This window comes from Albimonas pacifica (genome assembly GCF_900113695.1).
Lineage (GTDB): Bacteria > Pseudomonadota > Alphaproteobacteria > Rhodobacterales > Rhodobacteraceae > Albimonas > Albimonas pacifica.
The window spans coordinates 114,380-172,050 of record NZ_FOQH01000001.1; the positions used below are offsets into that span (position 1 = coordinate 114,380).

The following is a 57,671-nucleotide window of genomic DNA, read 5'->3' on the forward strand; positions in this document are numbered from 1 at the left end:
CCGAAGCCCTCGACGTCACCTACGGCCGCACCCACGCGGTGCGCGGCGTCTCCCTCACCGTGGGCGAGGGCGAAATCGTCGCCGTGCTGGGCGCCAACGGGGCGGGCAAGACCTCGCTGCTTCGCGCGCTTCAGGGCGCGGTGAAGCCCTCCGGCGGGACGATCCGCTTCATGGGCCGCGACCTGACCAACGCCGGCTCGGCCGAGCGGGTGCGTTCGGGCATGATGCTGGTGCCCGAGGGGCGCCAGATCTTCGTCTCGATGACGGTGCACGAGAACCTTCTGATGGGCGGCCACCTGCGCCGCGACCAGAGCGCCGTCGAGAAGGACATCAAGGCCGTCTACGAACGCTTCCCCAACCTCGCCGAGCGCCGGGACATGAAGGCCACCGTCCTCTCGGGCGGCGAGCAGCAGATGCTGGCCGTCGGGCGCGCCCTGATCGGGCGACCCAAGCTGATGATGCTCGACGAGCCCTCGCTCGGCCTCTCGCCGCTGTTCGTCGAGAAGCTGTTCTCGCTGATCCAGGAGCTGAACGGCGAGGGCCTCTCGATCCTGCTGGTGGAGCAGAACACCCACATGGCGCTCGAGATCGCCTCGCGCGCCTATGTCCTCGAACTCGGCCGGGTGACCCTGCAAGGGGCCGCCGCCGACCTCGCCGCCGACGCCGCCCTGGCCGAGGCCTACCTGGGCGCCGAGCCCGCATAAGCAAGACCAAACCGCAAACAGGGGAACCCACATCATGACGCTTCGCGCGAAGACGCTAGCGGCGGCCGCCGGCCTCGCCGCCTTCAGCCTCGCAGCCCTCCCGGCGCTGGCCCAGGACACGATCAAGATCGGCAACATCGTCGTCACCACCGGCTTCCTGAAGGGCCCGGGAGAGCCGGCCGTGCACGCCTTCGACATCGCCGTCGAGGAGATCAACGCCGCCGGCGGCATCAACGGCAAGCCGATCGAGATCGTGCGCTTCGACACCGGCTCCGACGCCAAGCAGGCCGCGGTGGGCGTGCGCACGCTGGTGCAGGACGAGAACGTGCTGGCGATCCTCGGGCCGTTCTCCTCGGGCGAGACCCGGGTGGCGCTGACCATGGCCGACCGCTTCGGCGTGCTGATGATCCCCACCGCCGCCTCCGCCCCCGACCTGGTGGCCGAGAGCAAGTGGGGCTGGCGGCTGACCGAGGACGAGAGCAAGCAGTTCTCCCGCCTGCTGACGGCGATGAAGGACGCGGGCCTGCCGATGGAGACGGCAGAGATCGTCTACGTCTCGGACGAGGTCGTCTCGGCCGGCGCCGGCACCCAGCTCTATCCCGCGCTGATGGAGAAGGCGGGCATCAAGGTCGGCGAGCCGATCCCGGTGCAGTACAAGTCCTTCGACATGTCCGGCCAGGCGGCCAAGATCATGCAGTCGAACCCCGACCTGGTGGCGGTGGCGGGCCTGCCCGACTCCGCCTCCAAGGTGATCAAGGAGCTGCGTCGCCAGGGCTACGAGGGCCGGATCATCGGCTCCCAGATCTTCGCCGATCCGCTGATCGTCGAGCTCTTCGGCCCCGAGGGCAACGGCACCATGGTCGTGGCCGGCTTCTGGAAGGGCCGCACCGAGCAGTCCGCCGCCTTCGACGCCAAGCTGCTGGAGCGGCTGGAGGCGAACGGCATCCACAAGCTGGGCGCCCACCACTCCGACGCGCAGGCCTATGACGGGGTCTACCTGCTCAAGCAGGTGATGGAGGCCGCGGGCGTCACCGGCGACCCGGCCAAGGTCGAGGAGGAGCGCGCGGCGATCCTGGCCGCGATGGACGGCGTGACCTTCGACGGCATCGTCGGCGACGACGTCTGCTTCGACGCCAAGCACGACGCCGAGCTGCCGGGCTACGTCATCGAGATCAAGGACGGCGCCTGGACCAAGTTCGCCGAGGCCCCCGCCGACGCCTGCGAGTGACCTGTTAGGGCCGGGCCGGGCTCCCGTCCCCGGCCCCCTCTCTTCCCGCGCCGGCCGTCCCCTACGGCCGGCGCGGTTCGTCTCCCCTCGCCTCCCCCCGGCGAGCTCTGTCTCCGGCCGCGCGCCCCGCGGCTCCCTCCCCCGCCGCCATGCTCGTCGTCCCCGCGCGGCCTGCCCGCCCGCTTGGCCCCGCGCTTCGGTCGTCCCCGCCGGCCGCACAGGCCCCGGCCGCGCTCCGGGACCTCCGGCGCGACGCCGGCCGTCTCCGCGACCGACGAGGGAGGGGGCCGCGCTCCGCCGGCCGACGGGGCCGTCGTCCCCGAGCGCCCGTCGCCCCGCCCCTGCGCCCAAAGCGCGCGCGCCCAGCCGCCGTCTCGCGCATCGGCCCGCATCCGGGCCATGACAGCGCTGCCACACCCCTCTCCGGACGCCCGCCCGTGCTCGAGATCATCTGGATCACCCTGCCGCTCTACCTGCTGATCCTGGCGGGCTACGCGGCCTTCCGCTGGCAGTATCTCGTCACCGACGGGCTCGGCGCGCTGGGGGCCTTCGTGGTCCGCGTGAGCCTGCCCGCGCTGATCTTCCAGGCCATCGCCATCCCGCGCGAGGGGCAGGGGCCCGGCGGGTTCGAGTGGTCGTTCCTGATCGGCTACCTCGGCGCCTCGCTTGTCGGCATGGTGATCGGTCGGGCGATCATGCGCCGGCTCTTCGACCAGGGGCCGGGGATCGCTTGGGTGTTCGGGCTGGGCATGGCCTCGTCCAACACCGGCTTCATGGGCTTCGCCATCACCTCGCTGGTCTTCGGGCCCGAGGCCGCGGCCGCCTTCGCGATGATCATCATCGTCGAGAGCGCGGTGATGATCCCGCTGGCCATGGTCGCGGCCAACGTCGCCTCCTCGCCCGAGGCGGACTGGAAGGCGCTGGCGTGGCGCTCGCTCTCGCACGCCGCGCGCAACCCGCTGCTGCTGGCGGTGGCGCTGGCGGTGGCGGCGCGCTCGATCGGCTTCGCGCCGCCCGCCCCGCTGGAGACGGCGATCACGATGATGGCCGCGGTGGCGGCGCCCGTGGCGCTCTTCGCCGTGGGCGGCACCGTGGCGCGCTTCCCGGTCAGCGGGGCCTGGCGGCGCGCGCTGACCATCTCGGCCGCGAAGCTGCTGCTGCACCCGGCCCTGACCGCGGCGGCCTTCTGGCTGCTGCCCGGGGTCTCGCCCGGCATGGCCGCCATCGGCATCGCCAACGCGGCGATGCCGATGCTCTCCCTCTTCCCGCTGCTGGGCCAGCCCTACGGGGGCGAGCAGGTCTGCGCGACCTCTCTGATCCTGTCCACCGCCGCCAGCTTCGCGACGATCTCGCTGCTCGTCGCCTGGCTGGCCTGAGCGCGCCTTCGCCCCTACATTGAGGGGCAGGAGGACCTGCACATGGCTGGCGGCTGGGCGCGCGACGGCGCGGTGAACGAACAGATCGAGGCGTCCATCGAGGACGAGCTCCTGCGCCTGCGGACCACCGGCCGCCCGCGCGGCGAGAGCCTGACCCATTGCGCCGAGTGCGAGGAGCCGATCCCCGAGGCCCGCCGCCAGGCGATCCCCGGCGTGCGGCTCTGCATCGAGTGCCAGACCGAGCGCGACCGCGCCCCGGTCGCGCGCGGCGGCATCAACCGCCGCGGCTCCAAGGACAGCCAGCTCAAGTAGCGGCGCGGCCTGCGGCGGTCGCCTCGGCGACGGCCCTGCCCGCGGCGACGCCCGAGGCCCAGGCCCACTGGAAGTTGTAGCCCCCCAGCCAGCCGGTGACGTCCACCGCCTCGCCGATGGCGTAGAGGCCGGGGACCGCCTTCGCCTCCATGGTCTTCGAGGAGAGGCCGTCGGTGTCGATCCCGCCCGCGGTCACCTCCGCCTTGGCGTAGCCCTCGGTGCCGGTGGGGCGGAACTCCATCGCCTCCAGCTCCGCGCCCAGCGCGTCGAGCGCGGCGTCCGGCGTGTTGCCCAGCTCCTGCGGCAGGGCGAGGCGGGCGGCGAGCGCGTCGGCGAGGCGGCGGGGCAGATGCTCGGCCAGCGCCGCCTTGAGATGGGCGCGGGGCGCGCGCCGCTTGGCCTCGCGCAGCTTCGCGGCGGCGTCGGGGAGGAGGCGCAGGCGCACCGGCTCGCCCGGCGACCAGTAGGAGGAGACCTGCAGGATCGCGGGGCCGGAGAGGCCGCGATGGGTGAAGAGGGCCGCCTCCTCGAAGGAGACGCCGCCGGCGGAGGCGACCGCGGGGAAGGCGACGCCGCTGATCGCCTTGAGGTCGGCGTCCGCCTCGCCCAGCGTGAAGGGGACCAGCGCCGGGCGCGGGGGGACCACGTTCAGGCCGAAGCGGCGGGCGATGTCGTAGGCGATCCCGCTCGCCCCCATCCTGGGGATCGAGGGGCCGCCGGTGGCCAGCACCAGCCGGGGCGCCGAGGCGCCGGCGACCCGGAAGCGGCCGTCGGCATGGCCGATCTCGCCGAGCGGGGTCTCCAGCCGGATCTCGACGCCGCCGCGGGCGCATTCGTCGAGCAGCATGGCCACGATCTGGCGGGCCGATCCGTCGCAGAACAGCTGCCCCAGCGTCTTCTCGTGCCAGGCGATGCCATGGCGCTGGACGAGGTCGAGGAAGTCCCACTGCGTGTAGCGGCTGAGCGCGGACTTGGCGAAATGCGGGTTGGCCGAGAGATAGCAGCCCGGCTCGACGCCCATGTTGGTGAAGTTGCAGCGTCCGCCGCCGGAGATCAGGATCTTCTTGCCGGCCTTCTCGGCGTGATCCAGCACCAGCACCCGCGCCCCGGCCTGGCCCGCGGTCAGGGCCGCCATCAGCCCGGCCCCCCCGGCCCCCAGAACGATCGCGTCGTAGTCCATGGCGGGGTCCCGAGAGCAGGTCAGAGAACTAGGCGAGGCCGCTCCGCAGCCCCTTCCGGAGGGGGCGCCGAAGCCGGTCCCCTCTACCGCCCCTCCCCGTCCCCTGCAACGGCGCGCCGTCTCCGGGCCCGCAGGCGCCCTGCGGGCGGGCCTGGCGGCGTCTCTCGCCTGGCGGGGGCGGGCGGGATGGGAGAGGTCGGGAGCCTCCGGCGGGCTCCTGACTCACCCAAGAACAAGCCCCGCGCCTGTCCTCCGGCGCCGTCTCTCGCCGATGGATGCCTGAGCGACTCGCCCCGGCCGGTCAAGGACAAGCCGGCTTCGCCGGTCGCTGCGCGATCCTTGACCGGCCGGGGCGAGTCGCTCTTTCCGGCATCCGCGAGAGACGGCTCCGGAGAACAGGCGCTTTGCGAGGGTCGCCGGCGGGGCGCGGGGGGCGGGCGGCGGCGCGGTCGGGCGCTGGCGGCGCGCGGGGCGGGGTCAGGGCTTGAGGGCCGCGAACCTCGTCTCCAGCGCCCGGGCGGCCTCCTCCCAGCCCCAGGGCGGGTTGGCGAGCCAGAGGCCCGAGCCGATCATCCGGTGACCCGCGCGCGCCGGGGGGAAGCGGACCTCGGAGCGGGCCACGCCCTCGGGGCCCATCGCGGCGAGCTTCGCGGTCAGCTCGCGGTGGGCGCCCGAGGCGAGCAGCGGATACCACAGCATCAGCACCCCCACCGGCCACTTGCGCCGGATGTTGGCGACCAGCTCCGGGATCGCCGACCACTCGGACTTCACCTCGTAGGACGGGTCCACGAGAAGAAACCCCCGCCGCGGGTCCGGCGGGGTCAGCGACAGCGCCAGAGACGGCCCGTCGGCGTCGTGGATCTCGGCGAGCGGCAGGGCCTCGCGAAGGGCCGCGACCTCCTGGGGGTGGCGCTCGGCCAGCACGATGCGGTCGTCGGCGCGCAACAGGGCGCGGGCGACGAGGGGGGAGCCGGGGTAGGCGCTCGCGCCGCCCTGGGCGCGCGCCTCGGCCAGCGCGCGGGCATAGGGGTGATCGGGGGCGAACCAGCGCTCCATCCGGGCGAGGCCGGCCTCGGCCTCGCCGGTCTTGCGCGCCTCGGGGCCCGCGAGGTCGTAGAGCGCGCGGCCGGCGTGCGTCTCGAAATAGGTCAGGGGCTTGGGCTTGCGCGCCATGTAGTCCAGCGCCAGCGCCAGCATGGCGTGCTTGTGCACGTCGGCGGCGTTCCCGGCGTGGTAGGCGTGCTGGTAGGAGAGCATCGGCCGCTCAGGAGGCCCGGCGGCGGAAGGCGTCGCTCAGCTGCTGGGCCATGCCGGCCCCGAGCAGGTAGAGGCTGGTCACCACCACCCCGGTCTGCACGAAGACGCCCGGGTCGAAATGCGCCAGCGCCGCCCAGCAGCCGAACACCGTCCACAGGATCGCCGCGGGCAGCGAGATCTTGCGCCAGCGCACGGTGCGGACCGGGTGGATGAACTTCAGCGGCGCGAACATCGCCGCCGCCAGCACCGTGATCACCGCCATGATCACGCCGGGCGAGGGCGTGGTGGCGAACAGCACCAGCACCACCATGTTCCAGCAGCCGGGGAAGCCCAGGAAGCTCTTGTCCCCGGTCTTCATCCAGCTTCCCGCGAAGTAGAGCCCGGACGAGAAGGTGATCCCCAGCAGCGCCACCCAGGCCCAGACGCCGGGCAGGATGCCGGACTGGAACAGGGCGTAGGCCGGGATGAACACGTAGGTGAGGTAGTCGATGATCAGGTCGAGCACCACGCCGTCGATATGCGGCGCGTGGGTGCGCACGTCGTACTTGCGCGCCAGCGGCCCGTCGATTCCGTCGACCGCGAAGGCCACGACCAGCCACAGGAACATCAGGTTCCATTTCTCGTCCACCGCCGCCAGCAAGGCCAGCATGGCGAACACCGCCCCGGTGGCGGTGAGCAGGTGGACGGAAAGAGCGCGCAGAGCCGATGTCGTCATCTCACCCCTATACCTGCGCCGGGCGCGTTTTGTAAGGCGCGGCGCGCCTCCCCGCGGCGTTCGCGACATCGACGCGCCCGGCGGGGCTGGTTAGGGTCTTGTCCGGACCATTCTCGCCGGGAGCCCCCCGACCGGCCGCGCCGCCCGCCCGCCCTCGTCGCGGGGCGTGCGCAGGCGCCGGCCCGACGGGACGCGGCTCCGCTCCAGCGGAGGAGACGCCATGCGCGTCATCAAGATCGGGGGCGCCCAGATGGGGCCCATCCAGAAGGCGGAGGACCGCGCCTCGGTCGTGGCGCGGATGATCGCGCTGCTCGACCGGGCGGCGGAGCAGGGCTGCGGCCTGGTGGTGTTCCCCGAGCTGGCGCTGACCACCTTCTTCCCCCGCTGGAAGGAGCACGAGGCCGACATCCCCTCGTTCTACGAGGACGCGATGCCCAACGCGGCCACCCAGCCCCTGTTCGACCGGGCGAAGGCCCACGGCATCGCGATCAGCTTCGGCTACGCCGAGCGCACGCCCGAGGGCCGGCGCTTCAACACCTCGATCCTCACGGATCGCACCGGGGCGATCGTGGGCAAGTACCGCAAGGTCCACCTGCCGGGGCATGTCGAGTACGACCCCGAGCGCACCCACCAGCACCTCGAGAAGCGCTATTTCGAGCCGGGCGACCTCGGCTTCCCCGTCTGGCGCAACGAGGGCGCGGTGATGGGCATGTGCATCTGCAACGACCGCCGCTGGCCCGAGACCTGGCGGGTGATGGGCCTGCAGGGGGTCGAACTGGTCGTGCTGGGCTACAACACCCCCTCGGTGAACTCCCAGATGGGGGACGAGGGGCTGGAGAAGCGCCTCTACCACTCGGAGCTGTCCATCACCTCGGGCGCCTACCAGAACGCCTGCTGGGCGGTGGCGGTGGCCAAGGCGGGGGACGAGGACGGGCACCCGCTGATGGGCGGCTCGATCATCGTCGACCCCAACGGCTTCGTCGTCGCCCGCGCGCAGACCGAGGGCGACGAGCTGATCGTGGCCGACGCCGACATGGACGCCTGCAATTTCGGCAAGGAGACGATCTTCGACTTCGCCCGCCACCGCCGCATCGAGCACTACGGCCGGATCACCGCCCAGACCGGCGCCACGCCCCCTCAGGACTGACCCATGCTGATCGATTTCGACGGGCTCGACCCGAAACTCCGCTACAAGCTGATGTGCGGCGCGGTGATCCCGCGGCCCGTGGCCTGGATCACCACCATCAGCCCCGAGGGGGTCGTCAACGCCGCCCCCTACTCCTTCTTCAACGTCTTCGGCGAGGACCCGGCGCTGGTGGTGGTGGGCCTCGGCCACAAGGCGGAGGAGCCCAAGGACACCACGCGCAACATCCTCGCCACCGGCGAGTTCGTGGTGAACATCCCTGCGCTGAGCCAGATCGGCGACATGGTCGACAGCGCCGCCGTCTACCCCGCAGACCGCGGCGAGCCGGAGGCGCTGGGCCTGAAGCTCGCCCCCTCCGCCAGGGTCGCCCCCCCGCGCCTCGCCGACTGCCCGGTGGCGCTGGAATGCCGCAAGATCACCGGCCTGACCTTCGGCCCCACCCGCGAGCTGCTGATCGGCGAGGCGGTGGCGCTGCAGGCCCGCGACGGGCTGGTGGACCCCGAGACGTTGCGCTTCGACTGGCAGGGCGACTTCCCCATCGCGCGTCTCTTCGCCGACCGCTACGCTCGCCTCGAAGAGATCGAGCCGCACCCGATCCCCAAGCCGAAGCCGTAAGCGCCGGGAGGACCCCCCCAATGACCCAGATCGACCGCCACACCGCCGGCGTCTACGTGATCGCCGCCACCCCCTTCGCCGACGACGGGGCGCTGGACCTCGAGAGCATCGACAGCCTGGTGGACAGCTACATCGCCGCCGGCTGCGACGGCATGACCATCCTCGGCGTGATGGGCGAGGCGATGAAGCTCGCCGCCGACGAAAGCCGGGCCGTGATGCGCCGCTTCCTCGCCCGTGCGCCGAAGGGCTTCGAGACCATCGTCGGCGTCTCCGCCCCCGGCCTCGACAACCTCGCGCGCCTGGGACAGGAGGCGATGGAGGCCGGCGCCGCGGGCGTGATGATCGCCCCGATCCCCAGCCTCGCCACCGAGGAGCAGGTGCTGAACTACTACGCCCAGGCCTGCGCCATGCTGGGCGAGGACGTGCCGGTCTGCTTCCAGGACTACCCCCAGCTGACCGGCGTGAAGGTCTCCGCCGACACGATCCTGGAGCTGACCCGCCGCCACCCCCAGATCGTGATGCTCAAGCATGAGGACTGCCCGGGGCTGAACAAGCTGACCCGGGTGCGCGAGGGCTCGGGGACCGAATCCACCCCCCGCCTCTCGATCCTTTGCGGCAACGGCGGCCTGCACCTGTGCCAGGAGCTCGCCCGCGGCGCCGACGGCGCCATGACCGGCTTCGCCTTCCCCGAGATGATGGTCGACGTCGTGCGCCTGCACGCCGAGGGCAAGGCCGACGCCGCCGAGGACCTGTTCGACGCCTGGCTGCCGCTGGTGCGCCACGAGGTCCAGCCCGGCCTCGGCCTCGCGCTGCGCAAGGAGACGCTGCGCCGCCGCGGCGCCATCAAGTCCGCCAAGGTCCGCGCGCCGGGCCCGAAGCTGACCGCCGCCGACCTCGCCGAACTCGACCGCCTGATCTCCCGCGCCGAGGCGCGGGTCCCCGCCGCCGGAGGACGTCTCGCCGCATGACCCTGGACCTCGTGATCAAGGGGGGGACGGTCGCCACCGCCTCCGACGTGTTCGCCGCCGACGTGGGCGTGAAGGACGGGCGCATCGTCGCGATGGGCGAAAGCCTGGAGGCGCCCGACGTCGTCGACGCCTCCGGGAAACTGGTGCTGCCCGGCGGCATCGAGGCCCACTGCCACATCGCCCAGGAGAGCGCCGCGGGGATCATGACCGCGGACGACTACTACACCGGCTCGGTCTCGGCGGCCTTCGGGGGGAACAGCTCCTTCGTCCCCTTCGCCGCCCAGCACCGGGGCATGGGCGTGACGCAGACGCTGGACCTCTACGACGGCCGCGCGGCGCCCAATTCGGTGATCGACTACGGCTACCACCTGATCGTCGCCGACCCGACCGAAACGGTCCTGAAGGACGAGCTCCCCGCCGCCTTCGCCCGCGGCGTCACCTCCTTCAAGGTCTTCATCACCTACCCGCTGATGAAGATCGAGGACCGCCAGTTCCTCGACATCCTCGCCGTGGCCAAGGCCCACGGCGCCGTCACCATGGTCCATGCCGAGAACAACGGTATGATCGAGTGGATGGGCGAGCAGCTCATGAACGCGGGCCACACCGCGCCGCGCTACCACGCCCCCTCCCACCCCGCGCTGGCCGAGGAAGAGGCGATCCACCGCGCCATCTGCCTCGCCAAGCTGGTCGACGCGCCCCTGGTGATCGTCCACGTCTCCACCCCCGAGGGCGCAGAGATCGTCCGCCGCGCCCGCGCCGACGGCGCCAAGGTCTGGGCCGAGACCTGCCCGCAGTACCTTTTCCTCGACAAATCCGACCTCGACCGCCCCGGCATGGAGGGCGCGAAGTTCATGTGCTCCCCGCCCGTGCGCGACGCCCGCACCCGCGAGGCGCTGTGGAAGCACCTGCAGACGGGCACCTTCACGCTCTGGTCCTCCGACCATGCGCCGTATCGGTTCGACGAAACCGGAAAACTCTCCAACGGCCCCGACGCCCCCTTCAAGAAGATCGCCAACGGCATGCCCGGCATCGCCCTGCGCCTGCCGCTGCTGTTCTCGGAAGGCGTGAACGCCGGCCGCATCACGCTGCAGGACTTCGTGGCGCTGTCGGCGACCAACGCAGCCCGCCTCTACGGAATGCACCCGAAGAAGGGGACCATCTGCATCGGCGCCGACGCCGACATCGCGATCTGGGACCCGAAGCTGACCCGCACCGTCACCGCCGCCGACCAGCACGACGCCATGGACTACACCCCCTTCGAGGGGATGAGCCTCACCGGCTGGCCGGTCACGGTCCTGAGCCGCGGTCGTCGCATCGTCGACGGCGGCGAGCTGAAGGCCGAGCGCGGCTCCGGCGCCTTCATCTCCCGCGGCCTGCCCGAGATCGCGGGCCGCCCCGGCTACAAGGCCCCCGAACTGGACCCCGCCCACAACTTCGGCGCGGAGATCGCCCCATGACCAGAGGCTCCCCCAAAGGCCCTATCGTCGTCGTGAACCCCAACTCCAACGAGGACGTGACGCAAGGCATGCGCGAGGCGCTGGCCGGCTTCGCCCTCCCCGGCGGCCCGGCCATCGAATGCGTGACCCTCACCGAGGGCCCCTTCGGCGTGGAGACGCAGGAGGACAGCGACAGCGTGGTCATGCCGCTCGCCCGCATGGCGAAGGAGCGCACCGACGCCTCCGGCTTCGTCATCGCCTGCTACTCCGACCCGGGGCTGGAGGTCTGCCGCTCGGTCGCGTCCTGCCCGGTGTTCGGGATCCAGGAATCGGCCGTGCTGACGGCGATGTCGCGGGCGGACCTCTTCGGCTCGATCGCGCTGTCGCCGAAGTCGATCCTGCGCCACCGCCCCTACATGCGCCGCATGGGGGTGCTGGGGCGGCTCGCGAACATCCGCCCCCTGAACATGTCGGTCGCGCAAAGCCACGCGCCCGAGTCCTTCCCCCGCATCGTCGAGGTCGGCGAGGCGCTGAAGGCCGACGGCGCGGGCGCGATCCTGCTCGGCTGCGCCGGCATGGCGGGCCACCGCGTGGCGCTGGAGGCGGCGCTGGGCGTGCCGGTGATCGACCCGGTGCAGGCCGCGACCGGCATGGCGCTGGCGCAGGCGCTCGTCGCCGGGTGATCCGCCCGCGGCGCAGGGGCCCCGGGCCTGACCCGGGGCCTCCGCCTCAGCGCGCGCCCCGCGTCGCCCAGACCAGCGCCGGGACCGCCGCCAGCGCCAGCGCCGCGGCGATCCAGAAGAAGGCCGCGTAGCCCAGCGCGCCCGCCAGCAGCCCGGCCGCGAGCCCGGTGGTCATCGAGACCGCGGCGTCCGCGCTCTGGAACAGGGTGAAGTCCACCCCCGCCTGCGCCGGGTCCGACCAGCGCATGAACTGGGCGTAGAGCGCCACGAACCCCGTCGCCATCACCAGCGACCCGCCCGCCAGCGCCAGCGCGATCAGCGCCGGGGCGGGGAGCGCGCCGGTCGCCGCGTGCAACCCGATCAGCCCCAGCACGCCCGCCTGCACCCCCGCGGCGCCGATCAGCACCGCCCGGATCCCCAGCCGGCGCACCAGCCATCCGCCGAGCCCGGCGCCCACCACGCCCAGCCCCAGCGAGCCCGCCCCGTTCAGCAGCCCCACCTGCGCGAGGCTCCAGCCCTGGTCGACGAAGAACGGCCCCAGCAGCCCCATCGCGGTCTTCTGCGCGGTCACGTGGATCGCCGCCAGCACCAGCCCCCGCCGGATCTCCGCCCGCGCCAGCGCCGCGCGCAGCGAGGGTCGGGGGCCGGGCGCCCCGACGGGCTCTCCGCGCCGCACGCGCAGCAGGAACGGAACCGCCAGCAGCGCCACGGCGAGGATCGCCAGCCCCACCGCCGGCCCCCAGCCGACCCAGCCCACGGCCGCGAGGAACGCCCCCGCCCCCAGCGCATGTCCCAGGTAGCCGCCCCCCACCTGGGCGGCGTTCCCCCAGCCGAGCTCCCGGTCCCGCAGGTTCTGCACCGCGTAGCCGTCCACCGCGATGTCGACGGTCGAGGTCGCGCAGGCCACCGCCATCAGCGCCGCCAGCGTGACCAGCAGCGGCGTCGGCCCGACGATCCCCGCCACGCCGAGCCCGCAGACCGCCGCCGCCCCGCCGATCAGCACCACCGCGCCCGAGCGCGCCGGCCGCCCCTGCGGCAGCCGGAAGCGCTCCACCGCCGGCGCCCAGAGGAACTTCAGCGCCCAGGGCAGCGCCAGCAGCGACAGCAGCCCCACATGCTCCAGCGGCAGGCCCTGCGCGCGCAGCACGGCGGGCAGGCCGCTCCAGGTCAGCCCGCCGATCACGCTCTGGCCCACGTAGAGCCCGCCGATGGCGAGCGTCACGCCCCAGGGGGAGACCGCGCCTCCCCCCGCGTTCCGCGCGCCCATCAGAAGCGGTAGCGCAGGGCGAGGGTCGCGTTCAGGCCCTCGTCCCAGTAGCAGTAGCCGGCCGAGCAGGTCTGATCGGTCGTATCGAACAGGTTGCGCACGTTGAGCTGCGCCTGCGCGTTCTCGATCCCCAGCCGGCCGAGGTCGTAGCTGACCGCCAGGTCGACGAAGACCCGGTCCTCGTTGAGGAAGCTGTTGGCGTCGTCGCCCCAGCTGTCGCCGATGTAGCGCAGCCCCGCCCCGAAGCCGAAGCCCTTCAGCGCCCCGGACGGCGGCGCGTAGTGCACCCACAGCGAGGCGATGTCGTTGGGCGTCGCCGACAGCTCGTTACCCGCGGTCCCGGCCGCGCCCTCCTCGATGGTCATGCGCAGGTGGGTCCAGCTGGCGATGATCCCCAGCCCGTTGTCGAAGCTCGTCGCCGCCTCGAACTCGACGCCCTGCGAGCGCAGGTCGAGCTGCACCTGCCGGTTCACGCCGGTCGAGGTGTCGTAGACCACGCCGTCCTCCTGCTCGATGTCGAAGAGCGCGGCCGACAGCAGGCTGTTGGTCCCGGGGATCGCGTACTTGATCCCCACCTCCTTCTGCAGCGCCGTCGTGGGCTTCGCGGGGGCGCCCACCGCCGCCGAGGCGGGCTCGTAGACCAGCCCGATGTTGGGCGAGAAGGACGTCGCGAGGTTGGCGTAGGGCGCAAGCCCGTTCCCCAGGTCGTAGCTGACCCCGATGCGGCCCGAGAACGCCTCGTCCGTGGTGTCCGTCCCCACCCGCGCGGCGTCGCGGGAGGTGGTCTCGACATGGTCCCAGCGCCCCGACAGGAACACCGTCAGGTCGCGCCACACCGCCTGGTCATGCACATAGAGCCCGATCTGGTTCTGGTTCTGCCCGCCCGAATAGGGAACCGCCGAGCTCCGGATCGAGGCCAGCGAGGCGTAGTCGACCAGCGAATTCGCGTCGTACTCCGCCCAAGTGTAGTCGATCCCCGCCAGCAGCGTGTGATCCACCGGGCCGGTCGCGATCTCGACCTGCGCCTGGTTGTCGATCGTGAACTGGGCCATGGTCTCGGTGTAGTGGCCCCAGTAGCGCGCCAGCGTCGGCGCGCCGGTGGAATAGAGGCCCGAGTACTGCAGGTCCGCGTCCACGTCGGCATAGCGGGCCTTCTGGCGCAGCGTGACCTGATCGGTCAGCTCATGCTCCAGCTCCCAGCCGATCCGCCACTGGGTCTGGTCGAAGTCGTTCCAGGCCGGGTCCGCCGAGGGGATCCGCGAGGCGACGCCGTAGCTGGAGTTCCAATACCCCGCCGTGCCGCCGGCGGTCGCCTCGCCGTACTCGCCCAGCAGGGTCAGGGTGGTGTCGGGCGTGATCTCCCAGCGCAGGGCGGGGGCGATCAGCAGACGGTCGTCGGGAAAGCCGACGAGCTCGGTCTCGGCGCTGCGCGCGAGGCCGGTGAGGCGGTAGCTCAGCGTCTCCGACCCCGGGACCGGGCCGGTCACGTCGAAGGCGCCCTGGTATCGGTCGTTGGTGCCGGCCAGCACCTCGACCTCGCGGAACGGCTCGTCCTTGGGCCGCTTGGAGACCATGTTGACGATCCCGCCCGGCCCCGAGACGCCGTAGAGCGACGAGGACGGCCCCTTCAGCACCGCGATCCCCTCCAGCGTCCAGGGATCGTTGCGGAACCAGGCGGACGGCCCGTTGTAGAGGCGCAGCCCGTCGCGGAACATGCCGGTGTAGTAGGCGGGGAAGCCGCGGATGTAATAGGCGTCGTAGCGGCTGTCGTAGCCGAAGGCGTTGATGTTGGCGCCCGTGGTGTAGGCCAGCGCGTCGAGCACCGTGCGGGGCTTCTGGTCCTCCATCTGGTCCTGGGTGACCACCGAGACCGCCTGCGGGATCAGCCGGATCGGCGTGTCGACCTTGGTCGCCTGGCGCCCCTCCTGCGCCACGTAGCCGTCCTGGCGGAGGGTGGAGTCGGATTCCGACTCGACCAGGATCGGGCTCAGCGTCACCGGCTCGGCGTCCTGAGCGAGCGCAGGGGAGGCGGCGGCGGCGGCGAGCGTGGCGATCAGCGCCAGCGGCGCCGCGCCGTCGCGAAGGACGCTCCTGTGGGGGCGGTCTGCGGTCATGGTCGGGTCCCTCTGCTTGCGCCGGCCCCCCGCGCGGAACGCCCGGGAGACCGACGGTTTTCGTCGGTCTTTCGCGCGCGGCGGCGCGCTCGCGGGTCGGGCTGGGTCCCGGGCCGCCGTCGGCGGCCGCCGGGCCTTGCGGGATGGGTCAGGCGCGCCAGTAGGCGACGCAGTCGCGCCGCCCCCGCGCGACGCCGAGCGCGTCGAGCCGGCCGCGCACGCGGCGCACCCCCGCCGCCTCGGCGGCGAACCACCAGCGGGCGGAGGGCGAGAGCGGCCGCGCCTCGGCGGCCTCGAGGAAGGCGTCCGCCAGCGCCTCGGCGCCGGCGTCGGGGGGCAGGATCTTCAGCGCGATCCCCGCGGGCGGCGCGAGATAGGCGGCCGCCTCGGCCGGCGCCGCGACCACCGCTAGCCCCTCCCGCCCGGCCGAGGCCGCGAGGATCCGCGCCAGCGCGGGCAGGGCGCAGAGGTCGGCCCCCGCCATCAGCGGCCCGTCGAGCGGCGGCGCCCCCGAGGGCCCGAGCACCCCCAGCCGCCAGCCCGGCCGCGCCCGCGCCGCCCAGCCGGCGAGCAGGTCGTCGCCGTGGACCACCGCGTCGACCTCGATCTCGCCGCTCGCGGCATCGGCCCGGCGCACGGTGTAGACGCGCGCGGCCAGCGTCGCCTCGCCCGCGGGCCAGGCGAGCCCGCCGTTGGGCTTCTGGCGCGGCCACTGCGCCGCGGACCCGTCGCAGGGCGGGACCAGCAGGCGCACATGCATCGGCGCGCCGGCATAGCGCGCCGCGTCCGCGCAGGCGAAGACCAGGCGGTCGAGCCCGGGCATGACGGCGTGCCGGCGCAGATAGGTCCATTCGCGGAAGTCGGCGGCGGGCGCGCCGGGGCGGGCGCCGTCGGACCAGCGCAGCCGCTCGGCCGCCTCGGCCGAAAGGTCGGCGAGCATGAACTCGGCCATCTCCTTCAGCCCGCGCAGGATCGCCTCGTCCCCGGCCTCGGCGGCCAGCGACAGGCCCCCGGGGGCGGGGAGGATGTCGACCGCCCAGCCCTCGCCCCGCATCGCGAGGCCGCCTGCGTCGGAGGGGCGGACATTGAGGCCCCAGCCCTCGGCCATGGCGGCGAGGCGCTGGAGCGCGTCCTGCGGATCGGAAAGATCCGCCAGCGCGCCGGCGGTCAGGGGGGCGGACATGGACCCTCGCGGGTTCGGGGAAGATCGGGGCGGCGACGACGCGCGAGATCTCGCGCGGGACCGTCGAACTGGCGACGGGCTGGCAGCGGCCCCTCCCGCCCCGTTAGCCCCGCGCCCCGGACGCGTCAAGCGCTCCGCCCGCCCGACGCGACGGCGCCTCGTCGGGCGGCCGCCCGGCGTTCGGGCGGGGGCGCGGGCGCCCCGGCCCCCCCGCCGCGGTCAGGCGGTGACGAGGCCGCTCGTCCACTCCACGATCTTCGCCGCCGGCTGGACGCCGGCCTGGCGCTTGGCCTCGCGGCCGCGGTGAAAGGCGATCAGCAGCGGGATGCCGCGGATGCCGTAGCGGGCGCCGGCCTGGGGCGCGGCCTCGGTGTCGAGCTTGGCGAAGCGGGCGCGGCCCTGCATCTGCTTCGCGGCCTTCGCGAACTCCGGCGCCATCATCCGGCAGGGGCCGCACCAGGCGGCCCAGAAGTCGACCACCAGCGGCAACTCGTCGGTGCGCGCCGCCTTCTCCAGCACGTCGAAGGAGACGTCCACCGGCGCGCCTGTCGCCAGGCCCGCGCCGCAGACGCCGCATTTGGGTCCCGCGCCCAGCTTCTCCGCAGGCACGCGGTTGGCCTGCCCGCAGGCCAGGCAGGTGAGCTTGATCGCCATCGCCGATCTCCTCGCATTCAAATCCGGCGATGCATGTGGGGGCGAGGGCCCCGCCGCGGAAGCCTCCGCGACGAGATCGCCGCGCGCGGGGGGCGGATCAGGCCGGCAGCTCGGCCGGCTCGCCGTCCACCCGCACTTCGCCCGCCACGTTGTCCACCACCACGTGGCAGTCGTAGATGGTCAGCGTGGGGCGGGTTCCGAAGCGGCTCTCCATCCAGGCGGGCCATTCGTCGTTGAACCAGGCCTGCGCGTTCTCGGCCGTGTCGAACATGTAGACGCCGCCGCCCCCCGCCTCGCCGTTGAGGTAGTGCTTGGAGATCAGCCCCTTCACCTCCCGGTAGATCGGGGCCGAGGCGAGCCCGCCCTTGATGGCGGCCTCCGCCGGCGGCTTGGGGCTGCGCGGGATCTGCACGAGCGCGATGATCATGGTCGGTATCCTCCCGGGTTGGGACGCGCGGTCTTTCGCCGGCGCGCCTCCGGTCACGATTGATGCGGGGCCGCGGCCCATGCATGGTGACCGGCCGGAAGGTTGGCTCAAGACGCCAGAGGCTGCAACGCCCGCGAGCCGCCGAAGGGGAGGAGACGACGTGACCGCCTGCATGCACGACCATGCGCAGTGGCCCGGGGGCGAGACCCTGGGCGCCTGCCGCCTGCTGACGCCCCGGACCACGCTCGCCGCCCTGTCGCTGGCGCGCGAGGGGCGGGTGATCGACCTCGGCCAGTCGGTGCAGGCCGACGCGCCGCGCATCCCGCCCAACCAGACGCCCTATGTGATGAGCCTCTCGGCCCGCTCCGCCGCGACGCTGAAGGTGCGCCGGGCGATGGGGGTCGAGAACGAGGTCGGCTCGAACCTCGAGCGCGTGGGCATGACCATGCACGTCGGCACCCACATCGACGCGCTGGGCCATTTCACCATCGGCGACCGCATGTTCGGGAACCGCAGCGCCGAAGAGGTGGTCGGGGACCAGGGCCTCGCCGAGCTGGGCGCCGAGCAGATCCCGCCCATCGTCACCCGCGCCCTGGTCATGGACCTCTCGGGCCTCGACGGGGGCGAGCATCTCGAGGCCGGCCGCCCCGTCGGCGTCGCCGATCTCGAGGCGTGGTGCGCGCGCACGGGCCTTGAACCCCGTGAGGCCGACGCGGTGCTGCTGCGCACCGGCTGGGGCCGCTTCTACATGACCGACAACCCCCGCTACGTGGCCGGAGAGCCGGGGCTCGACCTCCCCGCCGCCCGCTGGCTGACCGAGCGGGGCGTGGTCGCCATCGGGGCCGACACCATGGCCGTCGAGGTGCTGCCGGGGACCGATCATCCCCGCATCCTGATGCCCGTCCACCAGCACTGCCTGGTCGAGGCCGGGGTGCACCTGATCGAGAACCTGGCCCTCGACGCCCTGGCCGAGACCGGCGCGGCCGAGGTCTGCTTTATCGCCGCCGCCCCGAAGTTCACCGGCGCCACCGGCGCCCCCCTGCGCCCGCTGGCGCTGATCTGACCGCCGCAAGGGAGGACCGGATGCGAGCCCACGCAAGGCGCACCCCATGAGCGAGCCCACCTGGGACGCGATCGTCATCGGCAGCGGCTTCGGCGGCTCGATCACGGCCGCGCGCCTGGCCGAGGCCGGCGCCCGCACCCTGCTGCTGGAACGCGGCCCGTGGTGGGACACGGTCCCCACCCGCTCGATGGGCATCAAGTCCCGGGCGCCGTTCCCTCGCGGCCTGGGGATGCTGCGCCGCGCGGTCCGCACGCTGAACGGCGGCCGCACGCCGGGCGGCCGGCTGACGCTGAACAAGCGCGGCATGCTGGAATTCTTCTGGTCCCCGGGGATGGAGGTGATCTGCTCCTCGGGCGTCGGCGGGGGCAGCCACGTCTACTCCGCCGTGCACCGCCGCCCCGCCGCGCCCGACTACTGGGACGGCCACGTGGAGGGCATCTCCGAAGACAGCATGGCGCCCCACAACGCCGCCTTCCTCGCGCGCATCCAGTCCACGAAGCCGGGCGATCACAATCGCCCCCCCGGAACTTCGCGCGAGCGCTACCACAACCACCCCGCCGTCGAGCCCGCGATCCCCAAGGTCGACGTGCGCACCGGCTTCCTGCTGCCGGAAGACCCCGACGCCCCGAAGAAGATCACCGACGAGAACGGCGTCGAGCGGTGGGAGACCGACTACTGGTCCAACGACAACGGCTTCCTCGGCTCCCCCTCCGGCGCCAAGTCGAGCCTCGACATCCGCTACCTCGCCCCCGCCATGAAGAAGGGCCTCGAGGTCCGCGACCTGACCGAGGTCCGGACGATCCGCGCCACCGGCGAGGCCGACGCCCGCTACGAGGTCGAGGCCCGCGACCTGCGCCGCGGCCGCCCCCAGCGCCTGCGCGCCCGCACGGTGATCGTGGCGGCCGGGACCATGAACACGCTCCGCCTGCTGCTCACGAGCGTCGAGGCGGGCGGCCTGCCGCCGATCCCCGGCCTCGGCCGCCGCTTCTCGGGCAACGGCGACATGCGCGGGTTCTGGGACCTGAACGAGCCCGGCACGGACCTGACCCTCGGCCTGCCCTCGAAAGGGGGCATCTTCCTGCGCGACGCCGAGGAGCCGCGCGTCTCGATCGGGCTCAACAACCTCCCCAGCCTCGACTACTGGCCGGTCCCGCGCAAATGGCGGGAGCGGCTGAAGCGCGGCTCGGTCGCCTCCGCCATGGGGGTGGATGCGGCCGACGGGGTGGTGCGGCTGGAGAACGGGCGGCTGAAGATCGACTTCGACCCCGCCAACAGCCCGATCTACGCGCGCGTCTACGAGACCATGCAGCAGCTCGCCCGCGAGGCCGGGGGGACGATGCGCATGGGCCGCCGCCCCTCCTCGGTGCACCCGATGGGCGGCGCCTGCCTGGGCCTGCCCGAGGCGGGGGGCGTGGTCGACGCGGCCGGCCAGATCCACGGCCTGCCGGGCCTGCACGTCGCCGACGCCGCCGCCCTGCCGGCCCCGACCGCGGCCCCGCCCACCCAGTCGATCGCCGCCTGGGCCGAGAACGTCGCCGCCCGCCTCACCGCCTGAGCGGACCTGAGACGCAGAAAGCCCCGGCGCGCGCCGGGGCTCTCGGGTTCCGCGATGCGGCGCGCCTCAGCCCTCGGTCGTCACATGCACCGCGGGCTTCGCGCCCCCGTGCCAGTCGCCGCCCAGCGATCGCTCCACCTGCGCCGCGAGCTGCAGCAGCAGCCCGTCGCGCCCCTGCGCCGCCTGCAGGTGCATTCCCAGCGGCAGGCCGTTGGCGTGGCGGGCCATCGGGATCGACAGGCCCGGCGTGCCGCACAGGTTGTTCAGCGGCGTGTAGGCGAAGAACCCCCACAGGTTCTCGAACCAGGCCAGCGGCGAGGGCTCGGAGGTCGTGGTCAGGTACTCCGTCGTCCCGATCCGCGGCGTCTCCCGCGCGGTGATCGGGGTCAGGATCACGTCCCAGCTCTCGAAGAACGCGCCGAAGGCGCGCGAGGTCTCGTTGAACGCATACTGCATGTCCGAGCGCTCGGTGAAGGAGGCGTCCTTGCCCTCCTCCCAGATGCGGATGTTCATCGGCTCGATCAGGTCCGCGGGGGGCGTCTCGAGGCCCCGCGCGCGGAGCAGGTTGTTCACCGTCTGCGCGAACTGGGTGATGTAGCAGGTGGTCTGCGCGGCGTAGGCCTTCTCGAAGTCCACCGTGGGGACGACCCATTCGACATGGTGGCCGAGGTCCTCGAACACCTTCGCGACCCGCTCCAGCTCGGCCGCGATATGGGGCGTCGCGCGGTAGGGCCCCCACTCATGGCTGACCGCGATCTTCAGGGGCCTGGGGTCGCGCTGGATCATCTCCAGGAACGGAACCTCGGGCGTCCAGTAGGGCATGTATTCCCCGGGCGCCCCGCCCCGGCAGGCGTCCACGAAGGCGGCGGTGTCGCGCACCGTGCGGCTGAGGCAGCCCTGCGTCGACACCGGCGCCGCGTAGTCCGAGGCGTAGGGCGCGACCGAGAAGGTCCCGCGCGAGCTCTTCAGCCCCACCAGCCCGCAGACCCCCGAGGGAATGCGGATCGAGCCGCCCCCGTCCGTCCCGTGCCCCAGCGGGAACACCCCCGCCGCGACCGAGGCCGCCGTGCCCGCCGACGACCCGCAGGACGTGTAGTCCGTGTCCCACGGGTTGCGGGTGACGTAGACCTCGGGGTTCTCGGCGGACGAGCAGCAGCCGAACTCCGGCGTGGTGGTCCGCGCCATGATGTTCAGGCCCGCGGCCTTGATCTTCGTGGTGAGGAACGCGTCCGACGTCGGCCGGTTGCCCGCCATGAACTTCGAGCCCTGCTCCTGCAGCCGCCCCGCCACGGTCGGCCCGAGGTCCTTCATCGGGAAGGGCACGCCCGCGAACACGCCCCCCAGGTCGGTCCCCCCGGCCGAGGCGTCGGCGATCGCGTCGTCGAAGCACTCGATCACCGCCTCGATCCTGGGGTTGGTCAGGGCGGCGGCCGCGGCGGCCTGGGCGGCCAGCTCCTCGGGCTTCACCTCGCCGGAGCGGACCAGCTCGGCCAGGCCCAGACCATCGCGCGCGGACCACTCGTCCCAGCTCAACACCGTCGTCACGTCGTTTCCAGTCTTCGAAGGGAGGCGGCCGGAAGCGGTCGCCGGAAGGAAAGAAGGGGCGATAATGGTCCGGACCATGCGCGAACGGAAGGCCCCCGGCCTGCGTCGAGATGCCGGCGACGCAACGGCAGGCGGGGGCGGGGCCCCGGGCCTGACCCGGGGCCTCCTGCGCAACGGTTGCGGACGGCGCCCGATGCGGGCGTCTCGCGGCGCCCCCGGGTCCGGCTCGAGGGCGGGCGTCGGGCAGAGGCCCCGGGTCAGGCCCGGGGCGCCCTTGGGGCGCGGCGCGCCGCTGCGCCCCGGCGGGCCGGTTCAGCGGGCCAGCATCGCCTCGACCAGCTCCTGCACCGCCAGCGCCTCCTCGACGGTGGCCAGCCGGTGCGGCTCGCCGCGCATCATCCGGTCGAGATGGTCGAGCTGCGCGCGCAGGCTCTCGGCGCGGGGATCGGCGGGCTCCTCGCCCACCGGCTCGAAGGCGCCGCCGTCGGAGACCGCGGTGCGGTAGAAGTCCGAGATCCGCCAGCTCCGCTTCGACCCCGTGACCGTCACCTCCTGCCGGTCCGGCTGCACGCCGCCGACCGAGCCGAAGACCGACACCGGCACGCCGGCGGCGTTCTCCAGCCGGGCGGCGATATGCGTCTCGCACAGCGCCGGATCGGCCGGATAGGCGGGCTTCGCCCAGACCAGCGACAGCGGTCCCAGCACCCGGCCCGAGAAGAACAGGAAATGCGAGATCACCTCGCGCACGTAGCCGCCCTCGGCCGCGAAGCGCAGCCAGTCGGCCTCGATCTGCCAGGCGCGGGGCCAGTGCGGATAAGTGACCACGATGTCGACGCCGCGATCCTCGCCGCGCCCCTCGTCCCCGAGCACCGCCGCCAGCGCCGCGCCGGCGGCCTGGGTGAAGTTCACCGCCGCGGGCGTCCCCGCCGCGGCCAGCCGCGCGGCGAGGTCCCGGCTCTCGGCCACGTCGACGCCGAAGGGCTTCTCCAGGAACACCGCCTTGCCCTGCGCCGCGGCGGCCAGCGCGTAGGCCTTGCGCGGGGCGGGAGGGCAGGCGAGGTAGACCACGTCCGCCGCCTCGATCGCCGCCTCGGCCGAGCCGACGATCGTCCCGGGCGCCAGCCGCGCCGCCTGGGCGCAGGCCTCGGCCGAGGGATCCCAGGCCGCGACCGCCTCGAAGGCCGGATGGCGGCCCATGTGCTCGATCATCCGCCGACCCATGATCCCCAGGCCGATCACGCCGACCTTCCACGTCTCGCCCATCGCGAAGCCTCTCCCTGTCGTTGCGCCCCCTGAATGCCGCGCCGCCCGCACGAGGTCCAGCCCGCCGCCGCGCCGCCTGCGGACGGCGGCGCTTGCCGGGGCGGCGCGGGCGGCCCTATCGTTCCCGATGCAACCGTATTCCCGACGCCCCCGCGCGGGATCCCCCCACGACCGACGCCCGCCCCGGCCCCCGGCCGCCCGGCGCGCGCCACCCGGAGACGCCCATGCCGACCACCCTCGTCCGCAACGCCGCCTGGGCCGTCGTCTGGGATCCCGCCCGCGCCCGCCAAGTCTACGCCCGCGACGTCGACCTCGCCTTCACGGACGACCGCATCGTCCACGTCGGCCCGGACTTCGAGGGCGAGGCCGAGACGGTGATCGACGGCGCCGGGCTGATGGTCATGCCCGGCCTCGTCGACATCCACGCCCATCCCCAGAGCCAGCCCGTCCAGCGCGGCCTGCGCGAGGAGCACGGCGTGCGCCACCACTACATGACCGGCCTCTACGAGAGGATGCAGGCCTTCGGCGGCTTCACCCACGAGGACATGGAGGCCGGGTTCGAGGCCGCGGCCTGCGAGCTGCTCCTCTCGGGCGTCACCACGCTGTGCGACATCGGCGCCTTGTTCCCGCGCTGGACCGAGCTGTTCGTGCAGAGCGGCCTGCGCGGCTTCCTCGCCCCCAGCTTCGGCTCGGGGACCTGGAAGCTGGAGGTGGACCACCGGCTCGACTTCGCCTGGAACGAGCAGGGCGGGCGCGACGGGCTCGACGCGGCGCTGGCCTTCATCGACGGGCTGGCGCACGAGCCCTCGGGCCGGCTGACGGGCGTGGTCTCCCCCTCCCAGATCGAGAACTGCACGGGCGAGCTGCTGCGCGACGCCTTCGACGCGGCCTGCGAGCGCAAGGTCCCCTACACGTTCCACGCCGCCCAGGGCGTGTGGGAGGTGCAGGAGATGCTGCGCCGTCACGGCCGAACCCCGATCCAGTGGGCCAACGACCTCGGCGTGCTGGCGCCGGGCACGATCCTGGGGCACGCGATGTTCCTCGACCGCCACTCCTGGATCCGCTGGTGCACGGACGAGGACCTGGGCATCCTCGCCGACAGCGGCACGGCGGTGGCGCACTGCCCGACGCCGTTCTCGCGCTATTCGCACCTGATGGAGAACTTCGGCGACTACGTGCGCGCGGGCGTCACCATGGGCATCGGCACCGACTGCAGCCCCCACAACATGATCGAGGAGATGCGCAAGGTCTCCACCTTCGCGCGCATCGCCGGGCGCGACGTCGAGGCGACCTCGCTCGACCAGGTGTTCCACGCGGCGACGGTGGGGGGGGCGACGGCGCTGATGCGCGACGACATCGGGCGGCTGGCGCCGGGGATGAAGGCGGACGTGGTGCTGGTGGACCTTGCGAATCCGTGGATGCGCCCGGTGCACGACCCGCTGCGCAGCCTGGTGTTCCACGCCGCCGACCGGGCGGTGCGCGACGTCTTCGTGGACGGCCGCCAGGTGGTGGCCGACGGGCAGGTCCTGACCCTCGACGCCGCCTCCGCCTGCGCGCGGCTGGAGGAGGCGCAGGTGCGGATGATGGCGGGCGTCCCCGACCGCGACCACCTCGGCCGCACCGCCGAGCAGATCGTCCCGCGCAGCCTGCCGTTCTGACGAGACGGGGGCGCCGCGTCCCTCCGCCGGCCCCTCGCGGCCCCCCCCCCCGGCGCCTCCTCGCCGGCGATCGGGGCGCAGGCATCGCCCCCCTCTGCGCCCCGGCCGGGCGCGGCGCGCCCGCCCTCGGGGCGCGCCCTCGCCGCCTCCGCGGCGGGGCCGCGGGGGCGGCGCCGGGGGGGGCGTTCGGGCCGCCTCCGGCCCGCCTATTGCGCGACAGGGCTTGCTCCCGGGGCCGGTTCGGCGCACACGCCTTGCGCAACGGGCGCGGCGCCCGGTGGGCGGGAGACGTCGGGTCGCATCCGTCCCGGTCGCCGCCGCCCCCATCTGAGCGGTCCGGCGGGAGACGGCTCCCTCCGGCGACGGCGAGAAGGACAGGGGCGGATCATGCAGGCGACGGGCGGGCTCGGCAAACGATCGCTGGCCCTATCGCTCTTGCGGGCGGCGAACTCGCGGCGCGGAGCCGACAAGATCACCGTCGGCGAGATCCTCGCCGCGCTGGGCGAGCGCTCCTTCGGCTGGACCTTCCTGCTGTTCGCCATCGTCAACATGCTGCCGCTGCCCATCGGCGCCACGCTGGTCACCGCGATCCCGCTGATCCTGCTCTCGCTGCAGCTCGTGCGCGGACGGCGCAGCGTGACCCTGCCGCGGCGGGTGATGGCGATCGAGGTGGGACGCGAGGCCTTCCGGCGCAGCATCCACCGCCTGCGCCCGGTGATGCGGCCGGTCGAGAGGGTGCTCAAGCCCCGCTTCCCCGCCCCCTTCGCCCCGGGACGCGAGCGCCTGCTGGGGCTGATGCTGCTGCTGATCTCGGTGGCGCTGTTCCTGCCGATCCCGCTGTCCGCCTGGGGTCCCGCGATCTCGATCCTGATCTGCGCCCTGGGCCTGATCGAGGAGGACGGCGTGGTCCTGCTCGCGGGCTTCGTCGCCGGCGCGATCTCCATCGCGATCACCATCGGCGTGGTGGCGATGATCGTCTTCGAGGCCTCGATCCTCCTCTAGCCGCCGGGCGCCGCGCCCAGCAGCTCCAGGATCGCCTCCGCCACCCGGTCGTGGGCCTTGCCCAGGTGGTGCCCGCCCGGGAGCGCCAGGGTCGCGGCCCCGGGCAGGGGCGGGTCGCAGGCCGAGCTCTCCTCCTCCGCGCCCCGCACGCACAGCACCGGCAGCGCGGGGGGCAGCGCCGCGATCTCGGCGGCGACGTCGGCCGCCCCGGTGGCGCCGCCCAGCCAGCCGGCGGGCGAGATCTCGAACCCCGTGCGCCGCTCCGGCGCCAGCAGCACGAGACCCGCGAGCCGCGCCTGCGCCGCCGCGGGCAGCCGGCGCAGGGCGAAGGGGGCGACGTTGGCGCCCATCGAGAAGCCGATCACCAGCACCGGCCGCTCCCCCCACGCGGCGCTGCGCCGGGCGATCAGGCCGGCGAGCTCGCGCGCCATCGCCTCGGGCCGCTTCTCCCGCCACAGCCAGCGCAGCAGCGAGACGCCGGCCACCGGCACGCCCTGCGCCGCCAGCTGGTCGGCGACCTGGGCGTCGAAGGCCGCCCAGCCGCCGTCGCCCGAGAGGAAGATCGCGAAGACCCCGCGCTCCGCCGCGCCCGGGGGGACGGGGTGCAGGACCACCGGCATCGGCTCCCCCGCCGCGCCTTCGCGGAAGGCGACGTCGGCGCCCGAGACGGCCCACGCCGTCTCGAGGAAGCCGACCGAGACCGCCGCCGGCCCCGCGTCCGGCGTCCCGCGCCGGGGCCGGATCCGCTCCCCGTCCGGCGCGACGGCGGCGACGCCGGGCAGCGGGGGCAGGGGCGAGCGTCCGGCCGCGTCCGTCAGGTCGAACCAGCGCACCGGGGCCTTGGCGAGCCGGCCGGCCGTCGCCGCCTCCGCCGCCTCCGGGCAGCCCGGCGCGGGGGCGAGGCGGTCGGTGGCGAGGCCCTTGACCGCGTCCGGCGCCGCCGCGGCCATCGCCAGCGCCAGGCCCGCGCCTTCCTCCCGGCCGACCAGCGTCGGCGGGATCGCGCCGACCCCCGCCCGCGCCGTCGCCGCGCGGACCAGCGCCGTCGCCGCGCGTCCGGCCTCGGCGCAGTCGCGGGGCAGGCGGCGCAGGTCCAGCCCCACCACCAGCGCCCGCCCGCGCGCGAGCCGCGCCGCCCGCGCCTCCAGCCCCGGGGTCCAGCCCTCGGCCCCCGAGATCATCACCACGACCGAGCGCGCGGCTTCCGCCGGCAGATGCAGGGCGGCGGGGGCCGCCCCCTCCGGCGACGCGCGCCCGGCGGCCAGCGCGGCCAGCAGCAGCACGAGGCCGGCCAGCGCCGCCAGCAGCAGCGCGAGGCCGACCGGCGCCGCCGCCGCCGGCGATATGCGGATCCTCGGGGCCATCTCGCCCCCGGCAATAGGCGGCGGAGGGTGGCCAGCCGGTTAAGGCCGGCCTGCGCCGCCCCTCAGGCCGGCCCCAGCGCCAGCCCCGCGTGGCGGGCCTTCAGCTGCAGGCCCAGCAGGCGCGAGTAGAAGCGCGACTGGGCGAGATTGCCGCCCATGAACCACAGCCCCGGCTCGGGCGTGGGCTTCCACATGTTGCGAAGCTCCCCCTCCCAGGGCCCCGGATCGCCGCGCACGCCCGAGCCGTAGCCCCAGCAGCGCCCCACGCGCGCGGCGGTCTCGGGGTCGATCAGGCGGGCGACCCATTCCTCCATGGCGCCGAAGCCGGTGGCGTAGACGATCATCTCGGCGGGCAGGACCTCGCCGTCGTCGAGCTCCACCCCCTCCGCCCGCAGCCGCGCCACGCCCTTGCCAGAGCGCAGCCCGATGCGTCCGTCGATCACCATCGCGCAGGCGCCCACGTCGAAGTAGTAGCCCGAGGCGGTGCGGGGATACTTCAGCATCCCCGTGCCGTCCTCGCCGAAGTCCAGCGCGAAGCCCGCGGCCTCGAGCGCGTCGTAGAACCCCGCCTCGTCCTCGCGCACCTTCGCCCAGAGGCGCCGCGCGTTCTCCTCCTGCACCCGGAAGGGGGAGGCGGCGAGCATCAGGTCCGCCCGCTCCGTCGTGACCCCCCGCTCCACCGCCTCCTGCGAGAACAGCGGCCCGAGCATCGGGCCGATCACCGTCGTCTGCTGCACGATCATCGTGGACGAGCGCTGGATCATCACAGGCTTCGCGCCATGCGCGGCGAGGTCCGCGGCGATGTCATGGGCGGAGTTGTTGGCCCCCACGATCACCACGCGCCGGCCCTCCATCCCCTCGCCCGAGGCGAACTCGGAGGAGTGGAGCTGCACGCCCCCGAACGCCTCCCGCCCCTCGAACTGCGGAACCTTCGGGAAGCCGGCGTTGCCCACCGCCATCACCAGGTGCTTGGGCGAGAGGGTCACGGTCTCGTCCCCCCGCTTCAGCGTCACGGTCCAGCCGTCGCCCTCGCGCGCGGCGCCCAGACACTCGGTCCCCGTCCAGACGACCAGCTCCATCGCGTGGGAATAGGCGGCGAGCCAGTCGCCCATCTTGTCCTTGGGGGTGAACACCGGCCAGAAGTCGGGGAAGGGCATGTAGGGCATGTGGTCGTACCAGACCGGGTCATGCAGGGTCAGCGCCTTGTAGCGCGAGCGCCACTGGTCCCCGACCCGCGGATGACGGTCGACGACCAGATACGGAACCCCCAGCATCTCCAGCCGCGCGGCGAGCGCCAGCCCCGCCTGACCGCCGCCGACGATCAGGACGTAGGGGTCTTCGCCCTGTCCATACTGTTCGCCCTTCGCCGCCAGCCGCTCCTTCCAGTTGCGGCCCTGCGCGTCCTCCACCAGCCCCGAGGGCCGGCGGGCGCGCAGCGGCTCGGGGTGGTCGTGGAACCCCTCCAGCGTCAGCATCAGCGTGCGGCAGCGGCCGTCCTGCAGCCGCACGTAGCCCCGCCCGTGGCCCAGCGCGGTCTCGAAGGCCACGAAGCCTTCCTGCGCGGGGTCGGCGCCGGGGAGGAGGGGCGGCGCCTCGGCCGTCACCTTCAGACCGGCGTCGGCGCCGGCCGAGCAGGCGAAAGCGGCGATGGCCGGGGCGCCCTCGATCGTCTGCAGCGTGCCGCCGGCGGCCACGAAGTCGCGCCAGAAGCCGCCCGGCTGGAACAGCGCCTCGACGGCGGAGGGATCGCGGGCGCAGACGGCCTCGGTCAGGCTGCGGGCCCAGGTCTCGATCGACATGCTCAGTCCTCCGAGACCATCAGGCCGGCGGTCTCGCCGCCGTCCACCGTCACCACGTCGCCCGTCACGTAGCCCGAGCGCGGAGAGATCAGCCAGGCCACCGCCTCGGCCACGTCCTCGGCGAGGCCAAGGCGGGCCATCGGGATGCGGGCCGTCAGCAGCTCCCGCCGCCCGGGGAGCGACAGGGTGCGCCCCATCATCCGGGTTTCGATCTGGCCGGGGCAGACGGCGTTGATGCGCACCTCCGGCCCGATCTCCAGCGCCAGGCTCCTGGTCAGCCCGATCAGCGCGGCCTTGGAGGCGGTGTAGAGCGCCAGCCCCCGCTCCCCCGCCTTGCCCGCCACCGAGGCGATCATCACCACCGAGCCGCCCGCAAGCGCCCCCAGCAGCCGCGCCGTCAGCATCGTCGGCGCGCGCAGGTTCAGGTCCATCACCCGGTCGTAGAGCGCGTCGTCGGTCTTCGCGAAGTCGGCCCGCACCCCCACGCCCGCGTTGTTCACCAGCCCCGAGAGCCGCCCGCCCGACAGCGCCAGCGCCCGGTCCGCGGCGGCGTGGATGCCGGCGGCGGAGCCGAGGTCGGCCTCGAAATAGGTGGCGCCGGGGATCTCGGCGGCGAGCGCCGCGCCCGCCTCGGCGTCGCGGCCGCAGAACAGGACGGGAAAGCCCTCGTCGGCCAGCAGGCGCACGCAGGCGGCGCCGATTCCATGGGTTCCGCCGGTGACCAGGACGGGGGCGGCGTCGGCGGGGGCGTAGGCGCGGGGCATCGCGGCTCCTCCAGGGGTCACAGGGGCGGGCGCGCGAAGGGCCCGCGCGCCTGCTCGAAGGCATGGGCGGCCTGCAGCACGCCGAGGTCGTCGAAGCGCCGGGCGACGATCTGCAGCCCCACCGGCAGGCCCGCGGGGGTGACGCCGCAGGGCACGGAGCAGGCCGGATCGCCCGACATGTTGAACGGGTAGGAGAACTGCGCCCAGGCGAGCCAGTCCCAGGCGTGCGCGTGCCAATGCTCGGGCTGCACAAGCTCCACCGGGAAGGCCGCGACCGAGGCGGCAGGGGTGACCAGGAGGTCGTAGGCCTGAAGGGTCTGCGCGATCTGCGCCACGTAGGCGAACTTGCGCTCGCGCCAGTCGAGGTAGTCGGTGGCGGAGTAATGCGCCCCCTCCCGGATGCAGGCGACGAGGTCCGCGCCCATGCGCGCCTCATACTCCTCCAGCAGGGCGGCGCGGCGGCCGAGGAAGGCCGTCCAGTAGAAGCGGCCGAGGTCGGGGCCCAGCGGCCCCCAGGGGGGCGAGATCTCCTCGACCTGCGCGCCCAGATCCTCCAGCGACTTCACGGCGCGGGCCACGACCTGCGCCACCTCCGGGTCGACGCGGGCATGGCCGAGGTCGGGGGAGAAGGCGATGCGCCGGCCCCGCAGCGGGCGGTCGAGCAGGGCGGGATAATCGGCGGGCGGCGCCTCGGCGCTGGTGTGGTCGAGGGGGTGGGGCCCGGCCATGACCTTCAGCATCGCCGCCCCATCGGCGACCGTGCGGGTCATCGGCCCGATGTAGGCCGCGTAGTCGGTGTTCGAGACGGGCACATGCGGCACCCGCCCGTAGGTCGGCTTCAGCCCGAACACGCCGCAGAAATGCGCCGGCATCCGGATCGAGCCCGCCCCGTCCGAGCCCAGATGCAGCGGCCCGAACCCCGCCGCCGCGGCCACGCCCGCGCCGGCCGAAGAGGCGCCCGCGTTCAGCCCATGCCCCCAGGGATTGTGGGTGATCCCGTTGACCGGGTTGCGGCTGATCCCCGACCAGGCGAATTCCGACATGGTGGTCTTGCCGACGATCACCGCCCCGGCCGCGCGCAGCCGCGCCGTCACCGGGTTGTCCGCCGCCGCCGGCCCCTTGCGCACCGCCCAGGACCCGGTCTCGGTCGGCTGGCCCGCGACGTCGTAGAAATCCTTGATGGTGACCGGCACGCCCTCCAGCGGCCGCGCCTCGCCCGCGGCGAAGCGGGCGTCGGAGGCGCGAGCCGCCGCCATCGCCTCCTCCGCCATCACCGAGGAGAAGGCGTTCAGTCCCGGATCCAGCGCCTCGATCCGGCGCAGCACGGCGGCGACCGCCTCGGAAGGCGCGGCCTCGCCCGCCGCGTAGAGGCCGTGCAGCTCGCGCGCGGAGGCGTAGCCGAACGCGTCGTCGGTCAGGGACATGGCGGTTTCCTCGGCGGGGGGATCAGGACGGGGAGATCAGGACGGGGAGGTCAGGGCGGGGGATCAGCGGCCCATGGCGGCGAGGCGCGCGGCCACCGGGGCGGGGACGGGGGGCAGGTCGGCGTTGCGCGCGCGCAGGTCGCGGAAGGCGGCCTCGGTCGCTTCCAGCACGCGGTCGACGTCGGCGGGGGTCATCGCGGCGTTCGCGAACATGTTGTGGTAGGGGCTCAGCAGCGCCCCGTTCTCGATCGCCACGTCGCAGAAGCGGTAGATGCGGCGCAGGTCCGCGTCCTCCTCGAAGCGGAAGAGGGGCATGGCCGCAGGTCCGCTCTGCACGAAGCCGAAGTCGTGGCGGGCGGCCTGCTCGGCCAGCCCCTCGCGCAGGCGGCGGGCGGCGGTCTGCAGGCGGTCGAGGTAGCCGCCCTCGGCCACCTGCGCCATCACCTCCAGCGCCGCGGCCATCGGCGCGGCGGAGAACCAGAACGAGCCGGTGACGAACACCGAAGCCGCCGCTGCGCGGACCTTCTCCGCCCCCGTCACGGCCGAGATCGGCTGGCCGTTGCCCAGCACCTTGCCCCAGCAGGTCAGGTCGGGGGCCACGCCCAGCCCCTCCCACGCGCCGCCGGCGGCCAGGCGGAAGCCGGTGCGCACCTCGTCGAGCATCACCAGCGCGCCGGCGCGGTCGGCGAGCTCGCGCACCTTCCGCGCGAAGGCCGCGTCGACGTCGAGCTGGTCCTCGAAGGTCTCGTGGCGATGGGGGGTGAGGAGGATGGCGGCCAGGTCCTCGCCCGCCGCCTCCACCGCCGCCTCGAGGCCGGCGAGGTCGTTGTAGTCGAAATGGGCGATATGGGCGCGCTCCTCGGGCAGCACGCCCACGGGGCGGGGCGTGCACCAGGGCTGGGCGCCGTGGTAGGAATTGCGCGCGGTCAGGATCACCCGGCGGCCGGTGCAGGCGCGCGCGATCATCACCGCCATGCCGGTCGCGTCCGAGCCGTTCTTGCAGAACATCGCCCATTCGGCGTCCGCGATGCGCGCCACCATCGTCTCGGCCAGCTCCACCATCAGCGCCGAGGGGCCGGAGGCGGTGTCGCAGACCTCCATCTGCGCGCGGGCCGCGGCCAGCACCCGCGGCTCGCCATAGCCCAGCAGGTTGGGTCCGAAGGCCGAGAGCAGGTCGACGTATTCGCGCCCGTCCACGTCCCACAGGCGGCAGCCCTCGGCGCGGGCGTAGAACTGGGACGCGCTCGGCGGGGCCAGCGTGGTCGCCATGTGCCCGTACATGCCGCCGGGGATCGCCTTCGCGGCCCGCGCCCGAAGCGCCCTGTCCGCCTGTCCGCTCGTCATGTCGCTCCCCTCGGCCGGTCTCCTGCGCGGCACGCTAGGCCCGATGCCGCGGCCCGGCGAGCGCTTTTTCGCCGCGCGCAGGCGCAGCGCCCCCGCTCAGGCCCCTGCTCAGGCCACCGCTCAGGCCACCGCTCAGGCCCCCGGGGCGCCGCCCGGATCGGCGCCCGAACCGGCATAGGTGCGCGCCTCGATGGGCGTGGTCTCGATGGCCTCGAGGAGGCGGGCCAGCAGCAGCTCCTCCGCCCGGTTCTTCACCGCATGCTCGTTCCAGACCACGTGCACGTCGATGGCGGGCAGGCCGGCGTAGGGCGGCACCTGCCACAAGAGCCCGTCGCGCACGTCCCGCTCGGCCACATGCACGGGCAGGGGGCCGACGCCGAGCCCCGCCACGATCATCCGGCGCACCTCCTCGAGATGCGAGGACAGCCCGGTGATCTTCTGGCCCAGCTCCGCCTCGGCCCGCATCAGCGTGACGGGCCGCAGCACGTCCTGCAGCCGGTCCGTCTCGAAGCTGACCGAGCGGTGGCCGGCCATGTCCGACATCTGCAGGTCGCGGCGCCCGAACAGCGCATGGGGCGGGCCGCAGAACAGGCCGAAGAACTCGCGATACAGGCGACGGTACTCCAGCCGCGGGTTGTGGTCGCGCACCAGGCAGACCGCGAAGCTGGAGCGCTTGGCCATCACCTCGGCGATGGCGTCGGCGCTCGACAGCACGTCGATCGAGACCGTGGCGTGGGGGTGGTCGGCATGGAACGCGGCCAGCGCCCGGTCGAACAGCGGGCAGACCACGTGGCTCGCCACGCTGATCTTCACATGCCCCTGCACCTCGTCGGTCAGCTCGCGCATCAGGGTCGAGAGCCGCAGGACCGAGCCGTTGATCTCCAGCGCCTCGCGATACAGCAGCCGCCCCGCGTCCGTCAGCGCATAGCGCCCCGGCGAGCGGTCGATCAGCTTGCGCCCGATCCGCTCCTCCAGCCGTTTCAGCGCCGCCGAGACCGAGGGCTGCTTCAGCCGCAGCCGCTGGGCGCCCTCGGTGATCGAGGGGCTTTCGGCCAGCACCACGAAGGTGCGCAGCAGGTTCCAGTCGAGCTCGCGCGCGATGCGCTCGGGTTCGGCGCGGGGGGTGGGGACGGCGCGAGCCATAGACGGTGCCTCTAGTCACAATTCTCGATATCTATTTGATCTATGTCGCGCGGCGCCGCCATCCTTTTCGCATCAGCGAAAAGGTGGGACATCGCCCATGTCGTCCGTCGAGGCCCGCGAGGCGCGCCAGCCCTGGATCCTGCTCTCCCCGGCCCTGACGGCCGTGGGTCTGCTGCTGTTCGTGCCGCTGATCTTCATCGTGGTCTACAGCTTCTGGCTGCGCACGGCGACGGGCGCGGACGTGGCGGGCTTCCACCTCGACAACTGGGCCGAGGCGCTGACCGACGCCTTCTACCGCGACATCCTGATCTCGACCCTGCGCATCGCCGCGATCACCACCGTCGTCTGCGCGCTGGCGGGCTATCCGGCGGCGTATTTCATCGCGCGCTCGCGGGGCAACAAGATGATCCTGCTGCTGCTGCTGATGCTGCCGTTCTGGATCAGCTACATCATCCGCACGATGAGCTGGATCAACATCCTGGGCGTCTCCGGGGCGATCAACTCGGCGCTCATGGCGCTGGGCGTGATCTCCGAGCCGATCAACATGCTCTACAACGAGACGACGGTGATCCTGGGGCTGGTGCACTTCCTGCTGCCCTTCATGATCCTCAACATCTACGTCTCGCTGGAAGGCATCGACACCAACCTCGAGGACGCGGCGACCTCGCTCGGCGCGACCCGCTGGCAGTCGTTCCTGGAGGTGACGCTGCCGCTCTCGCTGCCGGGGCTCGCGGCCGGGGGGCTGCTGTGCTTCGTGCTGGGGGCGGGGACCTACATCACGCCGCTGGTGCTGGGCGGCCCGACGGACGCGATGTTCGCGAACCTCGTGTTCGAGGCGATCATCACCCAGCTGAACTGGCCGCTCGGCTCGGCGCTCAGCCTGATGCTGCTGGCGGTGCTGGGGCTGCTGGTCGCGATCTACAACCGCTACCTGGGCATGGCCCAGCTGATGAAGGGGCTCGGCTGATGGGCAGGTTCTCCCTCGGCTGGGCGGCCGTCTCGACCTGGGCCGTGCTGGTCTACGTCTTCATGTTCCTGCCGGTGGCGGTGGTGGTGCTGCTGAGCTTCAACGCCTCCCAGTTCGGCGCCTTCCCGATGACCGGCTTCTCCTTCCGCTGGTTCGTGGAGCTGGCCGAGAACGAGGCGATCCTGCGCGCCTTCCGCACCTCGATCGTGCTGGGCCTGCTGACCGCGGTCATCTCCACGACGCTGGGCGTGCTGGCGAGCCTCGCCCTGGTCCGCTACCGCGTCCCCGGCGCCAACACGATCTCGACCTTCCTGATCGCGCCCATCCTCGTGCCCGAGGTGGTGCTGGCCGTGGCCCTGCTCCTGTTCCTCAACTTCCTGGGCCTGCACAAGAGCTTCGCGCTCCTCCTCTTCGGCCATGTGATCTTCACGCTGCCTTTCGTGGTGCTGGTGGTCCAGGCCCGCCTGATCGCCATCAAGCCGGAGCTGGAGGAGGCGGCGCAAAGCCTCGGCGCCTCCCCCATCCAGACCTTCTTCGCGGTCACCCTGCCGCTGATGGCGCCTGCGGTGGCGGCCGGCGCGCTCTTCGCCTTCACCATCAGCTTCGACGACATCACCGGGACGCTGTTCTGGAAGCCCGGGGGCGTCGAGACCGTGCCCACCCAGATCTTCGCCATGCTGCGCAACTCGATCTCCCCCGAGATCAACGCGCTGGGCACGGTGATGATCGTGATGACCGTCGGCCTGCCGCTGATCGGCGCCGCCGTCGCCCGCCGCCTCGCCGCCCGATCCGGCGGCTGAGACCCCTATGGACCGGGCCGCCAGACGCCCGGCCGCCCCCATCCCGACAAGGAGACCGACATGACCCGCAAGATGGACGCCACCACCCGCTACGAGCGCGCGCGAGAGCGTGTGCTGAACGGCGACCTCGACCGCCGCAAGTTCATGGGCCTGCTGGGCGCCGCCGGCGCCGCCTATGGCCTGGTGACCCCCTACCGCGCCCTGGCGCAGTCGGTCTCCGAGGTGCGCTTCGACGGCTGGGGCGGGGTGGTCTCCGAGGCCCTGCGCGCCAACGCCTTCGATCCCTTCACCGCCGAAACCGGGATCACCGTCGTGGACGGCACCTTCGGCGGCGGCGACGAATACCTCAGCCGCGTGAAGGCTTCCCAGCCCGGCGAATACAACATCGCCCACCTCTCGGGCGTCTTCGACTACGCGCGCTATCACGGGCTGGGCCTGACCTCTGAGCTCAACGAGGCCAACATCCCCAACCTGGAATACGTGATCCCCAAGCTGGTGGAGGTGTTCCGCAAGGTCTCCGACGGCAGCCTCTCCTGCGTGCCCTACGACTACGGAACCACCGGCCTCGCCTACAACCGCAAGCACATCTCCGACGAGGAGATGAAGGAGAAGGGCGCGAAGATCCTCATCGACGAGGCCCACAAGGACAAGATCGGCGGCTGGTCCGACTGGCGCACCCGGATGTGGTACGCGGCGCTGCAGACCGACCAGGACCCCAACGGCGTGACCGACGAGGACGCCTGCTGGGACGCCATCCGCGCCCACCGGGACCTGGCGCTCAAGTACTGGACCTCCGGCGCCGAGCTGATGTCGCTGCTCGCCGAGGAGGAGATCCACGTCACCGAGGGCTGGTCCGGCCGCATCTACGCCCTGCAGGAGCAGGGCCACGACATCGGCTACTACGACCCCCCCAACGGCTACGGCTGGCAGGAGTGCATGTTCGTCCTCAAGGGCTCGCCCATGGAGGCCTGCGAGGAGCTCCTGAACTTCATGCTGGCGCCGGAGACCGCCATCGCGGTGGCCGAGGGCCAGAACTACCCGCCCGCGCTCGACCCCCAGAAGGTCGAGCTGGGCGACAAGATCCCCACCCTGCCGGCCTTCGACCCCTCCGGCACGCTCGAGGGTCTGACCTTCGCCGACCCCGCCTACTGGAACGGCCACGAGGCCGACTGGTCGAAGACCTTCGGCCGCGTCCAGAAAGGGTACTGAGGCGGCTCACGGCCTCAGTCGCGCCCGTCCGGCCCGCGCCCCAGACGCGGGGCGGGCGGGCGCACCTCTCCCGTCCCCGCCGCGCCGGAGACCCGCGCCCCATGAGTTCCGTCATCCTCAAGGACATCGTGAAGCGCTTCGGCGACTTCACCGCCGTCCACAAGACCACGCTCGAGATCCCCGACGGCGCGTTCGTGACGCTGCTCGGTCCCTCGGGCTGCGGCAAGACCACGAACCTGCGGATGATCGCGGGCCTGCTGGACCCGACCGAGGGCGAGATCCTGATCGGCGGCAAGCGGATGAACGACACCCCGATCCACAAGCGCAACCTCGGCATCGTCTTCCAGAACTACGCCCTCTTCCCCCACAAGACGGTCGCCGAGAACGTCGCCTTCGGCCTGAAATACCGCAAGGTTTCCCGCGACGAGATCGCCCGCCGCGTGAAGGACGCGCTGGAACTGGTCCAGCTCCCCCACGTCGGCGACCGCCACCCCAAGGCCCTCTCCGGGGGCCAGCAGCAGCGCATCGCGCTCGCCCGCGCCATCGTCATCAACCCCGACGTGCTGCTGCTCGACGAGCCGCTCTCGGCGCTGGACGCCAACCTGCGCGAGGACATGCGCGTGGAGCTCAAGCGCATCCAGGACCGCATCGGCGTGACCACCGTCTTCGTCACCCACGACCAGTCCGAGGCGCTGGCCATGTCCGACAAGATCGTGGTGATGAGCGCCGGCCACGTCGAGCAGGTCGGCACCCCCGAGGAGGTCTACAACGCCCCGGCTTCCGAGTTCGTGGCGAACTTCCTCGGCGCCTCCAACATCTTCGACGCGCCCTGCACGCAGGCCTCCGCCCAGGGCGCCACCCTCGACGCCCCCGTCTTCGGCCCCGTCGAGGTCGCCGCCGCCCGCGCTCCGGGCGTCGTCTCCGGCCCCGCCAAGCTGGTCCTGCGGGCGGAGAAGCTGCAGCTGATGCCGCAGGGCGCCGTCCCGACGGGCATGATCTCCGCCCCCGCCACCGTCGAGACGGTGGACTACCAGGGCCAGACCGTCCGCTATTTCATCCGCCTCGGCGAGCGTCAGATGCAGGCGATCAACATGATCGACGAGCGTCCCTTCGCCGAGGGCGAGGCGGTCCTCGCCGCCTTCCGCCCCCGCGACTGCGCGGCCCTTCGGGGAGCCTGAGATGAGCCACCTCTTCTACCAGGGCCGCGGCCGCAAGCCGGTGCTGGAGCAGGCCCGCGGCGTCTACATCTGGGACAAGGACGGCCGGCGCTACCTCGACGGCTCCTCGGGCGCGATGGTCTGCAACATCGGCCACTCCAACCCCAACGTCCTGGCCGCCATGCAGCGCCAGATGGAGAAGGCCACCTTCGGCTACCGCCTCCACTTCGAGACCGAGGCCTCCGAGACCCTCGCCGCCCGCCTCTCGGCCCTGATGCCCGAGGGCCTCTCGAAGGTCTTCTTCGTCTCCGGCGGCTCCGAAGCGGTCGAGAGCGCCATGAAGCTCGCCCGCCAACACGCGCTCGCCACCGGCCAGCCCGAGCGCTGGAAGATCTTCTCCCGCGCCCCCTCCTACCACGGCTGCACCCTCGGCGCCCTCGCGGTCACCTCCTACACGCCCCTGACGAAACCCTTCGAGCCGATGATGCAGGCGATGCCCAAGGTCCCGGCCCCGCGCGCCTACCTCGACGGCCTCGACCCCGCGGACCCCGAAACCGGCCGCCACTACGCCGACATGCTCGACGCCGCGATCGAGGCCGAGGGCCCCGAGACCGTCGCCGCCTTCATCGTCGAGCCCGTCGGCGGCGCCTCCACCGGCGCCCTGGTCCCGCCCGCAGGATACATGGAGCGCGTGCGAGAAATCTGCACCCGCCACGGCGTCCTCCTGATCCTGGACGAGGTGATGACCGGCGCCGGCCGCACCGGCCGCTTCCTGGGCTGCGAGCACTGGGGAACCCGCCCCGACATCGTGGTCATGTCCAAGGGCCTCGGCGCCGGCTACGCGCCGCTGGGCGCGATGATCGTGGACGAGAAGCTGGTGGACCCCGTCCTCGACGCCGGCGGCTTCGCCCACGGGTTCACCTACGCCGGCAACCCGCTGGCCTGCGCCGCGGGCCTGGGCGTGCTGGATGAACTCGCCCGCCAGGACCTCTGCACCAACGCGCAGACCATGGGCGAGGCGCTGATGGCCCGCCTCCACGGCCTGATGCAGAAGCACGAGCTGATCGGCGACGTCCGCGGCAAGGGCCTACTGACGGCTTTCGAGCTGATGGCCGACCGCGTGACCAAGGCCCCCCTGCCTGCGCATCTCAACGCCCACCAGCGCCTGGTCGACCTCGCCTACGAGCGCGGCCTGATCGTCTACTCCCGCCGCACCCGCGACGGGACCGAGGGCGACCACATCCTCGTCTGTCCGCCCCTGATCCTGGAGCCCGCCCATCTCGACGAGATCGTCGAGGGCCTCGACGCCTCGCTGACCGCGCTGGCCGAAGACCTCGCCCCCGCGCTCCGCGGCTGAGGCGCCTCCGCCCGCCCCACGGGCGCCCCGGACTTGATCCGGGGCCTCTCGCGGCCGGCCGCAAGAGGCCCCGGATCAAGTCCGGGGCGCGCCCGGCCCCAGGCCCCCACAAGAAGCCGCAAACGGTCCCACCATGTCCAAGATCCTGATCACCTGCGCCGTCACCGGCTCGATCCACACGCCCTCGATGTCGCCGCACCTGCCGGTCACGCCCGAGCAGATCGTCGAGCAGTCGGTGGCCGCGGCCGAGGCCGGCGCCTCGATCCTCCACCTGCACGCGCGGGACCCGCAGACGGGCCGCCCCTCCGCCGATCCCGCCCATTTCCGCGCGTTCCTGCCGCTCATCCGCCAGCAGACGGACGCGGTGCTGAACCTCACCACCGGCGGCAGCGCGACCATGACCCTGGACCAGCGGCTGGCCGCCCCGAAGGACGCCTCGCCGGAGATGTGCAGCCTCAACATGGGCTCGATGAACTTCGCCCTCTACCCGGCGGCCGAGCGCATCGAGACCTGGCTCCACGATTGGGAACAGCCCTTCCTCGAGAACAGCGACGACCTGATCTTCAAGAACACCCCGCGCGACATCGCCCGCGTCCTTCGCGAGATGGGGGAGGAGCGCGGCGCCCGGTTCGAGTTCGAGTGCTACGACGTCGGCCACCTCCACATGCTGCGCCATTTCATGGATCGGGGCGTGGTCCGGGCGCCGCTCTTCGTCCAGTTCGTCTTCGGCGTGCTGGGCGGCGCCGGCGCGGACCCCGAGAACCTCCTCCACATGAAGCGCATGGCGGACAAGCTGTTCGGCGCGGACTACACGTTCTCGGTGCTGGCGGCGGGGCGTCACCAGATGCCCTTCGCCACCATGGCCGCGGCGATGGGCGGGCACGTGCGGGTGGGCCTCGAGGACAGTCTCATGATATCGCGCGGCCAGCTCGCGACCTCCAACGCCGAGCAGGTCGCCAGGATCCGCCGCATCGTCGAGGAGCTGGGCCGCGAGGTCGCCACCCCCGCCGAGGCCCGCGCCCTGCTGGGCCTGAAGGGCGCCGAGGAGACCGCGATATGACCGCCATCCGCCTGGCCGAGCCCCAGGACGTCCCCCGCCTGGCCGTGGCCCTGAAGAGCCTGGCCGAGACCATGGGCGACCCCTTCGCCGCGACCGAGGCCGACCTCTCCCGCGCCCTGCACGGCCCCGCCCCGATCTGCCGCGCGCAGGTGGCCGGGGTGGGCAAGGGCGCCTTCCTCGGCGCGGTGTTCTACTCGCCGATCTTTTCGACCATCCGCGGCGCCGCGGGGATCTTCGTGTCGGACCTCTGGGCCTCGGAACAGGCGCGCGGGCAGGGACTCGGGCCCCGTCTGCTGGCGGCGGCGCTGCGCGACGCGGCCGCGTGCTGGGGCGCGTCCTACCTCAAGCTGCACGTCTACGACGACAATCCCAACGCGCGGCGCTTCTACGACCGGCTCGGCTTCGAGCAGTCCACCGGCGAGGCCGAGATGGTGCTGGAGCGGGACGCCTGCGCGGCCCTGGTCGCCGCGCAGGCCTGAAGGCAGCGCTGGGGGCCGGCCGCGAGAGGCCCCGGGTCAAGCCCGGGGCGCCTCATGGGGCGGGCGGGGGGCGGCTTTCCGAACGGTGCGCCTGCACCCTGCGGCGAAAGGCCCCCGGGTCGAGCCTGGGGCGCCGGGCGGCGGGCGCTCAGGCGCGGGGCAGGTCGGGTTCGCGCCGGTCGTTGCGCGGCGCCTCGCCGAAGGCCGAGCGATAGGCCCGCGCGAAGGAGGCGCCCGAGGCGAAGCCGGTCGCCGTCGCCACCTCCAGCACGCGCAGGTCGGTCTGGCGCAGCAGCTCGCGCGCCCGCTCGAGGCGCAGGCGCAGGTGGGCGGCGGCGGGGGATTCCCCCAGCCGGTCGCGGAACAGCCGCTCCAGCTGGCGGACGGAGAGATTGGCGGCCTGGGCGATCTCGGCGGGCGAGAGAGCCCGGTCCAGCTCGCGCTGCATCAGCTCCAGCGCCGCGGTCAGGCGGCGGTCGGGGCGGCCGCGCATCGCAGGGAACCGGCCCTTCTGGCGCACCGAGCGGGCCCGCATCCCGTCCTGGATGAACTGGCGCGCGACCGCCACCGCCAGGTCCTGGCCGTGGCGGGCGGCGATCATGTCCAGCATCATGTCCATCGCCGCCGTGCCGCCCGCGCAGGTGATCCGGCGGCCGTCGAGCTCATAGAGGTCCTCGCTGACCTCGATGTCCGGAAAGGTCTCGCGGAAGGCCGGCGCGGCCTCCCAGTGCAGGGTCACGCGGGCGTCGTCCAGCAGGCCGGCGCGGGCCAGCAGCCAGGCGCCGGTGTCGAGCGCGCCCATCGAAGCGCCCCGCCGCGCCATCCGGCGCAGCCCCGCCAGCAGCGGCGGGGCGGCATGGGCGTCCGGCTCGAACCCCGCCACGACGAAGAGCATCGGCAGGTCCTTCGCCGCCTCCAGCGGCCCCTCGGCCATCACCGTGAGGCCGGAGGAGGAGACCACCGCCTCCCCGTCCGGCGACACCACGCTCCACGCATAGAGCGGCGCGCCGGCGAGGCGGTTGGCGACGCGCAGCGGCTCGGTCGCCGACATGAAGGCCATCATCGAGAACTGGGGGATCAGCAGGAAGCCGATCCGCTCGGTCTCGCCCGGCGGTCGGTCGCCCGGGCCGGGCCCGCCGGCCGGCGCATAGGGCGCGCTGTGGCGCGTGCCGGCGCCGGGCACGGGCCGGGCCGCCCCAGGCGCCGGCCCGTCGGCGGGCGCATACGCCGCCGACGGGGGCAGGGGGCCGGGGCCCCGGGTCAGGCGACCCACCACCGCTCGATGCACTTCCAGCCGTCGAGCGCATTGGCGGTCGACACCTGCTCGCCCGTCGCGATCCGGCTGTTCCGGGCGTCGACGTAGTTGGCGTAGAGCGGGATGATCGTGCCGCCGTCCGTCGCCACGATGCGCTGCATCTCGCCATACATCTCGGCGCGCTTGTCCTGGTCGAGCTCGGCGCGCGCCTCCAGCAGCAGGCTGTCGAAGCGCTCGTTCTTCCAGTGCGCGTCGTTCCACTGGCTGTCCGAGGCGTAGACCTGCGAGAACATCCAGTCCTCGGTCGGACGCCCGGCCCAGTAGCAGGCGCAGAACGGCTTCTTGAGCCACACGTTCGACCAGTAGCCGTCGTCCGGCTCGCGGATCACGTTGAGGTCGATGCCCGCGGCCGAGCCGCTCTCCTGGAACAGGGTCGCCGCGTCCACCGCGCCGGCGAAGGCCGCGTCGGCGGCCGAGAGGTCCACCGCCAGCCGGTCATGCCCGGCCTTCTTCAGCAGGGCCCTGGCCTGCTCGGGGTCGTAGGTCGGGACCGCCAGCTCCGGGTCGAAGAAGCGGTTCGCCGGGGTGATCGGGCTGTCGCGCCCGACCGAGCCGTGGCCCTGCAGGATCGTCTGCAGCATCGCCTCGCGGTCGAGACCCAGCTTCAGCGCCTGGCGCACGTTGACGTCGTCGAACGGGGCCTGATCGCACCACATCGGGAAGGTGTAGTGCTGGGTGCCCGGGGTTTCCATCACCTCGATCTCGGGGGCGCGGGCGAGCAGCGACATCGACTTGATGTCCACCGAGGAGATCGCGTCCACCTCGCCCGTCACCAGCGCGTTCATGCGGGCGGCGGGGTCGCGGATCGAGATCAGCTCGACCCGGTCGAAATGGGCGCGGCCGTCCTTCCAGTAGTCGGCGTTGCGCTCCAGCACCATGCGCACGCCGGGATTGTGGCTGACGAAGGTGTAGCCGCCGGTGCCGTTGGGGGTCTCCCAGTCGATGGCGCCCTCGACGGCCTTGCCGATCACCAGGTGGTAGTCGGTCAGGATGAAGGGGAAGTCGGCGTTGCCTTGGTTGAGCTCGAACACGACCGTCTTCGCGTCCGGCACGCGGATGTCGGCGATGGGCGCCACGATGCCCTTGGCCGAGGAGGTCGAATTCTCGCCCCGGTGATGGTTGATCGAGGCGGCGACGTCGGCGGCCTCCAGCGTCTGGCCGCCGTGGAACGTGATCCCGTCGCGCAGGCGGAAGGTCCAGGTCCTGGCGTCGGCCGATGGCTCGAAGCTCTCGGCCAGTTCGCCGATGACCTCGCCCGAGGGATGCACCTCGGTGAGGTTGTTGTAGACCGCGCCCCACAGGCCGATGTTGATGATCCCCGACGTGCCCCAGGTCGCCGGATCGTGGCTGTCCGAGGTGTTGCCCGAGGCGACCAGGCGGAACTCGCCGCCCTTCTTGGGCTCCTGCGCGCGGGCGCGGGGGGCTGCGGCCATCGCGAAGACGGCGGCGCCGCCGGCGAGGACGGCGCGGCGGCTGGGCTGGAAGCCCTGCCGGGGAAGGATCAGTCGGGACATGGTCTCACCTCTCTGTTCTGTCTCATGGGGCGGGCGCGCAGGGCGCGCCGCGCCGGGCTCATGGGGCGGGGCGCGCGGCGCGCCCTGCCGGCGTTCAGGTCTCGGCGGGGGCGGGGGCGGGGGCGAAGCGGCCCTCGGCCATGCGGGTGATGGCCTCGCAGATCGCGGCGAAGCTGGCGGCGGTGCGCTTGGACATGTGGCGGGCGCGCAGGTAGCCGTGGACCAGCTCCGGCTCGTCGCGCCATTCGGCGGGGACGCCGGCCTCGGCCAGGCGGCGGGCCCACTCGGCGCCGTCGTCGCGGATCGGGTCGATATGGGCGGTGACCACAAAGGCCGGGGGCAGGCCCGACAGGTCCGCGGCGCGCAGCGGACCCATGTCGGGATCGTTGCGCTGGGCCTCGGTCAGGGTCCCGCCGGTGCGGATGCCGGCATAGGTCTCGCCCTCCTTGGCCTTCAGCAGCGGCGCGTCGGCCATCTCGATGTAGGAGCCCTTGCTGCGGTCGCCCCCCAGCCCGGGGTAGATCAGCACCTGGCCCGCCGGGACCGGGCCGCCGGAGGCGCGGCGGCGCAGGACCAGCGCGCCCACCAGGTTGCCCCCGGCGCTGTCGCCCGCGACGATCACCTTGCGGCCGGAGGCGGCCACATGCTCGAACGCCGCCTCGAAGTCGTCGCCCTGGGCGGGGTGCTGGTGCTCGGGCGCCAGGCGGTAGTCGACGGCGACCACCTCCAGCCCGGTGAGCTCGGCGATGCCGGCGCAGGCGTCGTCGTGGCTCTCGAGGCCCCCCAGCACGAAGCCGCCGCCGTGGGCGTAGAGGACCATGGGGCCCTCGCGGTCCACGCCTTCAGGGAGGTAGCGCCGGCACTTGATCGCGCGCGACGGGTTGACAGCTGTGAACTCGAAATCCTCTGCAACCACGCCCTCGGGGCGGGGGGCGCGGAAGGCCTCGGCCATGGCGTCGTAGAGGCGGCGGTTCTCCTCGAGCGACATGGCGTAGGCGTCGGCGGGATACCACGACAGGGTCTGCTCGATGAATTCGACCACTTCGGGGTCGGTCGGCATCGGGTGCGAGTGGGCCATTCGAAAAACTCCTCAGGCGGCGCGGGAGGCCAGCAGGCGGTCGAGCCAGGCCGGGTCCATCTCGGGCGCCGATTCCATCAGGGTGCGGACGTAAGGATCCGTCGGGCGATCCAGGACGTCGTCCTTTTGCCCTGCGGCGACGACATGCCCGTCCTTCATCACCACCACGTCGTCGGCGAGCGCCCGCACCGTCGCGATGTCATGGGTGATGAACATCATCGTCAGCCCCCGCTCCCGCTGCAGGCGGTCGAGCAGGCGCAGGATCTCCTCGGCCACCACCTGGTCGAGGGCCGAGGTGACCTCGTCGCAGATCAGGAACTCGGGTTCCGCGGCCAGCGCCCGGGCGATGGCGATGCGCTGCTTCTGGCCGCCCGAGAGCTCTCCGGGATAGCGGTCGAGGTGGATGGCGGGGTCCATGTCGATCTCGCGCATCAGCTGATGCAGGCGCTCCTCGCGGGCGCGGCCGCGCAGGCCCATCAGGCGGGTCAGCGCGCGGCCCAGCGCGTCGCGGACCTTGATCTTGGGGTTCAGCGCGGTGTCGGCCATCTGGAAGATCATCTGCACCCGCCGCAGATCCTCGCGCGAGCGCTGGCGGTAGGAGGGGGGCAGCGCCTCGCCATGCATCCGGCACTCGCCCTCGCGCGCGGGCAGCAGGCCGGAGATCACCCGGGCGAGGGTGGATTTTCCGCTGCCGCTCTCCCCGATCACCGCCAGCGTGCGGCCGGGCTGGATCGAGAGGTCCACGCCGTGCAGCACCGGCGCGTCGCCATAGGTGGCGACGATGCCGCGCGCCTCGACATGGGGGGCGGCGCTGGACGGCGGCTTGGTCTGCGCGCGGAACTCGCGGACCGACCACAGGGATTTCGTGTAGTCGGCCTGGGGGTTGGACATAAGGGCGGCGGTCTCGCCCTCCTCGACGACCTTCCCGTGGCGCATGACCATGATGCGGTCGGCCATCTGGGCCACGACGGCGAGGTCGTGGGTGATGTAGATGGCGGCGGTGTCCAGTTCGGCCACCGCGTCGCGGATCGCGGCCAGGACCTCGACCTGGGTGGTGACGTCGAGCGCCGTCGTCGGCTCGTCGAAGACGATCAGGTCGGGGCGGGTGATCATCGCCATCGCGGTCATCGCCCGCTGCAGCTGGCCGCCGGAGACCTGGTGGGGATAGCGGCGCCCGATCGTCTCGGGGTCCGGCAGGCGCAGGCGGGTGTAGAGGGCGATGGCCTCGCGCTCGGCCTCGGCGCGGGTCATCAGGCCGTGGCGGAGCGGGGCCTCGATGGTCTGCTCCAGCAGGGTGCGGGCGGGGTTGAAGCTGGCCGCGGCCGACTGGGCCACGTAGGCGACCCGGGCGCCGCGCAGGCGCCGCCGCCGGCGCTCGGGCATCTTCACCAGGTCCTGGCCGTCGAAGACGACCGAGCCCCTGGCCAGCCGGCAGCCATCCCTCGCGAACCCCATGGCGGCGAGGCCCAGCGTCGACTTGCCGGCGCCGGATTCGCCGATCAGGCCCAGCACCTCGCCTCGGTTCAGGGTCAGGCTCGCGTCCTCCACCAGGGTCGAGGTCTTTCCCCCCGACCGCGCGGTGATGGTCAGGCCGCGGATCTCGAGAAGCGTCTCGCTCATCGTCTCAATCCTTCAGCCCGGAGGAGCGGTGCAGCACCCAGTCCACCACCAGGTTCACCGAGACGGTGACCAGCGCGATGGCCGCGGCCGGCAGCAGGGGGGTGACGTCGCCGTAGGTGATCAGGGTGGCGTTGTCGCGCACCATCGACCCCCAGTCGGCCGTCGGCGGCTGGATCCCCAGCCCCAGGAACGACAGCGACGAGACGAACAGGAACACGAAGCAGAAGCGCAGCCCGAACTCGGCCACCAGCGGCGCGGAGGCGTTGGGCAGCACCTCGCGCCACAGGATCGAGGGCAGGGACTCGCCCCGCAGCCGGGCGGCGTCGAGGTATTCCATGACGGTGATGTTCATCGCGACCGCGCGGGACAGGCGGAACACGCGCGTCGCCTCGATGGCGGCGATGATGCCGATCAGCATCGCGGTCGAGGCGCCGAAGATCGAGATCAGCAGCAAGGCCAGGATCAGCGAGGGCATGGCCATGATCACGTCCACGATCCAGGCCAGCAGCCGGTCCGCCCATCCGCCCACGGTGCCGGCCAGCAGGCCGGTCGCGGCGCCCACGACGAAGGCGATCATCGTGGTCAGCAGCGCCATGCCGATGGTGTTGCGCGCGCCCCAGATCAGGCGGCTGAGCATGTCGCGGCCGAGGTTGTCGGTGCCCAGCCAGTGGCTCTCGGACCAGACCTCGAACGGGCCGGCGACGACCTCGCGCTCGCCATAAGGCGCGGCGAAGGGGGCGAAGAGGGCGAGCAGCGCCACGACGGTCAGCACCAGCAGGCCGAACCAGGCCGTCGGCGGCGCGCTGCGGAGCACGGCGAGCCGGGTCATCGGGCGGTCCTCAGGCGGGGGTTGGTCAGGATCGCCAGGATGTCGGCGAGGAGGTTCAGCGAGACATAGGCGGCCGCGAAGATCAGGCAGGCCGCCTGCACCACCGGCACGTCGCGCGCGGCGACCGAGTCCACCAGAAGCTGGCCCAGCCCGGGGTAGACGAACACCGTCTCGACCACCACGACGCCCACGATCAGGAAGGCGAGGTTGACGGCCACCACGTTGATGATCGGCGCCAGCGCGTTGGGCAGGGCGTGCCGGACCACCACGCGCGACGGCGTCAGCCCCTTCAGCTTCGCCATCTCGACGTAAGGAGACGCCAGCACGTTCACGATGGACGCCCGCGTCATCCGCAGCATGTGCGCCGAGGTCGCCAGCGTCAGCGCCAGCGCGGGCAGGGTGGCGCGGTAGAGCCATTCTCCGAGGCCCGCATCCGGCGTCACCGCGGCCAGCGAGGGCAGCAGGCCCCAGGTCACCGCGAACAGGAAGATCATCACGTAGGCCACGAAGAAGTCGGGCATCGAGATCGCCGTCAGCGCCCCGATGGAGATGCCGCGATCCGCTAGGCGCCCTCGGTAAAGCGCCGCCAGGATCCCCAGCGCGATCGACAGCGGCACCGAGATCAGCGCCGCATAGGCCGCCAGCGACAGGGTGTTCACCAGCCGCCCCCCGATCAGGTCCGCCACCGGGCGGCCCGAGGCCAGGGATTTTCCGAAGTCCCCGGTCAGCATCCCGCCGATCCAGTCGAGATACCGGCTCCACGCCGGCTGATCGAGGCCGAGCTGCGTGCGCAGGGCGGCCACCGTCTCGGGCGTGCGGTTCTGGCCCAGGATCGCCTCGGCCACGTCGCCGGGCAGCAGGCCCATCGCCCCGAAGATCAGCCCCGAGATCAGCAGCAGCGTCAGCGCGCCCAGCCCGATCCGAACCGCGATCATGCGCGCCAGGCCGCCGCTCATGACCGGGGCTCCGGGGCGGGGGCCTGGAGGGGCGGACGCGGGAGGATGGCGGCGGGCATGGGCGGGGTCTCTCCTTGGTCGGCGTCGAGGGTCGCTCCGGGTGCGGATGCGCCGGCGCGGGAGCGGAGCGAAGCCGCCGCCCCCCGCCGATGCGCGCCTCCTCCGCCGGGGCGAAGCGCGCGACCCCGCGGAAGCGGTCGGTCGCGGTGGCGCTCTCGGCATCATAGGAGTCGGTTTCGGGGCATCGATACGACGCGCGACGCCAAGTTTGCAAATCGCGACGAGATGCGGGCCGCGGTCGTCATCGCGTCGTGCAATGCAAAGTTTTCGTCGCGGGACGCGAGGCAAGCGTCGCCGAGGGCCGCGAGGGTGTCGCGGAAGGCGCAGATGCGCCGATCCCCGATTCCCCTTCAGGAGGCGCGATGTCCATGAACCGCGACGTCTTCATCACCTGCGCCGTCACCGGCGGCGGCGACACCGCGGGCAAGAGCCCCCACGTCCCGGTGACGCCCGAGCAGATCGCGACCGCCTCGATCGAGGCCGCCCGCGCCGGCGCCGCCGTGGCCCACATCCACGTCCGCGACCCCGAGACCGGCCAGGCCGCCCGCCGGCTGGAGCTCTATGAGGAGGTGGTCGCGCGCATCCGCGCCTCGGACGTGGACGTGATCATCAACCTCACCGCCGGCATGGGCGGCGACGTGGTCTTCGGGTCGGGCGAGACCCCGCTGCCCCTCGACCCCGCCGGCACCGACATGGTCGGCCCGACCGAGCGGCTGGAGCATGTGGCGAAGCTGCGCCCCGAAATCTGCACGCTCGATTGCGGCACGATGAATTTCGCGCTGGGCGACTACGTGATGACCAACACGCCCTCGGTGCTGCGCGCGATGGCGCGGCAGGTGCAGGCGCTGGGCGTGCGGCCGGAGCTGGAGGTCTTCGACGCCGGCCACCTGGTCTTCGTCAAGGAGCTGCAGCGCGAGGGGCTGCTGGACGACCCCCTCCTCATCCAGCTGTGCATGGGCATCCCCTACGGCGCGCCCGCCGATCCGCTGACGCTGATGTCGCTGGTCCACAACCTGCCGGCGGGGGCGCAGTTCTCGGCCTTCTCCATCGGGCGCGACCAGCTGCCCTATGCGGCGATGGCCGCGCTCGCGGGCGGCAACGTCCGGGTGGGGCTGGAGGACAACCTCTGGCTCGAGAAAGGCGTGAAGGCGACCAACGCGCAGCTCGTGGAGCGGGCGCGGGGCGTCGTCGAGGGCATGGGCGCCCGCGTCATGGGCCCCGCCGAGGTGCGCGAGAAGCTGAAGCTGGTGAAACATGACTGATCGCAAGACCGCAGCGCTCGTCGGCGGCGGCGTCATCGGCGCCGGCTGGGCCGCGCGCTTCCTGCTGGATGGCTGGAACGTGCGCCTGTTCGATCCCGACCCCGAGATCGCCCGCAAGACCGAAGAGGTCCTCAAGAACGCCCGCGCCGCGCAAGGCCAGCTGATGAAGGACGTCCCCCTCCCGGCGGAGGGCGAGATCACCTATTCCGCGACCCTCGCCGAGGCCGTCGCCGGCGCCGACTTCATCCAGGAAAGCCTGCCGGAGCGCGAGGACCTCAAGATCCGGGTCCTGGCCGAGATCGACGCGGCCGCGCCGGCCCGGACGGTGATCGGCTCCTCGACCTCCGGCCTGCTGCCCTCGCGCCTGCAGCTGGGCATGGCCCGGCCCGAGCGGCTGGTGGTGGGCCACCCGTTCAACCCGGTCTACCTGCTGCCGCTGGTGGAGATCTGCGGGGGGGAGAAGACCTCCGAAGCGGCCTGCGAGACGGCCGCCGAGATCTACCGCTCGATCGGCATGAAGCCGCTCAGGGTGCGCAAGGAGATCGACGGCTTCATCGCCGACCGCCTGCTGGAGGCCCTGTGGCGCGAGGCGCTGTGGCTGGTCAACGACGGGGTGGCCACGGTCGAGGAGATCGACGACGCGGTGCGCTACGGCGCCGGCCTGCGCTGGTCGTTCATGGGCACGTTCCTGACCTACCGCCTGGCGGGCGGCGAGGACGGCATGCGCCACTTCCTCGCCCAGTTCGGCCCGGCCCTGAAGCTGCCCTGGACGAAGCTGGAGGCGCCGGAGCTGACCGACGAGCTGATCGACCGGGTGGCCGAGCAGTCCGACGCCCAGGCCGGCGGAACCTCGCTGCGCGAGTTCGAGGCGCTGCGCGACGCCTGCCTGGTGTCGGTGATGTCCGGCCTCGCCGACCAGCGCTATGCGGCGGGCGAGGTGGTCGAGGCCCGGCGCAGGGCGCTGAAGGCCCGCGGCGAGGGCTGAGGGCGCGCCTCGCCCCGCAGCGGCGCGCCCGGCCGCCAGGGCGGGAGAGGCCCCGGGTCAGGCCCGGGGCGCCCGCGGGACGGGCGTCGCGCTTCGGCGCCGCGCCGCCGTTTGCGGACATGAGAAGGCCCCGTCTCCGGTGGGAGACGGGGCCTGTCTTTTTCGGGCCGCCCGGACGGAGGGCCGGGCGGGGGCTCAGAAGCGGATGGCGACGCCGATCCGGCCGGCATGGCCGGTGTAGCCGTCGGCGAAGGCGCCCTCGTAGCTGACGCCCACGTCGATGCGCTCGCCGGCCTGCAGCGAGGCGCCGAGGCCGATGCGGCCCACCGCCTGCGACTGCGCCACGCCGTTGACGAAGCCCGGCGCGCCGGTCGTGTCCCCGGCGAAGCGGGCGGTGGCGTCGTAGCTGTCGAGCGTCGACAGGCTGACCCCCACCCGGCCCCAGGCGCGCAGCCCGAGATCCTCGCCCAGGTCGCGGCGCAGGCCGGCCTCGATCGAGGGGGTCAGGACCAGGGCGGCGGCGTCGCTGTCCTCGACCCGCAGCGCGCTTCGGCCCGCCCCGTTCTCGGTATAGCCCTCGGCCGCGACGTGGATCAGGTCCAGGTCCAGCGAGGGGCGCAGCCAGCCGCCGTCGAGCTCCTGCGTCCAGGCCGCCCGCAGCCGGGCGCCGAGGCTCAGGGCGTCATGCTCGGCGTCCGCCGCGCCGCGGGCCAGCAGGCCCTGGGCGCGGGTGGTGTCGAACGCCGACCAGCCCGCCGTCGCCGCCGCCGACAGGGCCAGCGGCCCCATCTCGCGGGTGACGCCGGCGCCCACGAAGCCCGTGGTCCCGTCGACCGAGGAGCCGCCGCCCTGCTGGGCGAGGTTCAGCGTCTCCCACCCCACGGTCCCCGAGACCAGCCAGCCCGGCGCGACCTCGATCTGGCCCGCGAAGCCCAGCGTCCAGGTCTGGCCGTCGTAGCCGGCCGCGCCGTTCCCGTCCTGCGAGAGATCGCGGCCCGAGCCCAGCATCGTCAGGCAGGCGTCGCCCAGCGCGACGGTGCGCCCGCCGGTCCCGCCGCAGTCGAGCAGCGCGTCGAAGCGGTCGCGGGCGAGCTCGAAGGTCGCGGCCTCGCCGGCCATCGAGGCGCCCAGGGTCATGCCCGACAGGGCCGGGATCAGCGCGCCGCCGGCCGCCGCCGCCTCCAGCCGCCCGAAGAAGCGGGCGTAGGAGTCGTCGCCGGTCATGAACAGCCGCTCGAGGTAACGGGCGGCCGCGGCCTCCTGGCCGGTCACGCCGGGGGCCTCGTCGATCTCGATGCCGGTGGCGCGGACGCCCAGGGTCCCGTTCCCGACGACCTGCTCGAAGCGGAACAGGGCGCCGGCGACCCGGTCGAAGGCACCGGAGATGTCGCCCTGCACCTCGATCACCTGGTGCTCGGCCCCCAGCGCCAGGGCGCGGGCGGCCACCTGCAGCTCGCCGTCCAGGCGGGCGTCGCCGGCCACCCGGATCACGTCGCCCTTGCCGGTCATCGGGTTGGCGTCGACCGCCAGCGTCCCGCGGTCCCCCTGCACCAGGTGACCGGCGATCGAGAGCGGCGCGAACCGCCCCGCATCGCCCGCCACCAGCAGGCCGCGGTTGACCACGTCGGCCTGGTAGACCCGGGCCCCCGTCGCCACGCCGCCGCGGCGGTTGATCAGCCGCGCCGCCGGCCGGCTGAGCCGCCCGGTCGCCACCGGGGCCGTGCGCGCCGCGATCTCGGCCGACGCGCCGCCGCCCTGGTTCAGGTAGACCTCGCCGTCGCGGTAAATCGCCTCGACCGAGCCCGAGAGCAGGCCGGCGTTGTCGATGGTCAGCCGCGACTGCCCGTCGTTGGTGGCGCCGACGTAGCGCACCGCCTGCCCCTCGAGCGAGCCCAGCGTGCCGGTGTCGGAGATGGTCAGGAGGTTGGAGGCGTTGCCGCCGTGGACCAGCAGGCCCAGGCCGAACTCGCCGGTGCCGCCCATCACGTCGCCCTCGATGCTGACCTCGATGTCCTGGGCGGAGAGGTCGTCGCCCAGGGCCTGCGCGAAGACCGCGACGCTGTTGCGCCCCGAGGCGACGACCGAGCCGGTCTGCCCGACGTCGATGATGATCGGGCCGGCGACGTTGGCGGCGTTGGTCACGCCGGTCTTGCCGGCGAAGGCGCCGTCCTTGCCGCCCGCCAGCCCGCCGCCGCCGGCGATGGACTGGGCGATCAGCCCGTAGGCGCCGTCGCCCAGCGTGACCACGTCCACGCCGACCGCGAGGGCCACCAGCTCCGAGGCGCCCACGCCCTGCGTGCCGCCCCAGGTCTTCTCGAGCCCCTGCGCATCCGCGGCGTCGTAGTCGATCAGCGTCAGCCCGTCGGCCAGCGAGACGTCGCCCGCGATGCCGCCGCCGCCGCCGATGGACTGCACCACCAGCCCGTGCGCGCCCTCGCCGAAGGTGACGTGGCAGGGACGGCCCGGGCAGGGGTTGGTCGGGTTGGGGTAGAGGTAGAGGATCGCCTGGTCGGCGTCCGTCTGGCCGGTGAAGCCGTCGGCCCCGCCGAGACGGATCGAGGCCACGTCCTCGGCCTCGCCCGCCACGGCGATGCCGCCGCCGCCGCCGATGGACTGCACCACCAGCCCCAGCGCCCGGTCGCCGGTGGTGGCGAACTCGGAGGCGTAGACCATGTGCGCCCGCGCCCCGTCCGCGTCGCCGCCGCGGCCGCCGAGGGCGAGATGCGCCTCGCCGCCGTCGCGCAGCGCCGCCGCGCGGGCCACGCCGCCGCCGCCGCCGATCGACTGCAGCACCACCGCGTGGGCGTCGTCGCCCCGCGTCATCACGTGGCTGAGCGTGGTGCCGGTGTAGGGGAAGTAGCTGCCCGCATCCATGCGCATCGAGGCGATGTCCGCGCCCTTGCCGCCCCCGGTCGAGCTTGCGCCCAGGGTCATCTCCACCAGCGCCGAGCGGCCGGCGAAGGAGGCGAGCCCGCCGCCGCCGCCGATCGCCTGCTGCAGGACGCCGTAGGCGCCGTCGCCGGCGGTGTCGATGCCGCCGCGGTCGAGGCCCTTGCCCGACAGGCGCAGGCGCACCTGGTTGGGGCGGCCGCCGCCCGCGGTCTGGCCCAGCGTCAGCGCCAGGTTCGGCGCCGCGCCGGCGTCGTCGGCGATGTCCGCGACGCCGCCGCCGCCGCCGATCGACTGCACCAGCAGCCCGTCGGCGTAGTCGCCCTGGGTGATCGCCCGGGCGCCGAAGCGCGCCGTGATCGTGCCGCCCTTGCCCGAGGTCCCGCCGTCGGCGCCCAGCTGCACCGGCACGTGGTCGGTGATCCAGTTCGCGCCGATCGAGGGCGCGGCCAGCACGCCGCCGCCGCCCGAGATCGCCTGCACCGTCGCCGCCCGCGAACCCGTGCCGCGGGTCTGCAGCAGCGTCGCCCCGCCGTCCGCCCCGCCGTCGGCGACGCCGATGCGCGCGTCGATCTCGCCGGCGACCGAGGTCCCCCCGCCCGAGGTCCCCAGCGTCGCCTTCGTCAGCCAGGACGAGGGCGCCAGCGCCAGCCCGCCGCCGCCGCCCACCGCCTGCACCAGAAGCGCGTGGGAGGCGTCGCCCGAGGTCGCGAAGGAGGCGTCCTCGATGTCGACGTCGACCAGCCCCGTGCCGCCGCCGCCGGGACCGTCGGTGGTGTTGGAGCCGCCGAGCCGCGCCTCGACCACGCCCTCCGCCGCCGATCGGGCGAGCGGCTGCGAGGTTCCGGTCGCGCCGACGCCGCCGCCGCCAACGACGTTCTGGGCCAGCACCGCGGTCGCGCCCTGGCCGAGGGTGCGCACGCCGGCGCCGCCGATGGCCGAGAGGTGCAGCTCGCCGCTGCCGAAGCTGCCGCCGTAGTCGCCGCCGACCGTCAGGCCGACCCGCTCCCAGCCGTCCGAGGTGGTTCCCGAGACCAGCCGCACGGTGTGCGCGCCGGTCGCCGCGACGCCGCCGCCGCCCTGGATCTGCTGGAGCAGAACGCCGTTCGCGCCCCAGCCCTCGGTCCGGTAGGTCGCGGCGTCGAGCTTGGCGGTCAGCCGCCCGGCCGCCGCGGCCTCGTTCAGGCCGTAGTCGCGCTGCCGCTGCGGGTCCCCGCCGGAGTCGACGCCGTCGGCGCCCACCCGGATCGAGGCGGCCGCCTGCGAATCCGAGGTCGGGTCCTGGTAGAGCCCGGCGATGCCGCCGCCGGCGCTGATCGACTGCACGATGACCGCCTCGGCATGGTCGCCGAAGGTGTGCGCCCAGCCGCCCAGGTCGGCGTTCAGCGACTGGTTCTGCGGGCCGCCGGCCGGATTGGTCTGGCCCAGCGAGATGCCCATCCGGTAGTTCGCGGAATCGGCCGCCACGGTGATCGGCTCGGCGTCGTGGCGCTTGTTGTTCTCGTCGAAAGTGGACGAGGCGCCGCCCGCGGCGCCCATGATCCCGCCGCCGCCGCCGATCACCTGCAGCACCAGCGCGTCGGCGTCGGCGCCCAGCGTCTGGACGTCGCCGTCGAAGGTCAGGGTCGAGGCCCCCGGGATCGGCCCGCGGAAGGCGCTCGAGCCGACCACCGACAGCATCCGGGTGACCTGCGTCGCCTCGCCGGCGCTGGGGCGCTGGAGCTCCTCGAAGCCGGTGGCGACGCCGCCGCCGCTCTGGACCGACTGCGCCACGATCCCGCGCGAGCCGACGCCCAGCGTGGTGATGTAGGCGGTCTCGCTCACGGCGACGGAGACATGCTCGGCCCCCGCGCAGGCCTTCTGGTCGGAGCAGTCGACGGTCGTGCCCATCACCACCTCGCCCGAGGAGAGGGTGGTGGTGCGCGCCCGGTCGATCTCGGCCGGGGTCAGCGAGACGACGCCGCCGCCGCCCGCCACCGACTGCACGATGGCCGCGTAGGCGCCCGCGCCCCGGGTGGTGATGTCGTCGTCGAGCTGGAGCGTGGCGACGCCGGACTTGGCCGTGCCCCAGCTCAGGTCGTCGGCGCCCAGCCGCAGCTCGAAGATCTCGTCGAGCAGGGAGGCGGGCGGGCTGTCGGGGTCGTAGCGGCGCAGGGCCGTGCCGTAGGCCATGGTCGCCGTGGTCAGGCCGCCGCCGCCGGCGACCGACTGCACGATCGCCCCGTGGGAGGCGACGCCGGTGGTGTTGATCGCGGTGCCCGCCCCGAGCCGGGCGGTGGCGTAGCCGGAATCGCCGATCGAGCCCTGGGCGCCGTGGCGCAGCAGGCGCGCGCCCTCGATCCCCGCGGCGCCGCCGCCGCCGCCCACCGACTGCACCAGCAGCGCGGGCGCGCGGTCGCCGGAGGTGAGGATGGTGAACGCCCCCGCCGCCAGCGCGTCGCCGCCGTTCCCGCCCTTGCCGCCGTCGCCGCCGGCGATGAAGTCGAGATGCGCGCCCCGGAACAGGGCGTTGAGGTTGTCGATGAACAGCTGCCGGTCGTCGGGGTCGATGTGCTCGAGCTCGACCTCGGCCGCGGTCAGGGGCGCGGTCCCGACCCCGCCCATGCCGCCGCCGCCGCCGATCGACTGCACCGCCAGGCCGAAGGCCGCCGTGCCGGTGGTCTGGATCAGGCCGCCCTCGCCGTTGGCCTCGGCCCGCCCGGCCTTGGCGCCGTCGCCGCCGCCGCCCGAGGCGCCGAGCCCCAGGCGCAGCACCGCGGCGGGCAGCGGCGCCTCGCCGTCGCCGAACAGCTCGTCGAGGTCCTGCTTGACGAAGCCCGGGACCTCGCCGCTCTCCGACCCGTCGTCGAGGTTCAGCTTGGCGATCAGCCGCGAGCCGGAGCCGCCCATGCCGCCGCCGCCGCCGATGGACTGCAGCACCACGCCGTGGGCGCCGAAGCCCTCGGTGCCGACCTGCGCGTCCGCGCCCAGGCGGAAGCCGACCGAACCGCCCTGGCCGCCTTTGCCGCCGTCGCCGCCCAGCCGCAGCGAGAAGTCGAGGATGCCGAGCGTGTCCTCGGGCACCGCCGCGCCGCCGGCGCCGCCGCCGCCGCCGATGGATTGCAGCACCACGCCGTCGGCGTAGTCGCCATGGGTGACGATGGCGCCGTCCAGCGTCGGCATCCGGAACGCGGCGGTCTCGGTCGAGGCGACGGCGTAGTCGCCGCCGTCGCCGCCCGAGCCGCCCTTGCCGCCGACCAGGATCGTCGCCGACCAGGGCCGCGCGATCTGCTCCTTGAGCTCCTGCAGGTCCAGGGCGAAGTCCAGCAGCGGCCGGTCGTCGTCCTCGTCCTCGCCGTCGTCCCCGCCGTAGCCGCCGCCCACGCCGCCGCCGCCGCCGATGGTCTGGGCGAGCACGCCGTCGGCGTCGGCGCCGAAGGTCTCGATCCCGCCCGAGAGGTCCAGCGCCTCGATGTCGCCGCCCTTGCCGCCGGCGCCGCCGGTCATGCCGATGCCGATGTTGATCCAGGGGGCCTTGATGCCGGCGAGCTTCTGCGCGACCGCGTCGGCCAGCTCGCCCGGCATGCCCACGAAGCTCGCCGACGAGGCGCCGCCGCCGGCGCCGACGCTGTGCAGCACCACCCCGCGCGAGTTCTCGCCATGGGTGCGCAGCACCGTGTCCCCGCCCAGCGAGACCGAGAGCGCGCCGCCCGCGCGCGCCGCGTTGGCGGCCGAGGCGCCGATGCCGATGTTGGTCATCATGCCGTCGCCTTCGTGGAACTGCTTGGCGCCGGCGCCGCCGACGCCGGCGTTGCCGCCGCCGTTGGCCACGCTCTGCGCCAGGATCGCGTACGACGAGGGGCCGAAGGTCTCGATCATGCTGGCGCCGTCGAGCGCCACGGTCACCGTGCCGCCGACGCCCGAGCCCGCGCCCGCGCCGCCCAGCGCCACGGAGACGGAGGTGTCGATGTCGGTGGGGCCCGTCTCCTCCCCGCCCGGCGGGGTCGGGTCCGGGTCGTCGCCGGGTTCGAGCTTCTCGACCAGCGACTTGGCGTATTCCACCAGCAGCGCCGCGACCGACATCGAGGTGGCGTCGCCGCCGTCCCCGCCCGAGCCGCCGACGGAATGCGCCAGGATGCCGTGGGCGCCGTCGCCGCGGGTGGTCACCACGCTGTCGGTCAGCGAGATCGCGATCTCGCCCCCGTCGCCGCCGGGGCCGCCCATGCCGCCCACCGCCGCCGCGCCGGCGACCGCGAGGTTGGCGTCCATCTCCTCGACCGGCAGCTCCATGGCGTAGGCGAGCGCGTTGCCCGACCCGCCCATGCCGCCGCCCGAGCCGATCGACTGGACGACGATGCCGTGGTTGTTGGCCACGAAGCCCTCGCCGTCCTCGAGATCCTGGAGCGTGTCGCCCCCGGTGGAGACGGTGGTGTTGGTCAGGTCCAGCGTCACCGTCCCGCCGGGGCCGCCGTTGCCGCCCACGCCGCCGAGGCTGACCGAGGTCGCCACGCCGAAGCTGACGTTGCGGCTGGTCGCGGCGCCGCCGGCCCCGCCGCCGCCGCCGATGGAATGGACGACGATGCCGCGGGCGTGGCTGCCCTCTGTCACGATGTCCATGTCCTCGAGCGTGGCCTCCACCTGGCCGCCGTGGCCGCCGCCGCCGGCGCCGCCGGCGATGGAGATCGCCGACAGCGACCCGAGCCCGAAGCTGAGCGACTGCGCGTCGCCCCCCGTGCCGCCGCCGCCGCCGATGGACTGCAGCAGCAGCGCGTGGGCGTTCGCGCCGGACGTGGCGATCAAGTGCCGGCCGCCCTTGCCGTCGGGCTCGCCGAGGAAGTGCACCAGGCCGCCGGCGCCGCCGTTGGCGCCCGCGCCGCCGATGGCGACCGTGGGCAGGCGGGCGTCGATGTTGAACACGTCGCCGCCGTTGCCGCCGCCGCCGCCGATGCTCTGCGCCAGCACGCCGAA

Annotated in this window: 45 protein-coding genes (2 of these 45 running past the window's edge); 22 read left to right on the plus strand and 23 right to left on the minus strand. The window is 73.3% G+C overall.

Going from position 1 to position 57,671, the window contains the following annotated elements:
* The 4 genes from BM064_RS00440 to BM064_RS00455 form a co-directional block, all read left to right on the plus strand.
* Positions 1-704, plus strand: partial view of an ABC transporter ATP-binding protein gene (locus BM064_RS00440; RefSeq protein ID WP_092856668.1) — the 3' portion only. 22 nt of this gene lie to the left of the window's left edge; 704 of the gene's 726 nt are visible here — the last part of the coding sequence; the start codon falls outside the window, past its left edge; the stop codon is at positions 702-704.
* A 34-nt stretch (positions 705-738) separates the two neighbouring features.
* Complete coding sequence (locus BM064_RS00445; protein ID WP_092856671.1) at positions 739-1,932, plus strand: ABC transporter substrate-binding protein; 1,194 nt, start codon at positions 739-741, stop codon at positions 1,930-1,932.
* A gap of 437 nt (positions 1,933-2,369) precedes the next feature.
* Positions 2,370-3,308: an AEC family transporter gene (locus tag BM064_RS00450; protein WP_177236098.1), complete on the plus strand. Its 939-nt coding sequence runs from the start codon at positions 2,370-2,372 to the stop codon at positions 3,306-3,308.
* 42 nt (positions 3,309-3,350) lie between these two features.
* Positions 3,351-3,620, plus strand: a complete 270-nt coding sequence (locus BM064_RS00455; protein ID WP_092856677.1) for a DksA/TraR family C4-type zinc finger protein — start codon at positions 3,351-3,353, stop codon at positions 3,618-3,620.
* Here the strand turns inward: BM064_RS00455 and BM064_RS00460 are convergent.
* The 3 genes from BM064_RS00460 to BM064_RS00470 all read right to left on the minus strand — a co-directional run bounded on the left by BM064_RS00460 (position 3,613) and on the right by BM064_RS00470 (position 6,772).
* Positions 3,613-4,800 (minus strand): BaiN/RdsA family NAD(P)/FAD-dependent oxidoreductase, encoded by a 1,188-nt coding sequence (locus tag BM064_RS00460; protein ID WP_092856680.1) that lies wholly within the window; start codon positions 4,798-4,800, stop codon positions 3,613-3,615. The genes BM064_RS00455 and BM064_RS00460 overlap by 8 nt on opposite strands.
* 477 nt (positions 4,801-5,277) lie before the next feature.
* On the minus strand, positions 5,278-6,057 hold the full coding sequence (rlmJ, locus tag BM064_RS00465; protein ID WP_092856683.1) for a 23S rRNA (adenine(2030)-N(6))-methyltransferase RlmJ: 780 nt from the start codon (positions 6,055-6,057) through the stop codon (positions 5,278-5,280).
* Positions 6,058-6,064: 7 nt separating this feature from the next.
* Positions 6,065-6,772, minus strand: a complete 708-nt coding sequence (locus BM064_RS00470) for a CDP-alcohol phosphatidyltransferase family protein (protein ID WP_092856686.1) — start codon at positions 6,770-6,772, stop codon at positions 6,065-6,067.
* 220 nt (positions 6,773-6,992) lie between these two features.
* Here BM064_RS00470 and BM064_RS00475 point away from each other — a divergent pair, with 220 nt between their 5' ends.
* From BM064_RS00475 to BM064_RS00495, 5 genes are read left to right on the plus strand one after another with little or no spacing between them, the layout of a single operon-like run.
* Positions 6,993-7,919, plus strand: a complete 927-nt coding sequence (locus tag BM064_RS00475) for an N-carbamoyl-D-amino-acid hydrolase (protein ID WP_092856689.1) — start codon at positions 6,993-6,995, stop codon at positions 7,917-7,919.
* Between the two features lie 3 nt (positions 7,920-7,922).
* Positions 7,923-8,531 (plus strand): flavin reductase family protein, encoded by a 609-nt coding sequence (locus tag BM064_RS00480; RefSeq protein ID WP_092856692.1) that lies wholly within the window; start codon positions 7,923-7,925, stop codon positions 8,529-8,531.
* Between the two features lie 20 nt (positions 8,532-8,551).
* Positions 8,552-9,499, plus strand: a complete 948-nt coding sequence (locus BM064_RS00485; RefSeq protein ID WP_092856695.1) for a dihydrodipicolinate synthase family protein — start codon at positions 8,552-8,554, stop codon at positions 9,497-9,499.
* Positions 9,496-10,956, plus strand: a complete 1,461-nt coding sequence (gene hydA / locus BM064_RS00490; RefSeq protein ID WP_092856698.1) for a dihydropyrimidinase — start codon at positions 9,496-9,498, stop codon at positions 10,954-10,956. The genes BM064_RS00485 and hydA overlap by 4 nt, the downstream gene beginning before the upstream one ends.
* The gene (locus BM064_RS00495; RefSeq protein ID WP_092856702.1) at positions 10,953-11,618 is read left to right on the plus strand and encodes an aspartate/glutamate racemase family protein; all 666 of its coding nucleotides are present in this window, start codon (positions 10,953-10,955) and stop codon (positions 11,616-11,618) included. Before hydA ends, BM064_RS00495 begins: the two co-directional genes overlap by 4 nt.
* Before the next feature lie 46 nt (positions 11,619-11,664).
* On the opposite strand, the gene BM064_RS00500 is transcribed toward BM064_RS00495, so the two are convergent.
* The 5 genes from BM064_RS00500 to BM064_RS00520 form a co-directional block, all read right to left on the minus strand.
* Positions 11,665-12,885, minus strand: a complete 1,221-nt coding sequence (locus BM064_RS00500) for an MFS transporter (RefSeq protein ID WP_092856705.1) — start codon at positions 12,883-12,885, stop codon at positions 11,665-11,667.
* Positions 12,885-14,999, minus strand: coding sequence for a TonB-dependent siderophore receptor (locus BM064_RS00505; protein WP_092856707.1), 2,115 nt, complete (start codon positions 14,997-14,999; stop codon positions 12,885-12,887). The genes BM064_RS00500 and BM064_RS00505 overlap by 1 nt, the downstream gene beginning before the upstream one ends.
* 148 nt (positions 15,000-15,147) lie before the next feature.
* A complete protein-coding gene (locus BM064_RS00510) occupies positions 15,148-16,182 on the minus strand; it encodes a siderophore-interacting protein (protein ID WP_092856710.1) in 1,035 nt (344 codons plus the stop codon).
* Positions 16,183-16,401: 219 nt separating this feature from the next.
* Positions 16,402-16,836 carry a thioredoxin gene (gene trxA, locus BM064_RS00515; protein WP_092856713.1) on the minus strand — a complete coding sequence of 145 codons (435 nt, stop codon included), beginning with the start codon at positions 16,834-16,836 and terminating at the stop codon, positions 16,402-16,404.
* A 97-nt stretch (positions 16,837-16,933) separates the two neighbouring features.
* Positions 16,934-17,263, minus strand: coding sequence for a hypothetical protein (locus BM064_RS00520; RefSeq protein ID WP_092856716.1), 330 nt, complete (start codon positions 17,261-17,263; stop codon positions 16,934-16,936).
* Between the two features lie 160 nt (positions 17,264-17,423).
* On the opposite strand from BM064_RS00520, the gene BM064_RS00525 reads away from it, so the two are divergent.
* Both BM064_RS00525 and BM064_RS00530 read left to right on the plus strand, forming a co-directional pair.
* Entirely contained in the window at positions 17,424-18,326 is a 903-nt protein-coding gene (locus tag BM064_RS00525; RefSeq protein WP_092856719.1) for a cyclase family protein, read from the plus strand.
* Positions 18,327-18,372: 46 nt separating this feature from the next.
* Entirely contained in the window at positions 18,373-19,881 is a 1,509-nt protein-coding gene (locus BM064_RS00530) for a GMC oxidoreductase (protein ID WP_092856722.1), read from the plus strand.
* 66 nt (positions 19,882-19,947) lie between these two features.
* Here BM064_RS00530 and BM064_RS00535 read toward each other — a convergent pair whose 3' ends face one another.
* Positions 19,948-21,426, minus strand: coding sequence for an amidase (locus BM064_RS00535; protein WP_092856725.1), 1,479 nt, complete (start codon positions 21,424-21,426; stop codon positions 19,948-19,950).
* Between the two features lie 312 nt (positions 21,427-21,738).
* Positions 21,739-22,689: a Gfo/Idh/MocA family protein gene (locus BM064_RS00540; RefSeq protein WP_092856729.1), complete on the minus strand. Its 951-nt coding sequence runs from the start codon at positions 22,687-22,689 to the stop codon at positions 21,739-21,741.
* A 224-nt stretch (positions 22,690-22,913) separates the two neighbouring features.
* Between BM064_RS00540 and BM064_RS00545 the strand changes: the two genes are divergently transcribed.
* Both BM064_RS00545 and BM064_RS00550 read left to right on the plus strand, forming a co-directional pair.
* Positions 22,914-24,347: an amidohydrolase family protein gene (locus BM064_RS00545; RefSeq protein ID WP_092856732.1), complete on the plus strand. Its 1,434-nt coding sequence runs from the start codon at positions 22,914-22,916 to the stop codon at positions 24,345-24,347.
* Positions 24,348-24,734: 387 nt separating this feature from the next.
* A complete protein-coding gene (locus tag BM064_RS00550; protein WP_092856734.1) occupies positions 24,735-25,349 on the plus strand; it encodes an exopolysaccharide biosynthesis protein in 615 nt (204 codons plus the stop codon).
* Here BM064_RS00550 and BM064_RS00555 read toward each other — a convergent pair.
* From BM064_RS00555 to BM064_RS00580, 6 genes are all read right to left on the minus strand, one after another.
* The gene (locus BM064_RS00555) at positions 25,346-26,713 is read right to left on the minus strand and encodes an AcvB/VirJ family lysyl-phosphatidylglycerol hydrolase (RefSeq protein ID WP_092856737.1); all 1,368 of its coding nucleotides are present in this window, start codon (positions 26,711-26,713) and stop codon (positions 25,346-25,348) included. The genes BM064_RS00550 and BM064_RS00555 overlap by 4 nt on opposite strands.
* Positions 26,714-26,775: 62 nt before the next feature.
* Positions 26,776-28,512, minus strand: coding sequence for an NAD(P)/FAD-dependent oxidoreductase (locus BM064_RS00560; RefSeq protein ID WP_092856740.1), 1,737 nt, complete (start codon positions 28,510-28,512; stop codon positions 26,776-26,778).
* A gap of 2 nt (positions 28,513-28,514) precedes the next feature.
* Positions 28,515-29,276, minus strand: a complete 762-nt coding sequence (locus BM064_RS00565; protein WP_092856744.1) for an SDR family NAD(P)-dependent oxidoreductase — start codon at positions 29,274-29,276, stop codon at positions 28,515-28,517.
* A gap of 17 nt (positions 29,277-29,293) precedes the next feature.
* Positions 29,294-30,700, minus strand: a complete 1,407-nt coding sequence (locus tag BM064_RS00570; protein WP_092856747.1) for an amidase — start codon at positions 30,698-30,700, stop codon at positions 29,294-29,296.
* Positions 30,701-30,763: 63 nt separating this feature from the next.
* Entirely contained in the window at positions 30,764-32,044 is a 1,281-nt protein-coding gene (locus tag BM064_RS00575; protein WP_092856750.1) for an aminotransferase class III-fold pyridoxal phosphate-dependent enzyme, read from the minus strand.
* Between the two features lie 132 nt (positions 32,045-32,176).
* Positions 32,177-33,187, minus strand: a complete 1,011-nt coding sequence (locus BM064_RS00580; RefSeq protein ID WP_092856753.1) for a LysR family transcriptional regulator — start codon at positions 33,185-33,187, stop codon at positions 32,177-32,179.
* Between the two features lie 97 nt (positions 33,188-33,284).
* Here BM064_RS00580 and BM064_RS00585 point away from each other — a divergent pair, with 97 nt between their 5' ends.
* The 7 genes from BM064_RS00585 (at position 33,285) to BM064_RS00615 (ending at position 40,216) form a co-directional block, all read left to right on the plus strand.
* Positions 33,285-34,154: an ABC transporter permease gene (locus BM064_RS00585; RefSeq protein WP_092856756.1), complete on the plus strand. Its 870-nt coding sequence runs from the start codon at positions 33,285-33,287 to the stop codon at positions 34,152-34,154.
* Positions 34,154-34,954: an ABC transporter permease gene (locus tag BM064_RS00590; protein WP_092856759.1), complete on the plus strand. Its 801-nt coding sequence runs from the start codon at positions 34,154-34,156 to the stop codon at positions 34,952-34,954. Before BM064_RS00585 ends, BM064_RS00590 begins: the two co-directional genes overlap by 1 nt.
* A 72-nt stretch (positions 34,955-35,026) precedes the next feature.
* The gene (locus BM064_RS00595; RefSeq protein WP_092857620.1) at positions 35,027-36,163 is read left to right on the plus strand and encodes an extracellular solute-binding protein; all 1,137 of its coding nucleotides are present in this window, start codon (positions 35,027-35,029) and stop codon (positions 36,161-36,163) included.
* 101 nt (positions 36,164-36,264) lie between these two features.
* Positions 36,265-37,341, plus strand: coding sequence for an ABC transporter ATP-binding protein (locus BM064_RS00600; RefSeq protein WP_092856762.1), 1,077 nt, complete (start codon positions 36,265-36,267; stop codon positions 37,339-37,341).
* 1 nt (position 37,342) lies between these two features.
* Positions 37,343-38,677: an aminotransferase family protein gene (locus BM064_RS00605; RefSeq protein WP_092856765.1), complete on the plus strand. Its 1,335-nt coding sequence runs from the start codon at positions 37,343-37,345 to the stop codon at positions 38,675-38,677.
* Positions 38,678-38,810: 133 nt separating this feature from the next.
* Entirely contained in the window at positions 38,811-39,737 is a 927-nt protein-coding gene (kce, locus tag BM064_RS00610) for a 3,5-dioxohexanoate:acetyl-CoA acetone transferase (RefSeq protein WP_092856768.1), read from the plus strand.
* On the plus strand, positions 39,734-40,216 hold the full coding sequence (locus BM064_RS00615) for a GNAT family N-acetyltransferase (RefSeq protein ID WP_092856771.1): 483 nt from the start codon (positions 39,734-39,736) through the stop codon (positions 40,214-40,216). The genes kce and BM064_RS00615 overlap by 4 nt, the downstream gene beginning before the upstream one ends.
* Positions 40,217-40,364: 148 nt before the next feature.
* Here the strand turns inward: BM064_RS00615 and BM064_RS00620 are convergent, their stop codons facing one another.
* From BM064_RS00620 to BM064_RS00645, 6 genes are all read right to left on the minus strand, one after another.
* Entirely contained in the window at positions 40,365-41,399 is a 1,035-nt protein-coding gene (locus tag BM064_RS00620) for a GlxA family transcriptional regulator (protein ID WP_218160905.1), read from the minus strand.
* Positions 41,400-41,476: 77 nt separating this feature from the next.
* Entirely contained in the window at positions 41,477-43,045 is a 1,569-nt protein-coding gene (locus BM064_RS00625; RefSeq protein WP_092856774.1) for an ABC transporter substrate-binding protein, read from the minus strand.
* A 94-nt stretch (positions 43,046-43,139) separates the two neighbouring features.
* Positions 43,140-44,123, minus strand: coding sequence for an alpha/beta hydrolase (locus BM064_RS00630; RefSeq protein WP_245779010.1), 984 nt, complete (start codon positions 44,121-44,123; stop codon positions 43,140-43,142).
* Between the two features lie 12 nt (positions 44,124-44,135).
* The gene (locus tag BM064_RS00635; protein WP_092856777.1) at positions 44,136-45,743 is read right to left on the minus strand and encodes an ABC transporter ATP-binding protein; all 1,608 of its coding nucleotides are present in this window, start codon (positions 45,741-45,743) and stop codon (positions 44,136-44,138) included.
* Positions 45,744-45,747: 4 nt separating this feature from the next.
* Positions 45,748-46,572, minus strand: a complete 825-nt coding sequence (locus tag BM064_RS00640; RefSeq protein WP_092856780.1) for an ABC transporter permease — start codon at positions 46,570-46,572, stop codon at positions 45,748-45,750.
* On the minus strand, positions 46,569-47,528 hold the full coding sequence (locus BM064_RS00645; RefSeq protein WP_092856783.1) for an ABC transporter permease: 960 nt from the start codon (positions 47,526-47,528) through the stop codon (positions 46,569-46,571). The genes BM064_RS00640 and BM064_RS00645 overlap by 4 nt, the downstream gene beginning before the upstream one ends.
* A gap of 428 nt (positions 47,529-47,956) precedes the next feature.
* Here BM064_RS00645 and BM064_RS00650 point away from each other — a divergent pair, with 428 nt between their 5' ends.
* Positions 47,957-48,850, plus strand: coding sequence for a beta-keto acid cleavage family enzyme (locus BM064_RS00650; protein ID WP_092857626.1), 894 nt, complete (start codon positions 47,957-47,959; stop codon positions 48,848-48,850).
* Positions 48,843-49,835, plus strand: a complete 993-nt coding sequence (locus BM064_RS00655) for a 3-hydroxyacyl-CoA dehydrogenase NAD-binding domain-containing protein (protein WP_092856786.1) — start codon at positions 48,843-48,845, stop codon at positions 49,833-49,835. Before BM064_RS00650 ends, BM064_RS00655 begins: the two co-directional genes overlap by 8 nt.
* A 195-nt stretch (positions 49,836-50,030) precedes the next feature.
* Here BM064_RS00655 and BM064_RS00660 read toward each other — a convergent pair whose 3' ends face one another.
* On the minus strand, positions 50,031-57,671 hold the 3' portion of the coding sequence (locus tag BM064_RS00660) for an autotransporter outer membrane beta-barrel domain-containing protein (protein ID WP_092856789.1). The gene runs 2,229 nt beyond the window's last position; the window shows 7,641 of its 9,870 coding nt (coding positions 2,230-9,870); its start codon lies beyond the right edge, outside the window — the gene reads right to left on this strand; the stop codon is at positions 50,031-50,033.

Coding starts and splice junctions, on each gene's coding strand:
- BM064_RS00445 (WP_092856671.1), top strand. CDS start 739: ATGACGCTTCGCGCGAAGACGCTAGCGGCGGCCGCCGGCCTCGCCGCC.
- BM064_RS00455 (WP_092856677.1), top strand. CDS start 3,351: ATGGCTGGCGGCTGGGCGCGCGACGGCGCGGTGAACGAACAGATCGAG.
- BM064_RS00460 (WP_092856680.1), bottom strand. CDS start 4,800: ATGGACTACGACGCGATCGTTCTGGGGGCCGGGGGGGCCGGGCTGATG.
- rlmJ (WP_092856683.1), bottom strand. CDS start 6,057: ATGCTCTCCTACCAGCACGCCTACCACGCCGGGAACGCCGCCGACGTG.
- BM064_RS00470 (WP_092856686.1), bottom strand. CDS start 6,772: ATGACGACATCGGCTCTGCGCGCTCTTTCCGTCCACCTGCTCACCGCC.
- BM064_RS00475 (WP_092856689.1), top strand. CDS start 6,993: ATGCGCGTCATCAAGATCGGGGGCGCCCAGATGGGGCCCATCCAGAAG.
- BM064_RS00480 (WP_092856692.1), top strand. CDS start 7,923: ATGCTGATCGATTTCGACGGGCTCGACCCGAAACTCCGCTACAAGCTG.
- BM064_RS00485 (WP_092856695.1), top strand. CDS start 8,552: ATGACCCAGATCGACCGCCACACCGCCGGCGTCTACGTGATCGCCGCC.
- hydA (WP_092856698.1), top strand. CDS start 9,496: ATGACCCTGGACCTCGTGATCAAGGGGGGGACGGTCGCCACCGCCTCC.
- BM064_RS00495 (WP_092856702.1), top strand. CDS start 10,953: ATGACCAGAGGCTCCCCCAAAGGCCCTATCGTCGTCGTGAACCCCAAC.
- BM064_RS00500 (WP_092856705.1), bottom strand. CDS start 12,885: ATGGGCGCGCGGAACGCGGGGGGAGGCGCGGTCTCCCCCTGGGGCGTG.
- BM064_RS00505 (WP_092856707.1), bottom strand. CDS start 14,999: ATGACCGCAGACCGCCCCCACAGGAGCGTCCTTCGCGACGGCGCGGCG.
- BM064_RS00510 (WP_092856710.1), bottom strand. CDS start 16,182: ATGTCCGCCCCCCTGACCGCCGGCGCGCTGGCGGATCTTTCCGATCCG.
- trxA (WP_092856713.1), bottom strand. CDS start 16,836: ATGGCGATCAAGCTCACCTGCCTGGCCTGCGGGCAGGCCAACCGCGTG.
- BM064_RS00520 (WP_092856716.1), bottom strand. CDS start 17,263: ATGATCATCGCGCTCGTGCAGATCCCGCGCAGCCCCAAGCCGCCGGCG.
- BM064_RS00530 (WP_092856722.1), top strand. CDS start 18,373: ATGAGCGAGCCCACCTGGGACGCGATCGTCATCGGCAGCGGCTTCGGC.
- BM064_RS00540 (WP_092856729.1), bottom strand. CDS start 22,689: ATGGGCGAGACGTGGAAGGTCGGCGTGATCGGCCTGGGGATCATGGGT.
- BM064_RS00545 (WP_092856732.1), top strand. CDS start 22,914: ATGCCGACCACCCTCGTCCGCAACGCCGCCTGGGCCGTCGTCTGGGAT.
- BM064_RS00550 (WP_092856734.1), top strand. CDS start 24,735: ATGCAGGCGACGGGCGGGCTCGGCAAACGATCGCTGGCCCTATCGCTC.
- BM064_RS00555 (WP_092856737.1), bottom strand. CDS start 26,713: ATGGCCCCGAGGATCCGCATATCGCCGGCGGCGGCGGCGCCGGTCGGC.
- BM064_RS00560 (WP_092856740.1), bottom strand. CDS start 28,512: ATGTCGATCGAGACCTGGGCCCGCAGCCTGACCGAGGCCGTCTGCGCC.
- BM064_RS00565 (WP_092856744.1), bottom strand. CDS start 29,276: ATGCCCCGCGCCTACGCCCCCGCCGACGCCGCCCCCGTCCTGGTCACC.
- BM064_RS00570 (WP_092856747.1), bottom strand. CDS start 30,700: ATGTCCCTGACCGACGACGCGTTCGGCTACGCCTCCGCGCGCGAGCTG.
- BM064_RS00575 (WP_092856750.1), bottom strand. CDS start 32,044: ATGACGAGCGGACAGGCGGACAGGGCGCTTCGGGCGCGGGCCGCGAAG.
- BM064_RS00580 (WP_092856753.1), bottom strand. CDS start 33,187: ATGGCTCGCGCCGTCCCCACCCCCCGCGCCGAACCCGAGCGCATCGCG.
- BM064_RS00585 (WP_092856756.1), top strand. CDS start 33,285: ATGTCGTCCGTCGAGGCCCGCGAGGCGCGCCAGCCCTGGATCCTGCTC.
- BM064_RS00590 (WP_092856759.1), top strand. CDS start 34,154: ATGGGCAGGTTCTCCCTCGGCTGGGCGGCCGTCTCGACCTGGGCCGTG.
- BM064_RS00595 (WP_092857620.1), top strand. CDS start 35,027: ATGGACGCCACCACCCGCTACGAGCGCGCGCGAGAGCGTGTGCTGAAC.
- BM064_RS00600 (WP_092856762.1), top strand. CDS start 36,265: ATGAGTTCCGTCATCCTCAAGGACATCGTGAAGCGCTTCGGCGACTTC.
- BM064_RS00605 (WP_092856765.1), top strand. CDS start 37,343: ATGAGCCACCTCTTCTACCAGGGCCGCGGCCGCAAGCCGGTGCTGGAG.
- kce (WP_092856768.1), top strand. CDS start 38,811: ATGTCCAAGATCCTGATCACCTGCGCCGTCACCGGCTCGATCCACACG.
- BM064_RS00615 (WP_092856771.1), top strand. CDS start 39,734: ATGACCGCCATCCGCCTGGCCGAGCCCCAGGACGTCCCCCGCCTGGCC.
- BM064_RS00625 (WP_092856774.1), bottom strand. CDS start 43,045: ATGTCCCGACTGATCCTTCCCCGGCAGGGCTTCCAGCCCAGCCGCCGC.
- BM064_RS00630 (WP_245779010.1), bottom strand. CDS start 44,123: ATGGCCCACTCGCACCCGATGCCGACCGACCCCGAAGTGGTCGAATTC.
- BM064_RS00635 (WP_092856777.1), bottom strand. CDS start 45,743: ATGAGCGAGACGCTTCTCGAGATCCGCGGCCTGACCATCACCGCGCGG.
- BM064_RS00640 (WP_092856780.1), bottom strand. CDS start 46,572: ATGACCCGGCTCGCCGTGCTCCGCAGCGCGCCGCCGACGGCCTGGTTC.
- BM064_RS00645 (WP_092856783.1), bottom strand. CDS start 47,528: ATGAGCGGCGGCCTGGCGCGCATGATCGCGGTTCGGATCGGGCTGGGC.
- BM064_RS00650 (WP_092857626.1), top strand. CDS start 47,957: ATGAACCGCGACGTCTTCATCACCTGCGCCGTCACCGGCGGCGGCGAC.
- BM064_RS00655 (WP_092856786.1), top strand. CDS start 48,843: ATGACTGATCGCAAGACCGCAGCGCTCGTCGGCGGCGGCGTCATCGGC.